The 57,671-nt window shown below is 68.4% G+C and carries 45 protein-coding genes (2 of these 45 running past the window's edge); 25 read left to right on the top strand and 20 right to left on the bottom strand.

Annotation, left to right across the window (positions count from 1 at the left end; translation table 11 throughout):
- Window positions 1–1,168 carry the 5' portion of an ATP-binding protein gene (locus A3OM_RS0102275; protein WP_018042115.1) on the bottom strand. 896 nt of this gene lie to the left of the window's left edge, so the window shows 1,168 of its 2,064 coding nt (coding positions 1–1,168); it begins with the start codon at window positions 1,166–1,168; the stop codon falls past the left edge of the window.
- A gap of 318 nt (window positions 1,169–1,486) precedes the next feature.
- Between A3OM_RS0102275 and trpA the strand changes: the two genes are divergently transcribed.
- The 4 genes from trpA to A3OM_RS0102255 all read left to right on the top strand — a co-directional run bounded on the left by trpA (window position 1,487) and on the right by A3OM_RS0102255 (window position 5,834).
- Window positions 1,487–2,353: a tryptophan synthase subunit alpha gene (gene trpA, locus A3OM_RS0102270; protein ID WP_018042114.1), complete on the top strand. Its 867-nt coding sequence runs from the start codon at window positions 1,487–1,489 to the stop codon at window positions 2,351–2,353.
- Between the two features lie 82 nt (window positions 2,354–2,435).
- Window positions 2,436–3,338, top strand: coding sequence for an acetyl-CoA carboxylase, carboxyltransferase subunit beta (gene accD / locus A3OM_RS0102265; RefSeq protein WP_026175637.1), 903 nt, complete (start codon window positions 2,436–2,438; stop codon window positions 3,336–3,338).
- Between the two features lie 28 nt (window positions 3,339–3,366).
- Window positions 3,367–4,692 (top strand): folylpolyglutamate synthase/dihydrofolate synthase family protein, encoded by a 1,326-nt coding sequence (locus A3OM_RS0102260; protein WP_018042112.1) that lies wholly within the window; start codon window positions 3,367–3,369, stop codon window positions 4,690–4,692.
- A 317-nt stretch (window positions 4,693–5,009) separates the two neighbouring features.
- Window positions 5,010–5,834 carry a hypothetical protein gene (locus A3OM_RS0102255; RefSeq protein WP_018042111.1) on the top strand — a complete coding sequence of 275 codons (825 nt, stop codon included), beginning with the start codon at window positions 5,010–5,012 and terminating at the stop codon, window positions 5,832–5,834.
- A 170-nt stretch (window positions 5,835–6,004) separates the two neighbouring features.
- Here A3OM_RS0102255 and trxA read toward each other — a convergent pair whose 3' ends face one another.
- On the bottom strand, window positions 6,005–6,325 hold the full coding sequence (gene trxA, locus A3OM_RS0102250) for a thioredoxin (RefSeq protein ID WP_018042110.1): 321 nt from the start codon (window positions 6,323–6,325) through the stop codon (window positions 6,005–6,007).
- A gap of 393 nt (window positions 6,326–6,718) precedes the next feature.
- Here trxA and A3OM_RS0102240 point away from each other — a divergent pair, with 393 nt between their 5' ends.
- Entirely contained in the window at window positions 6,719–7,993 is a 1,275-nt protein-coding gene (locus tag A3OM_RS0102240) for a PQQ-dependent sugar dehydrogenase (RefSeq protein ID WP_018042108.1), read from the top strand.
- Here the strand turns inward: A3OM_RS0102240 and addA are convergent.
- A complete protein-coding gene (gene addA, locus A3OM_RS0102235) occupies window positions 7,983–11,453 on the bottom strand; it encodes a double-strand break repair helicase AddA (protein WP_018042107.1) in 3,471 nt (1,156 codons plus the stop codon). The genes A3OM_RS0102240 and addA overlap by 11 nt on opposite strands.
- 103 nt (window positions 11,454–11,556) lie before the next feature.
- On the opposite strand from addA, the gene dmeF reads away from it, so the two are divergent.
- Both dmeF and A3OM_RS0102225 read left to right on the top strand, forming a co-directional pair.
- Complete coding sequence (gene dmeF, locus A3OM_RS0102230) at window positions 11,557–12,522, top strand: CDF family Co(II)/Ni(II) efflux transporter DmeF (RefSeq protein WP_018042106.1); 966 nt, start codon at window positions 11,557–11,559, stop codon at window positions 12,520–12,522.
- 536 nt (window positions 12,523–13,058) lie between these two features.
- A complete protein-coding gene (locus A3OM_RS0102225; protein ID WP_018042105.1) occupies window positions 13,059–14,612 on the top strand; it encodes a calcium-binding protein in 1,554 nt (517 codons plus the stop codon).
- Window positions 14,613–14,748: 136 nt separating this feature from the next.
- Here the strand turns inward: A3OM_RS0102225 and addB are convergent, their stop codons facing one another.
- The 5 genes from addB to ahcY all read right to left on the bottom strand — a co-directional run bounded on the left by addB (window position 14,749) and on the right by ahcY (window position 24,988).
- A complete protein-coding gene (gene addB / locus A3OM_RS0102220) occupies window positions 14,749–17,868 on the bottom strand; it encodes a double-strand break repair protein AddB (protein ID WP_018042104.1) in 3,120 nt (1,039 codons plus the stop codon).
- 22 nt (window positions 17,869–17,890) lie between these two features.
- Window positions 17,891–18,634 carry a nucleotidyltransferase family protein gene (locus A3OM_RS0102215; protein ID WP_018042103.1) on the bottom strand — a complete coding sequence of 248 codons (744 nt, stop codon included), beginning with the start codon at window positions 18,632–18,634 and terminating at the stop codon, window positions 17,891–17,893.
- 167 nt (window positions 18,635–18,801) lie between these two features.
- Entirely contained in the window at window positions 18,802–20,406 is a 1,605-nt protein-coding gene (tsaE, locus tag A3OM_RS0102210) for a tRNA (adenosine(37)-N6)-threonylcarbamoyltransferase complex ATPase subunit type 1 TsaE (RefSeq protein ID WP_018042102.1), read from the bottom strand.
- Between the two features lie 289 nt (window positions 20,407–20,695).
- Window positions 20,696–23,275: a PAS domain-containing sensor histidine kinase gene (locus tag A3OM_RS0102205; RefSeq protein WP_018042101.1), complete on the bottom strand. Its 2,580-nt coding sequence runs from the start codon at window positions 23,273–23,275 to the stop codon at window positions 20,696–20,698.
- A 312-nt stretch (window positions 23,276–23,587) separates the two neighbouring features.
- Window positions 23,588–24,988, bottom strand: a complete 1,401-nt coding sequence (gene ahcY, locus A3OM_RS0102200; protein WP_018042100.1) for an adenosylhomocysteinase — start codon at window positions 24,986–24,988, stop codon at window positions 23,588–23,590.
- A gap of 149 nt (window positions 24,989–25,137) precedes the next feature.
- On the opposite strand from ahcY, the gene A3OM_RS0102195 reads away from it, so the two are divergent.
- Window positions 25,138–25,812, top strand: a complete 675-nt coding sequence (locus tag A3OM_RS0102195) for a hypothetical protein (protein ID WP_018042099.1) — start codon at window positions 25,138–25,140, stop codon at window positions 25,810–25,812.
- A gap of 88 nt (window positions 25,813–25,900) precedes the next feature.
- Here A3OM_RS0102195 and A3OM_RS0102190 read toward each other — a convergent pair whose 3' ends face one another.
- Together A3OM_RS0102190 and A3OM_RS0102185 are read right to left on the bottom strand one after the other, a co-directional pair.
- Window positions 25,901–27,520 (bottom strand): AMP-binding protein, encoded by a 1,620-nt coding sequence (locus tag A3OM_RS0102190; protein WP_018042098.1) that lies wholly within the window; start codon window positions 27,518–27,520, stop codon window positions 25,901–25,903.
- 10 nt (window positions 27,521–27,530) lie between these two features.
- Window positions 27,531–28,157 (bottom strand): nitroreductase family protein, encoded by a 627-nt coding sequence (locus A3OM_RS0102185; RefSeq protein WP_018042097.1) that lies wholly within the window; start codon window positions 28,155–28,157, stop codon window positions 27,531–27,533.
- A 332-nt stretch (window positions 28,158–28,489) separates the two neighbouring features.
- On the opposite strand from A3OM_RS0102185, the gene A3OM_RS0102180 reads away from it, so the two are divergent.
- Window positions 28,490–29,797 (top strand): GGDEF domain-containing protein, encoded by a 1,308-nt coding sequence (locus A3OM_RS0102180; protein WP_018042096.1) that lies wholly within the window; start codon window positions 28,490–28,492, stop codon window positions 29,795–29,797.
- A 245-nt stretch (window positions 29,798–30,042) separates the two neighbouring features.
- On the opposite strand, the gene A3OM_RS0102175 is transcribed toward A3OM_RS0102180, so the two are convergent.
- The 3 genes from A3OM_RS0102175 to A3OM_RS0102165 all read right to left on the bottom strand — a co-directional run bounded on the left by A3OM_RS0102175 (window position 30,043) and on the right by A3OM_RS0102165 (window position 31,536).
- A complete protein-coding gene (locus tag A3OM_RS0102175; protein WP_018042095.1) occupies window positions 30,043–30,282 on the bottom strand; it encodes a hypothetical protein in 240 nt (79 codons plus the stop codon).
- An 88-nt stretch (window positions 30,283–30,370) separates the two neighbouring features.
- Window positions 30,371–30,598: a hypothetical protein gene (locus A3OM_RS26235; protein WP_018042094.1), complete on the bottom strand. Its 228-nt coding sequence runs from the start codon at window positions 30,596–30,598 to the stop codon at window positions 30,371–30,373.
- 380 nt (window positions 30,599–30,978) lie between these two features.
- Window positions 30,979–31,536: a glutathione peroxidase gene (locus A3OM_RS0102165; RefSeq protein ID WP_018042093.1), complete on the bottom strand. Its 558-nt coding sequence runs from the start codon at window positions 31,534–31,536 to the stop codon at window positions 30,979–30,981.
- Window positions 31,537–31,717: 181 nt separating this feature from the next.
- Between A3OM_RS0102165 and A3OM_RS0102160 the strand changes: the two genes are divergently transcribed.
- On the top strand, window positions 31,718–32,248 hold the full coding sequence (locus A3OM_RS0102160; RefSeq protein WP_018042092.1) for a PRC-barrel domain-containing protein: 531 nt from the start codon (window positions 31,718–31,720) through the stop codon (window positions 32,246–32,248).
- Between the two features lie 110 nt (window positions 32,249–32,358).
- Here the strand turns inward: A3OM_RS0102160 and A3OM_RS0102155 are convergent, their stop codons facing one another.
- Entirely contained in the window at window positions 32,359–32,763 is a 405-nt protein-coding gene (locus A3OM_RS0102155) for a hypothetical protein (RefSeq protein WP_018042091.1), read from the bottom strand.
- A gap of 287 nt (window positions 32,764–33,050) precedes the next feature.
- On the opposite strand from A3OM_RS0102155, the gene argJ reads away from it, so the two are divergent.
- From argJ to A3OM_RS0102135, 4 genes are read left to right on the top strand one after another with little or no spacing between them, the layout of a single operon-like run.
- Window positions 33,051–34,301, top strand: coding sequence for a bifunctional glutamate N-acetyltransferase/amino-acid acetyltransferase ArgJ (argJ, locus tag A3OM_RS0102150; RefSeq protein ID WP_018042090.1), 1,251 nt, complete (start codon window positions 33,051–33,053; stop codon window positions 34,299–34,301).
- Window positions 34,298–35,029: an SIMPL domain-containing protein gene (locus tag A3OM_RS0102145; protein ID WP_018042089.1), complete on the top strand. Its 732-nt coding sequence runs from the start codon at window positions 34,298–34,300 to the stop codon at window positions 35,027–35,029. Before argJ ends, A3OM_RS0102145 begins: the two co-directional genes overlap by 4 nt.
- Complete coding sequence (gene mutT / locus A3OM_RS0102140; RefSeq protein WP_018042088.1) at window positions 35,026–35,445, top strand: 8-oxo-dGTP diphosphatase MutT; 420 nt, start codon at window positions 35,026–35,028, stop codon at window positions 35,443–35,445. Before A3OM_RS0102145 ends, mutT begins: the two co-directional genes overlap by 4 nt.
- Before the next feature lie 52 nt (window positions 35,446–35,497).
- Window positions 35,498–37,042 carry a DUF6880 family protein gene (locus tag A3OM_RS0102135; RefSeq protein WP_018042087.1) on the top strand — a complete coding sequence of 515 codons (1,545 nt, stop codon included), beginning with the start codon at window positions 35,498–35,500 and terminating at the stop codon, window positions 37,040–37,042.
- 6 nt (window positions 37,043–37,048) lie between these two features.
- Here the strand turns inward: A3OM_RS0102135 and A3OM_RS0102130 are convergent, their stop codons facing one another.
- On the bottom strand, window positions 37,049–37,408 hold the full coding sequence (locus A3OM_RS0102130; RefSeq protein ID WP_018042086.1) for a DUF427 domain-containing protein: 360 nt from the start codon (window positions 37,406–37,408) through the stop codon (window positions 37,049–37,051).
- A 10-nt stretch (window positions 37,409–37,418) separates the two neighbouring features.
- The gene (locus A3OM_RS0102125) at window positions 37,419–38,315 is read right to left on the bottom strand and encodes a methyltransferase domain-containing protein (RefSeq protein ID WP_018042085.1); all 897 of its coding nucleotides are present in this window, start codon (window positions 38,313–38,315) and stop codon (window positions 37,419–37,421) included.
- A 100-nt stretch (window positions 38,316–38,415) separates the two neighbouring features.
- Between A3OM_RS0102125 and A3OM_RS0102120 the strand changes: the two genes are divergently transcribed.
- The 3 genes from A3OM_RS0102120 to A3OM_RS0102110 all read left to right on the top strand — a co-directional run bounded on the left by A3OM_RS0102120 (window position 38,416) and on the right by A3OM_RS0102110 (window position 40,786).
- Window positions 38,416–38,643, top strand: coding sequence for a hypothetical protein (locus A3OM_RS0102120; RefSeq protein WP_018042084.1), 228 nt, complete (start codon window positions 38,416–38,418; stop codon window positions 38,641–38,643).
- 84 nt (window positions 38,644–38,727) lie between these two features.
- The gene (locus A3OM_RS0102115; RefSeq protein WP_018042083.1) at window positions 38,728–39,492 is read left to right on the top strand and encodes a ComF family protein; all 765 of its coding nucleotides are present in this window, start codon (window positions 38,728–38,730) and stop codon (window positions 39,490–39,492) included.
- Between the two features lie 58 nt (window positions 39,493–39,550).
- The gene (locus A3OM_RS0102110; RefSeq protein ID WP_026175633.1) at window positions 39,551–40,786 is read left to right on the top strand and encodes a TIGR03862 family flavoprotein; all 1,236 of its coding nucleotides are present in this window, start codon (window positions 39,551–39,553) and stop codon (window positions 40,784–40,786) included.
- On the opposite strand, the gene A3OM_RS23385 is transcribed toward A3OM_RS0102110, so the two are convergent.
- Window positions 40,781–41,722, bottom strand: coding sequence for a collagen-like protein (locus tag A3OM_RS23385; protein ID WP_018042081.1), 942 nt, complete (start codon window positions 41,720–41,722; stop codon window positions 40,781–40,783). The two genes, A3OM_RS0102110 and A3OM_RS23385, sit on opposite strands and share 6 nt — an antisense overlap.
- Before the next feature lie 261 nt (window positions 41,723–41,983).
- Here A3OM_RS23385 and A3OM_RS0102100 point away from each other — a divergent pair, with 261 nt between their 5' ends.
- From A3OM_RS0102100 to A3OM_RS0102090, 3 genes are all read left to right on the top strand, one after another.
- On the top strand, window positions 41,984–42,754 hold the full coding sequence (locus A3OM_RS0102100; protein WP_018042080.1) for a hypothetical protein: 771 nt from the start codon (window positions 41,984–41,986) through the stop codon (window positions 42,752–42,754).
- Window positions 42,678–44,249 carry a DNA polymerase Y family protein gene (locus A3OM_RS0102095; RefSeq protein ID WP_018042079.1) on the top strand — a complete coding sequence of 524 codons (1,572 nt, stop codon included), beginning with the start codon at window positions 42,678–42,680 and terminating at the stop codon, window positions 44,247–44,249. The genes A3OM_RS0102100 and A3OM_RS0102095 overlap by 77 nt, the downstream gene beginning before the upstream one ends.
- 244 nt (window positions 44,250–44,493) lie before the next feature.
- The gene (locus A3OM_RS0102090; RefSeq protein WP_018042078.1) at window positions 44,494–47,790 is read left to right on the top strand and encodes an error-prone DNA polymerase; all 3,297 of its coding nucleotides are present in this window, start codon (window positions 44,494–44,496) and stop codon (window positions 47,788–47,790) included.
- Window positions 47,791–47,988: 198 nt separating this feature from the next.
- Here A3OM_RS0102090 and A3OM_RS0102085 read toward each other — a convergent pair whose 3' ends face one another.
- The 3 genes from A3OM_RS0102085 to ubiG form a co-directional block, all read right to left on the bottom strand.
- Window positions 47,989–48,963: an NADPH:quinone oxidoreductase family protein gene (locus tag A3OM_RS0102085; RefSeq protein ID WP_018042077.1), complete on the bottom strand. Its 975-nt coding sequence runs from the start codon at window positions 48,961–48,963 to the stop codon at window positions 47,989–47,991.
- Between the two features lie 79 nt (window positions 48,964–49,042).
- Window positions 49,043–49,612, bottom strand: coding sequence for a YbhB/YbcL family Raf kinase inhibitor-like protein (locus tag A3OM_RS0102080; RefSeq protein WP_018042076.1), 570 nt, complete (start codon window positions 49,610–49,612; stop codon window positions 49,043–49,045).
- Between the two features lie 49 nt (window positions 49,613–49,661).
- Window positions 49,662–50,408: a bifunctional 2-polyprenyl-6-hydroxyphenol methylase/3-demethylubiquinol 3-O-methyltransferase UbiG gene (gene ubiG / locus A3OM_RS0102075; RefSeq protein WP_018042075.1), complete on the bottom strand. Its 747-nt coding sequence runs from the start codon at window positions 50,406–50,408 to the stop codon at window positions 49,662–49,664.
- Between the two features lie 190 nt (window positions 50,409–50,598).
- Between ubiG and A3OM_RS0102070 the strand changes: the two genes are divergently transcribed.
- From A3OM_RS0102070 to A3OM_RS0102050, 5 genes are all read left to right on the top strand, one after another.
- Entirely contained in the window at window positions 50,599–51,834 is a 1,236-nt protein-coding gene (locus A3OM_RS0102070; RefSeq protein ID WP_026175632.1) for an aspartate kinase, read from the top strand.
- Window positions 51,835–51,907: 73 nt separating this feature from the next.
- On the top strand, window positions 51,908–54,172 hold the full coding sequence (gene ptsP, locus A3OM_RS0102065; protein ID WP_018042073.1) for a phosphoenolpyruvate--protein phosphotransferase: 2,265 nt from the start codon (window positions 51,908–51,910) through the stop codon (window positions 54,170–54,172).
- A 99-nt stretch (window positions 54,173–54,271) separates the two neighbouring features.
- On the top strand, window positions 54,272–55,357 hold the full coding sequence (gene prfA, locus A3OM_RS0102060; RefSeq protein ID WP_018042072.1) for a peptide chain release factor 1: 1,086 nt from the start codon (window positions 54,272–54,274) through the stop codon (window positions 55,355–55,357).
- A gap of 101 nt (window positions 55,358–55,458) precedes the next feature.
- Window positions 55,459–56,331, top strand: a complete 873-nt coding sequence (prmC, locus tag A3OM_RS0102055) for a peptide chain release factor N(5)-glutamine methyltransferase (RefSeq protein WP_245257825.1) — start codon at window positions 55,459–55,461, stop codon at window positions 56,329–56,331.
- Window positions 56,332–56,733: 402 nt separating this feature from the next.
- A protein-coding gene (locus A3OM_RS0102050) for a DUF4167 domain-containing protein (RefSeq protein ID WP_018042070.1) crosses the window boundary here: on the top strand, window positions 56,734–57,671 show its 5' portion. Its footprint extends 382 nt past the window's final position; 938 of the gene's 1,320 nt are visible here — the first part of the coding sequence; its start codon is at window positions 56,734–56,736; its stop codon lies beyond the right edge, outside the window.

Below are 57,671 nucleotides of genomic sequence, written 5' to 3'. Positions count from 1 at the left end.
TGCTGCCCTGGCCGACGACCGAGCGCGCGTCGATGTGTCCCCCCATCCGCGAGGCGAGGCGCCGGCTGATGGCGAGACCGAGCCCGGTTCCCTCATGGCGCGTGCTGGCGCTGTTGTCGCCCTGCTCGAATTCCTCGAACAGGATCGGGATGCGCGCCGCGGGGATACCCGCCCCCGTATCCGAGACCGCCAGGACGATCTCCTGCGCGACCCATGTCACCGTGACGCCGACCCCGCCCTGATTGGTGAACTTGATGGCGTTGCCCGCGAGATTGACCACGATCTGCCGGACACGGTCCGCATCGCCGATGAATTCGGACGGCACGTCGTCGGCGACGTCGATGGCGATCTCGATGCCCTTATCCTGGGCGCGGGGCGCCAGGAGTTCGACCACGCCTTCCACCACCGCCCGGAGATCGAAGGGTTCGGCCGACAGGTCGAGGCGTCCCGCCTCGATCCGCGAGAAATCGAGGATGCCGTCGATGAGGGTCAGCAAGGCCCGGCCCGACGTGTGCACCGCCTCCACGTAGGTCCGCTGCTCGGCATCGAGGCCGGTCTCGAGGACGAGGTCGGCCATGCCGAGAATGCCGTTCAACGGCGTGCGGAACTCGTGGCTGACGGTGGCGAGAAAGCGCGACTTGGCGACGTTGGCCGCTTCGGCGCGGTGGAGTGCCTCGTCGAGGGAGCGGGCGGATTCGATCCGTTCGGTGATGTCCGAGCCCGCCCGCAGCCATTGCGTGCGCCCTCCGGGACCGGTGACGCGCGTCTCGATGAAGGAGAACCAGCGCGGAATGCCGTCGACGGGGCGCACCTGCATCTCCACGCGGCTGACGCCGTCGGATTGCTGTTGCCGAGGTCCCTGGTCCAGGATTTCGAGGTCCACCGTCGAGCCGAGCAGCGTCAGCGGTTCGACCCCGAAGAGACGCCCGAATCCATCGTTGGCGAAGGTGATGCGCCCTTGCGTGTCCCGCTGGACGATGACGTCGGTGGTCGCCTCAACGAGGGCGCGGTAGCGCTCCTCGCTCTCGGACATCCGCCAGATGCTGTCCTGGAGACGTTCGACCTCGGACGCGTCGCCTGCCGGCCGTCGCAGGCCTCGGGCGACCAGGCTCGCCGTGGCCAGGACCGCGAACAGGGTGATGGCGAGAGCGACCTCCAGGGTGATCATCGACCTCTCCGTGGGGCGGCCCGAGCGGATCGCCGCAGGGCGAACCGCCGCGCAGACTGGCGATGACGCCGAGGTTCCCGCTCCCACTCCATTCCTGTCATTCGCATGTGAGATTGAAGGACGGCTTTCGAAAGGAGCTTAAGGCTTCCTTGCCGCGACGGACGACATCCCTCGCCCCGCATCGGTGCCGTCACGCTCATAGCCGATGCCGGACAGCTTGGCGCGCCGCGCTTCACGGGCAGGCCGCGATGGTGTAGGCGCGACGGCTTGTACCTGGGCCGTCCCTCCCCCGAGGCCAGGCCGCGAGACGCAGGCACCATGACCTTTTCTTCGTCAGAGACCTCTTCGCAGCCGGACACCGCCGGTTCCACGAAGACACGCATCGAGGCCACCTTCGCCCGCTGCCGCGCGGAGAAGCGCGCCGCCCTCGTGACCTACGTCATGGCCGGCGACCCCGATGCCGAGACCTCCCTGAAGGTCCTCCGGGCGCTGCCGCAGGCCGGCGCCGACATCGTCGAGTTCGGCCTTCCCTTCACCGACCCGATGGCGGACGGGCCGGCAATCCAGGCGGCGGCGTTGCGCGCGCTCGCAGGCGGCCAGGATCTGGTCAAGACCCTCGACCTCGTCCGCCGTTTCCGGGAGGACAATTCCGGAACCCCGGTGATCCTGATGGGATATTACAACCCGATCCATGCCTACGGCGTCGACCGGTTTCTCGACGACGCCGTCGCGGCGGGGATCGACGGGCTCATCGTCGTCGACCTGCCGCCGGAGGAGGACGACGAACTCTGCCTGCCGGCGCTCGCCAAGGGACTGGCCTTCATTCGGCTGGCGACGCCCACCACCGACGAGCGCCGCCTCCCCGCCGTCCTCGCGAACACGGCCGGCTTCGTCTATTATGTGTCGATCAACGGCATCACCGGCACGGCGACACCCGATTTCGGTCGGGTGGCCGAGGCGGTGGGCCGTATCCGCAGCCATACGGACCTGCCCGTGGTGGTCGGCTTCGGCGTCCGGACGGGCGTCCAGGCCGCCGCGATCGCCAAGGGCGCGGACGGCGTGGTCGTCGGCTCCGCCCTCGTGGACGTGATCCACCGGGCGGTGGTGGACGGCCGGGACGCCGTCGAGACGGTGAGCGAACTGGTGCGCGAACTGGCCGAGGGCGTGCGCGGCCGGACCGCCTGAGAGAACCACACCGGAACGATCCGTCCGCGAGCCGATCCCCGGCTCATCCGAGACCCCTTCCCTCAAGAACGGTCAGTCGACGATGGTTGAACCCATGAACTGGATCTCGGAGGTCGTGCGCCCCAGGATCAAGACCCTGTTCAAGCGCGAGACGCCCGAGAATCTGTGGGTCAAATGCCCGGATAGCGGGCAGATGGTGTTCCACAAGGAGGTGGAGGGAAACCACTGGGTCATCCCGGGGTCCGAGCATCATCTGAAGATGAGTGCGCAGGCGCGCCTGAAGATGATGTTCGACGAGGGCACCTGGATCGACGTGCCCCTGCCGGAGGTGGCCGCCGACCCGCTCAAGTTCCGTGACGAGAAGCGCTATGCCGACCGCCTGAAGGACGCCCGTGCCAAGACCGGGATGCCCGACGCCTTCAAGATCGGCTTCGGCCGGGTCTCGGGCCTGCCGATGACCCTGGCGGTGCAGGATTTCGCCTTCATGGCCGGCTCCCTCGGCATGGCGGCGGGAGAGGCCTTCGTGCGCGGCGCCGAGACGGCGCTGGACAAGCGCACGCCCTACATTCTGTTCTCGGCCTCCGGCGGCGCGCGCATGCAGGAGGGTATCCTGTCGCTCATGCAGATGCCGCGCACGACGGTGGCCGTGCGCCGGCTGAAAGCGGCGAAGCTCCCCTACATCGTGGTGCTCACCAACCCGACAACGGGCGGCGTCACCGCTTCCTACGCCATGCTCGGGGATGTCCATCTCGCCGAGCCGGGCGCCCTGATCTGCTTTGCCGGGCCGCGCGTCATCGAACAGACGATCCGCGAGAAACTGCCCGACGGGTTCCAGCGCGCCGAGTATCTGCAGGAACACGGCATGGTCGATCAGGTCGTGCACCGGCATGCCCTGAAGGACACGATCTCACGACTCTGCGGCCTGCTGATGAACCAGCCTGCGGCGGCACCGGCCGGCGCGGGCGCCGTTGCCGAGCCGGCCTGAGCCCACACGCTATACGGCGAGCCGATCCATGGATTCCTCCGACGCGCTGATGGCCCGATTCCTGGCCCTTCACCCTCGCACGATCGACCTGTCGCTGGGCCGGATCCAGCGCCTGCTCGAACGGCTCGGGCACCCGGAACGCAAGCTGCCTCCGGTCATTCATGTGGCCGGCACCAACGGCAAGGGCTCGACCATCGCCTTCATGCGGGCGATTCTCGAAGCCGGCGGCCTCGCTGCGCATGTCTACACCTCGCCCCATCTCGTGCGCTTCCACGAGCGCATCCGCATCGGTGCGGTGGGGGGCGGCAGCTATGTGCCCGAAGACCAGCTCGCCGACGCCCTCGCCCGCTGCGAGGCATCCAATGCGGGCGAGCCGATCACGGTGTTCGAGATCACCACCGCCGCGGCCTTCCTCCTGTTCTCGGAGACCCCGGCCGACGTGCTCCTGCTCGAAGTCGGGCTCGGCGGCCGGGTCGACGCCACCAACGTGATCGACAATCCCGCGGCCGCCGTTGTCACGCCGATCGGGCGCGACCATGCGGAGTATCTCGGCGACACCGTCGAAGCGGTGGCGACCGAGAAGGCGGGCATCTTCAAGCGCGGTTGCCCGGCGATCATCGCCGCCCAGGATTACAAAGAGGCGGATTCGGTGCTCTGCCGCATCGCCGAGGAGATCGGAGCCACGCCGATCCGGGTCGGGAACCAGGATTTCTCGGTCCATGCCGAGCGCGGCCGCATCGTCTACCAGGACGAGCTCGACCTGTTCGACCTGCCCCAGCCCCGCCTCAACGGACGGCATCAGTTCACCAACGCCGCCACCGCCATCGCGGCCCTGCGCGCGGCCGGTTTCGGCGATATCGGAGTGGAGGCCATCGAGACCGGCCTCAACAAGGTCGAATGGCCGGGCCGCCTCCAGCGGCTCACCCGCGGCCGCCTGTCCGACATGGCACCGAACGATGCGGAGCTCTGGCTCGATGGCGGCCACAACATCGATGGCGGTCGTATTCTCGCGACGGCGATGGCGGATCTCGGCGAGCGCAGCGACGTGCCGCTGATCCTGGTGGTGGGCCTTCTCGGCACCAAGGACGCGGAAGGCTTCCTGCGCAACTTCGTGGGGCTGGCGCGCCACCTGATCGCGGTCCCGATCGGAGGCCAGATGGCGGCGCGGCCGGCCGAGGAGGTCGCCCAGATCGCCGCCGATGTGGGGCTCACCGCCTATGTGGCCTCCAGCGTCGAGGCCGCCCTGGAGAGCCTCGCCGACATCGCCTTCGAGCGGCCGCCACGTATCCTGATCTGTGGTTCGCTCTATCTCGCGGGCAACGTCCTCACCGCCAACGGTACGCCTCCGACCTGATCGCGTCGGGTGGGAGGCGGTCTCCTGGCGGAAGGCAAGTGATTCTGCCGGACGAGTCCTTGCCCTCGTCGAACAGGGTTACCGCATCGTTTGTCTTGGACAACCATGCCGGACGAGGGTCTCCGGCAGCGGCCGGACGTGACGAACACAGCGTCCTTGCTTAGGATCAGCGGGCGACACATCGCGACAATCCCCGCTTTTCACCGAACCGGCCACACTTGTGGCATCGGATATCGGGTGTGGCTCCTGCGCTACATCTCGGCTGCCCGAAATCGACTAGTTTGATTGTGGATCGGGCAACTCGCTGGGGATCAACGATGAAAAAGCTTCTCACCTCTTTCGCGGCCTTCACGGCCCTCACTGCAGCGGCAACCGCCGCCGACCTTCCGCGTCGCGCTGCGCCGCCGGTCTTCGTGCCGGTGCCGGTGTTCACTTGGACGGGCGCCTACTTCGGTATCAACGCCGGTTACGGCTTCGACGCCGGCAGCGACAGCAACCGTTACGCCCTGCCGGGTGGTTCGGTGCTGAACTCCTTCACCCGCACCCCCGTGGTCGTCTCGACCACCGGCGGTAACGAGCTCGAAGGCTTCGTTGGCGGTGGCCAGGTCGGCTACAACTACCAGTTCACCCCGGGTTCGGGCCTCGTCGTCGGTCTCGAAGCTGACGCCCAGTACACCGACTTCGGCAACAAGAGCCGCTCCGTGACGGGCACCATCAGCCCCGCCGCCGGCGCTTTCACCAGCCCCACCTCTGTCCGCATCCCGGGCAATGAGATGAACTTCTTCGGCACGGTTCGTGGCCGCGTCGGTTACGCCTTCGACCGCGTCCTGTTCTACGGCACCGGCGGCTTCGCCTACGGCGACGGCGGCACCGGCCGCGACGACTTCCGCACCGGCTACACCGCTGGTGGTGGTATCGAGTACGCCATGCCCGTCGACTCGTTCCTGAACTTCTTCCGCTCGTCGGCCGTGACGCTGAAGGTCGAAGGTCTGTACGTGAACCTCGAGAACAAGGGTAACCCCTCGGAGCGCTCGGTGCTGAACCCGAACGGTTCGCTCGTCCTCAGCCGCTCGGTCACCGCTCGTGAGAGCGAGTTCGCCGTCGTCCGCGCCGGTCTGAACTACAAGTTCGGCTCGTACTAAGCCGATACGTCGCAACGTCGACACAGGTCTCGAAACGGAGAAGCCCGGCCTCATGGCCGGGTTTTTTCGTTTCCGAACCATGGTCCGCACCGGCCGGTGCGCACCACCGGACATAAAAAAAGCCCGGCCTTCCGAGGCCGGGCTTTTTCACGATGGTCGATCGCCAGCGTTCAGGCGCTGGCCTGGATCCAGCGGGAGAGATCGCCCTTCGGCGCCGCGCCGACCTTCTGGCTGGCGAGTTCACCGCCCTTGAAGATCAGGAGGGTGGGAATCGAGCGGATGCCGTATTTGGCGGCGATACCGGGATTCTCGTCCACGTTGACCTTGGCGATCTTCACGCGACCCTGCATGTCGGCCGAGATCTCTTCGAGGGCCGGGCCGATCTGACGGCAGGGGCCGCACCATTCCGCCCAGAAATCCACGACCACGGGCTCGGCTGACTTGAGAACGTCCTGCTCGAAGCTCGCGTCGGTCACTTTTACCGTCGCCATTGCGATCCCTTTCCCATTGCACGGTCGGCGAGACGAGGCCTGCGCCGGCTTGAGAGCGAGAGTTGGCGACGTGAACCGGGACGGTCAAGGCGTAAGATGCCAAGGGCGGGACAGCCGTTCGATTCTCGCATGCATCATCCACCGCTCTTCATCCACCGCGCTTGCGCGGGACCGCCCCGGCCGCCTGTCCCCCGCATGATTCTCCTTGCCCCTCGCCAAAGCCGTCGCTTCGCCCCATCTCCCAGCGTGACCGGTAATCCTCGCGGCGAGCGTCCCAGCACGCATGCCCATGACGAGCCGGTGCCAAACGGGCTCGGCCGCCATCCGGCGATCGAGCCCCGAAACAGGCCGAGAGCCGGTGCCCTCAACGCCGGCCATGGAGGACATCACCACGTGACGCGCATCTCTCCGACCTTGCTTGCCTCCTTCGCCGCCCTGAGCCTCGGCACCGGTGCGTTCGCCCAGGATGGCAAATCCGGAACGCCTCAACCGCGGATCGGGGGCGAGTCCTTCGCGGCGCCCCAGAACGAGGCCACGGGCGGGGAGCCCGCCGAAACGGCGCCCGCGAATACGGGCTACAAACCCCTGCTGCCCAACCAGACCCGTGCACCGAAGCCCCTCGAGGCCACCAAGGTCCAGAGCACCGTGGTCGCCAAGGGCCTCGACAGTCCCTGGGCCATGGAGTTCCTGCCGGATGGCCGCATGCTGGTCACGGAGAAGGCCGGGAAGCTGCGCATCGTCGCAAAGGACGGCACGGTCGGCCAGCCCATCGCCGGCGTGCCGAAAGTGGATGCGCGGGGCCAGGGCGGTCTGCTCGACGTGGCGCTGAGCCCGAGCTTCGTCTCCGACCGTCTGATTTATGTCAGCTACTCCGAGCCGCGCGACAAGGGGAACGGCACGACGGTCGCCCGCGCCAAGCTCATCGAGGAGAAGGACGGCGGTCGTCTCGACGAGGTGAAGGTCATCTTCCGCCAGACGCCGTCCTATGAGGGCGACAAGCATTTCGGCTCACGCCTCGTCTTCGCGCCGGACGGCAAGCTGTTCGTCACAGTCGGCGAGCGCTCGGACAAGGGACCGCGCGTCCAGGCCCAGGACCTCACCAGCGGCCTCGGCAAGGTCTTCCGCATCGACACCGACGGCAATGCGCCGAAGGACAACCCGTTCACGGGCGGCGAGAAGGCCAAACCCGAAATCTGGTCCTACGGGCACCGCAACATCCAGTCCGCCGCCCTCGATAGCCAGGGGCGCCTCTGGACCGTCGAGCACGGCCCGCGCGGCGGCGACGAGCTCAATCGCCCCCGGCCCGGATTGAACTACGGCTGGCCGGAAGTGACCTACGGCATCGAATATAGCGGCGAGAAGATCGGCGAGGGAAAGACCCAGGCGGGCGGCACGGTCCAGCCGGTCTATTATTGGGATCCGGTGATCGGCCCGTCCGGCATGGCGCTCTACACGGGCACCCTGTTCCCCGCCTGGAAGGACGCCTTCCTCGTCGGTGGACTCGTGAGCGGCGGCATCGTCGCGTTGAAGCTCGACGGCGACAAGGTGGTCACCGAGGAGCGCATCCCCCTCGATCACCGTATCCGCGACGTGAGGGTCGCCGGCGATGGCGCGGTCTATGCGGTGACGGACGGTCCGGACGGACAGATCCTCAAGCTCACGCCGTAATCGCGGTGTGAGCCGGGCGGGAGGAGAGTGAGGCGAGCGCCGACGCGATGTCGGCCTCGCCAAGATGGCGGATGACCGGACCGGACGTCCAGACCAGCAACGCTTCGACGGGACGCCCCGGATAGATGTCCCGCAGGAGCGCCACGTAGAGGGCGATCTGCGCCGCCTCGTCTTCGGGAATGGGAGCACGGTCGGATGGCGGCCGGCTCGTCTTGAAATCCGCCACGACGATCCGTTCGGGGCGGATACTCAGGCGATCGACCCGTCCGAAGACCGGTCGCGACACGCCCCCGACGCCGACATGCCCCGAGATCGTGACCTCGGCCCTCGCGTCGCCGTCGAAGAGCACGGCGAGGGCGGGATCGTTCACGAGGTTCAGAACATCCGAAACCAGCCGGTCCTGGTCCGCCGCCGGAAGCGACGGCGCCCGCGCCTTCACGAAGGCGGAGGCCGCGCTCGCTCGCTGATGGGGATCGAGGCGCGGAAGATGTTCGATGAGTGAGTGGATCAGGATGCCGCGACGGCGGGCTTGCGGGTTGGCCTGCCGCCTCGGCACCGTGCGCTGACCATCCGCGGCGCCGAGCGCTCCGGAGGGGCTGACCGGCGGCGCCGCCTCGACCTCCGACCCCGCCGATGTCCTCAACCATCCGGGGATCGACGATGCTGCTTCCGAAGGGGGCGAGGAAGCGGCCACAGCGGGTCGTACAAGCCCGTCCCGCCATAGCAGCACCGGACCGTAGGCGGCCTCGAGGGATTCGCCCGGCCCGAACGCCTGTTCCAGCCCCTTCCGGACCATCTCGCACCAGGCGGTCTCGCCCTGCTCCTCGTGACCGCGATACGGCGCCAGGGTGAGGCGATCGGCGGCACGGGTGAGCGCCACATAGAGGAGACGGTTGTGTTCCTCGCGGGCGCGGGCCTGATGCGCCTCGCGGGCGTCGGCGACGGCCTGCGTATCCTGGGACTTCGATCCGGCCCAGACCGGCGGCATCGCCTCGTCACGCCCCCCCGGCATGGCGAGCAGATGCGGATCGTTGCGCCCGAGGGGTTCGCAGCCGTCGATCATGACGACGACGGGGGCTTCCAGCCCCTTGGCGCCGTGAATCGTCATCACCCGGACCTCGTCGCGGCCGGATTCGAGATCGCGCTTGACGGTCAGACCATTGGCGCCCCGTCCCGGAGCGATGTCGTAGCGGGTGAGGAAGCCGTCCAGCGAGGGAGCCTCGGAGGCCTGCTCGGCCTCGGCGGCCTTCATCAGGAACACGTCGATGGCATCCCCCGCCTCGCCACCGAGGCGGGAGACCAGCCGCATCCGCCCCTCATGCGGCCCGAGCAGGCTCGCATAGAACCCGAAAGGCCCATGCCGGGCCGCCAGGTCGGACCACAGGGTGAGGGCCTCATGCCCCCGTATCGCCGCCGGGTCGCCGGCCGCGGCATGGCGGGCCAGGGCGTCCTCCAGGGTCTCGCTCTCGTCGCGCCGGGCGGCGATGCGGACGAGGTCGTCGTCGCCGAGCCCGACGAGAGGCGTCTTCAGGGCGCCGGCCAGGGTGAGATCGTCGGCGGGCAGCAGGCCGGCGCGGCCGATGGAGACGAGGTCGTTCACCGCGATATGGGCAGTGATGTCCAGGCGGTCCTGGCCCGCCACGGGGACGCCGCAGACCTTCAAGGCACGGATCACCTCCTCGAAGGCGGCGGAGCGCTTGCGCACCAGGATGAGCACGTCGCCGGGACGCCACACGCGCCCGCCTTCGTCACCGGTGGTGGTCCAGGCCTTCACCGCCCGCGCCACGCGCCGCGCCGTGACGATGGAGGGCGCGTTGGCCTCCGGTGCGTCCACCGGGGCCGCCCAGGCGTCGGGCTCCTCCTCCTGCGCCGGAACCTCGATGGGCCAGATCTCGACCACGCCCGGCGCGTCCCGCCGGGCCGTCTCGTGCGTCGTGCCCACGGCCGCGTCGTCGAAGGACAAGCCCTGGTAATGCTCGGGGACGGCGAAGGTGGCGTCCACCGCGCGCAGGATGCCCTTCGTCGAGCGGAACGACACGTTCAGCGTCACGTCCTCGAAGGCGAGGCCCGCCTGCTTCGAGGCCGCGCGCCATTCGCGATGCACGGTCGCGAACTCGCGCGGCTCGGCCCCCTGGAAACTGTAGATCGACTGCTTCGGGTCACCCACGGCGAAGCGCGTGCGCAGCCCCTCGCGAGCGCCCTCGCCGCTGGCGAAATCGGCCGTGATCCGGCGCAGGATGTCCCATTGGCGCGGGTTGGTGTCCTGCGCCTCGTCCACGAGGACGTGATCGATGCCGCGGTCGAGCTTGTACAGGACCCAGGCGGCGTCCACCCGCGAGAGCAGATCGAGGGCCTTGTGGATCAGGTCGTCGAAATCGAGGGCGCCGAGGCGCGCCTTCTGACGCTCGACCCGCCGGTGGATCTCGGCGACGAGGACGAACATGGCCTGCGTCCGCTCCAGGGCCTTGGCCGCCCGCAAGGTGTCGAACAGGGGATCGAGCCGGTCGCGTTCGGCGAGGAGCGCCTCCTTAACCTCCGCCGGGATGTCTTTCGTGCCGAGACTCCTGTCCGCCTTCGGGGTGCCCTTCTCGGTGAAGAACACCGACCGGTAGAGGTCGAGCCGGGCGGCAGCCTCACGGGTCGCCTCCGCCGCGACCAGCCTGTCGGCGAGCCCCTCGTCTGTGGATTTTCCGGTGCGCAGGCGCTGGGCGAGGCCGCTCCAATCGTCGAGCCCCCCGGTGAGGATGCGGTCGAGGACCGTATCGGCCGTCTCGCCGGCCGAGAGGCCGAGGGAGCGCGACAGGGCGGCGAGGGGTCCGGAGAGACCGTCCGTCCCGTCGAACGTCGCTTGCGCCCGCATGGCCGCGCGCAGGATCGCGCGGAGCGTATCGCCCGTGGCCTCCGGGCCGACCCGGTCCCAGGCGGAGCGCAGATCGGGGTTCCGGCCGGTCATCGCCAGGGCGAGAACCCGGTCGGTCTCGGCCGCGAACAGGTCGGCGGCCTGGTTCTCGTCGAGCACCTGGAAGCGGGCGGGCACGTTGGCCTCGAACGGGAACATGTGCAGGAGCCGCTCGCAGAGGGCGTGCAGGGTCTCGATCTTGAGGCCGCCCGGTGTCTCCACGGCACGGGCGAACAGGCGCCGTGCCGCCTTCAGGGTCCGGCGTGCCGGAGACTCGCCGGTCAGTTCGGTGAGTTCGGCGGTGAGCGCGGCATCGTCCAGTGTGACCCAGCGGCCCAAGGTCCGGAACACCCGGATCGACATGTTGGCGGCGGCCGCCTTGGTGAAGGTAAGGCAGAGGATGCGGGCGGGCGGCGCCCCGTTCAGCAGCAGGCGCACCACCCGGTCGGTGAGGACCTTCGTCTTTCCCGCCCCCGCATTGGCGGAGACCCAGGCCGAGGCCAGGGGATCGGCGGCGCGGCGCTGGCTCGCCTTGGTGAGATCGTCGACGACGAAGGGCAACCTGTCTGCTCCGGGCTTGGCTCCCTCTCCCCATAGAGAAGGATGATCGCCCCGCCAAAGCACCCTATGTTCGGCTGGACGATTCTTTCAGGACACCCCCTTCATGCACAGCCACAGCATCGAGACCTGGCAGCACCGCCACGATTTCCTCGGACACGCGCATGAGCGCAACGAGCGCCGAACCGTCCTCGTCGTCGGGCTGACCCTGGCGATGATGGTCGCCGAGATCGTCGGCGGGACGGTTTTCGGGTCGATGGCCCTCACCGCCGACGGATGGCACATGTCCACCCATGCGGCCGCCCTCGGCATCGCGGCCCTGGCCTATCGCTTCGCCCGCCTGCATGCCGACGACCCGCGCTTCGCCTTCGGCACCGCCAAGCTCGGCGATCTCGCGGCCTTCGCCAGCGCCATCATCCTCGCCATGATCGCGCTCGCCATCGGCTATGAAAGCGTGCTGCGCCTCAACAGCCCCCAGGCCATCGCCTTCGGCGAAGCCCTGCCGATCGCGATCCTCGGCCTCCTCGTGAACCTCGCCAGCGCTTGGCTGCTCCACGGCGACGGGCACGACCACGCCCATCACGAGGGGCACGGCCATCAGGAGGGGCACGGCCATGGCGACCATGGGGACACCAACTTGCGGGCGGCCTATGTCCACGTCCTGGCCGATGCGCTGACATCGGTGCTGGCCATCGCGGCCCTGCTGGCGGGTCGCTATCTCGGCATCGCCTGGCTCGATCCGGCCATGGGACTGGTGGGCGCGGCGGTCATCGTCGCCTGGTCCTGGTCCCTGATCCGCTCCGCCGGCGCGACGCTGCTCGATGCGGTGCCGGATCGGGGGCTCGCTCACTCCGTGCGGACGCGGCTGGAAACGAACGGCGACACGATCACCGATCTCCACCTCTGGCGCCTCGGCCCCGGCCATACCGGCCTGATCGTCTCCCTCGTCTCCGACCACCCGCAGGAACCGGCGACGTACAAGGCGAAGCTGGCCGATCTGGACGGGCTCTCGCACATCACCGTGGAGGCGAATCTCTGCCCGAACCATGGGACGGAACGGATGCCCGGGTGAGGCGCACTCTCCGCGATCCACGGAGTTCATCGGGTTCGTCGGGCAACATGCCCGGCATCCGGCAGTAAACGGAAGGGCGTTGAGAGTACCGGCGGCATCCGCTCGGCGCTGGGCGTCCGTTGTAGCGCGCCATTTGCCATGGCCTCGATCAGGCAGTGGATTGGTGCGGCGATGTCGAAGGCTTGCCTTCCCCCCGCCGCCGAATCGCAAGAGACGTGTCATGTCCAATTAAGCGGATCACGGTTTCATGGACTTGACTGTCATCTATATAATTTTACTCGACAAAAAACTATCTATTCTGATTTTTTTCTTAGTAAATCAAGTTTTTTAATATATATATTTATAAAAAGGATGTTTAACTTACGATGTAGTCGTATAGACGAGTATTTTAAATATTTTTTAAACTATTGCTGCCAGTCTAGGCTTGTTTAATCGCAATATGATTCGTTGCAGAGGGGCTGGACGTGGCGTTTTTTAGATTTACCTATGAGGGTGATTATAAATCGGACAACTCGGACTTCATATTCAGCTCCCAGATGGCCGCCGGCGTCCGTGCAATCGATTTCGGCCCCGGCACGGCCATCGCCGGATATGAAGGCTTCGGTAATTCTCTAGTCTATGCCTTCTCTGGGCCGGGATTGGACACCGTCTTTGGTGAAGTTGGATATACCACGCCCCGAATCGGCATTTTCGGCGACACCAGCGACTTCGCCTATACGGCGAGGATCACCGGGGGCGATTATGGGGATGTGATTCTCACGGGGGCGGGCGATGACGTCCTGAACGGTGGCGGCGGCAACGATACGCTGGAGGGCGGCCTCGGCTCGAACAACATCGATGGAGGCACCGGGAAGAATACCCTGAGTTATGAGCATTTCCAGGAGTACGAAGCCGACAGCGAGGGTAATTTTTACGGTGTCATCGTAAACATGGCCAGCAACATCGGCACGGATCACTCAAATAGAATCCTTTCTGAAACTTTTTCCAATATCTCGAATATCCGTGGTAGCGATTACACCGATACTATAATTGGAGACACCAAGAACAACGTCATCGAAGGCGGTGGCTTTGGCGACGTCCTGTCTGGGGGGGATGGCCGCGACACGCTGAGCTATCAACATTCCTTCGACGCCGTAACGATCGATCTCTCGACGAACACCGCTTCCAATGGCGATGCTTCGGGAGATAACATTCAGTTGTTCGAAAATTTGCTCGGCAGCGCCTGGAGCGACATTCTCGTCGGAGATACCGGGGACAATGTCATCGAAGGGGGCGCCAGCAGCGACTCCATGTTCGGAGGCGCCGGCAACGACACGTTGAGCTATCAGCAATCCAGCGCGGGTGTAACGGTCGATCTCCTGTTTGACGTCGGCTTCGGCGGCGATGCGGAGGGCGATACTTATAGTTCGTTCGAGAATCTGATCGGCAGTACGTCCGAAGATGTCCTCAGTGGAACCGACGACGCTAACACGCTGAACGGCAATGGCGGTCCTGACGAATTGTTCGGTCGGCGTGGCGACGACCGGCTCGTCATCAGCGCCTCGCCATCGAAGGTGGATGGAGGGGCGGACACGGACCTTCTGTTCGTCAATGCCGGCAGCCCCGTCGAACTGAGCACCACCACGTTCCAGAACATCGAAAAGGTCTATGTGCGCGACGGCGCGGTGCTCGACATGTCGAGCGTCGAGACGGGCACGAAGATTTTTTCGCAGAGCGTTGCCGAGAGTGACACGTCGGTCATCGGTGTCTTGATCGTCGGCACATCGGGCGCTGACCGCATCCAGGGCGGGAAGGGCAACGACGTTATGATGGGCGGTAAGGGCGGGGACTCCCTCTTCGCCGGCGCGGGCGCGGACACGTTCGTGTTCACCGACGGCGACGGTCGCGACGTCATCCGCAAGTTCGACGGGCTCGAGGACACGCTGGACGTCAGCAGCCTCGCCGCCAGCATGGATGACATGACCTTTAGGTCATACCGGGGCGGAACCGGCATCGTGATCACGTTCGAGGGTGACTCCGCCCCTTCGGACAAGATCATCCTGCTCGACGTCGCGTACCAATCACTGACCGAGGGCAACTTCCTGTTCTAGAAACGGCGCCTGCATCGAGCAGGACATCAGGCAATTGCCGGCCCATGGACCGAACCGGATCGCGCAGCCGGACCGGTTCATGGGCTTTGTCGTGAGACGGCTCGCGGAACGGGCGCCCGCCCGTTCCAAACAACCTTCACCCCTCGCCCTCCCCCGCCAGCGACCATTCCAGCACGCGGGCGAGGTGGTCGTAGTCGCCGTAGGACTTGGCGAATTTCGGGTAGGGACGGGAGACGTAGGCCGCGTCGCCGGCCATGAAGCGGGCGACGAGGCCGCGGAAGCGTCGCTCGTGCTCCTCGACGATGGCGTCCAGGGTCCGCGGGTCGCCGCGCGGCGGCTTGACCGGGAGGGGGGTGAACGGGTTCCGCCCGCCGGTGGCGTGGACGTAGAGCAGGTCCGGCGTTTCCTCGCTGCGCGGAACGCCCTCGAAGGCGCCCGCCTTCAGCATCGCCGCCTCCAGGGTGAGCTGGGGCGAGAAGCCGGCGAAGACCTCCTTGTTGCTGGGCGGCTGGCCGGTCTTGAAATCGACGATGCAGGCGGTCCCGTCGCGGCGCTGCTCGATCCGATCGGCCCGCCCGCGCAGGGTGAAGACCTCCTTGCCCATGGGCAGGGCCCACCGGCCCGACATCTCCGGCCGCACCAGCGTGAGGGCGGGACGACGCTCGGCCTCCCAGTCCAGGTATTCGGCGGCGATCCGGCCGTAGCGCGGCCACCACTCGGCATAGAGTTCGGGAAAGGTGTCGGCGATATCGGCGAATTCCGCCTGCGCCAGGGCGTTCAGGCGTTCGGCGGCGTCCTCGGGCAATATCTCGGGATGGGCCTCGGCGAAGTCGCCGAGGATCGCGTGGATCAGCGTCCCCCGCTCGCTGGCACCGGGCCGCCCGGCGACGGGCTCCAGCGGATCGAGCCCGAGCACGTGGCGGGCGAAGATGACGTAGGGATCGCGCACCAGGGTCTCGACCTCGGTGACGCTCAAGGTCCGGGGAAAAAGGGCCGGGTCGGGCTTCGGCTTCGGCTGGGTCAGGCGCGCCGGCACCGGGCCGGCGCCTTTGTCGAGGGCGGCGACGTAGCCGAGGAAGCGCCGCCCCCTCTCGCGGGCGCGCTCCCAGCAGGCCTCGCCGGCAAAGGCCTGGAGCCGCTGGAGAAAGCGTGAGGGCACCGTCGGTGCGCCTTCGCGCTTGGCCGAGCGGGTGATGACGGCATCGTGGCAGCCGAGCGCCTGGACGAAATCATGGGCGGTCTGCCCGATCCGCCGCTCGGGGGGATTGAGGCCGATGCGTTCGCGCATGGGGCGGTTGAGGAAGGCGTCGGTCACCGTCTTCATCGGCCACACGCCCTCGTCGAGGCCGCCGAGCACGATGCGGTCGGCATCGAGCAACCGGGCTTCGAGGAGGCCGAGGATCCGCAGGCGGGGATGGGGGCGTATCCCGCCGCAGGTCACCACCCGCTCGCGGGCGAGCGCCGTGAAGAAGGCTGGGTAATCGAGGGGCATTCCCGGCAACAGGCCCGGTTCCGACGTGGACAGGTCGTCGAACAGGGTGTCGAGGACACAGATCGAATTGTCCTCCGCGGGTTCGTCCCCCTCGGCGGGCGCGATCAGCCGCTCGAAGACCGCGGCATGGCTGCGCCCCAGGGCGACGAGATCGACCCTGCCGCCCTCCTCCGGCCGGAGGAAACCGTCGAAAGCCTGTTCCAGCCGGTCGACGATCCGGGCCGCCAGATCCCAGTCGATGTCGGCGAGGCGGCGCTGCGCGCGGGGGATGCGTCCCGCAGCCGTCCGCCGGTCGGCGAGCACCCGGCGCAATCCGTCGAATCCGGGAGCCGGCGCCGGCCCGCGCAGGGCACCGATCTCGAGGGCCGCCGCACCGCGCCGGACCTCGTCGCGCGTCATGCCGAGGCGGACCAGCGGATGGGCGAGGAGGGCGATCACCCGATGCGGCTGCAGGTCCGCCGCCATCTCGGCCGCCATGCGCGCCAGACGCCCGGCCGGACTGACGGAGAGCGCCTCCCCGGCAGAATCCTCGGCGACGATCCCCCAGCGCGCGAGTTCGGCCGCCACCCGTCTGGCGAGGTTCCGGTCGGGGGTGACGAGGGCGGCGGTGGCGCCGGGCGTCTCGAGGGTCTCGCGCAGGGCGATGGCGGCGGCCAGGGCCTCCTCCCGCTCGTCGGCGGCTTCGATCACCGCGATGCCCGCCATTCCGGTATCGGCAGTGTCGCGGCGCGCCTCGGGCGACAGCTCCGACCAGGCATCGGTGGTCTCGGCCGGGCGCAGAGCCTGCGACAGCAGCGCCGACCGTGCCCGGTCCCGAGGCGTCGGCTCCCCAAGGGCCGTGATCGCTTCGCGACCGAGGGCGAGGCAGCCGGAGCCGAGAAGGCGATGCAGGATGGCCTGGGGATGGCCATGGGCGATCTCGCGATCCGCCCCCTCCCCCGTCTCGATGGCGTCCCAACCGGCCTCGTCGAGATCGGTATCGAGGCCCGGCAGCACCACCGCCCCCCTCGGCAGGGTGGCGACGGCCGCGATCAGCTTTGCGGTCGCGGGCACCGACCCGGTGGAACCGGCGATGATGACCGGGTCGCCGGGCTTGTCACGCATCAGCCGCGTCGCCTCCGCGAGGATGAGCGTGCGCGAGCGCGCCACCGGATCGCTCAAGGCGCGGTCGTGGAGGATCTTGGGCCAGTTCTCGGCGGCGATGCGCACGAAATCGAGGGTGAGGCCGAAATAATGCGAGTACTCGGCCTCCACCGCGCTGGCGATCTCGGTCCAGGCCACGCCCTCCACGGTGAGGGCGTCCATCAGCTTCTCGAGATCGGAGGCGAGATAGACGGCGTCCGCCGGCGAGGAGGGAACGAGGAAGGGCACGTCGTCGCCCATGGGGAGGAGCTTGCGGTCGACGGTCTCGGCCCAGGCCTGGACGAGGCGGGCGAGGATCAACCGACGCTCCAGGGGCGGCATCGCCGGGGCGAGCTGGTCGGAGCCGTTCTCGATGAGCGGATTGGCGGCGACGTCGAGCTCGGCCTCGTCCGCCTCGCCCAGCGGGATCAGGCGCGGCAGGAGCGCGCTGCCGAGCCGCTCGGCCAGGATCGCGGACAGGGCCCGCGTCGCGCGCCGCGTCGGGAGATAGAGGGTGACGCTGGCCAGGGCGAAGGGATCACCGGCGACGTCCCCGACGAGGCGGCCGGTGATCAGCGCGTCGGCGAGGGTCGGCAGGAACGAGGCGCCGGGGGGGATCGTGAAGACGCGGGACTCCGTCATGTCGTCGTTCCGATCCTGACGTTCACTGCACCTGCGCGCTCGCCTTCACCCGCGCCTCGGCGGCCTCGATCGCCTCCGGGGTGCCGACATGAAGCCATTGGCCGTCGAGGCGCAGGCCGAACAGGCGTTCCCGCTCGATGGCGCGGTCGAACAGCAGGTTGAGAGAGAACGATCCCTCCGGCGTGCCGGCGAAGAGTTCGGGCTTGAGGATGGCGACACCGGCATAGATGAAGGGCGCCACCTCACGCTCGCCGCGACGCTGGAGGGCGCCACCGGCATTCATCACGAAATCCCCCTTGCCCTCGTAGCCGAGGCTCGTCGCCGTGGGTGCGACGAGGAGCAGAATGTCCATCCGCTCCGGCTCCCAGGTGTCGATGAGCCGGCCGAGATTGGGCTGAGGCCCTTCGAGCCAGAACGAATCCGAGTTGAGGACGACGAAGGGGTCCGTGCCCAGAAGCGGCAGGGCCTTCTTCACGCCGCCTCCGGTCTCGAGGAGGGCGTCGCGCTCGTCGGAGATCCGGATCGCCGGCGCCGTGCTGCGACGGGCCAGATGACCTTCGAGCAGGTCGGCGAGGTAGTGGACGTTGACCACCGCCTCCCCGATCCCGGCTTCCGCCGCCCTGTCGAGGGCATGGTCGAGCAGGGCGCGGCCAGCCACTTCCACAAGGGGTTTGGGCACGGTCGCCGTGATCGGCCGCATGCGTTTGCCGAGGCCCGCCGCGAGGACGAAGGCGCGTTGGATGGCGGATACGGGGCTGTCGGACATTCCGTCGGCGTCTCGGGGGCGAGGGCTATGGCATCGGGTGCGGCGGCATCGTGGGGAACTCGCTCCTCGGGTCAAGCCCGAAAGCGCGGCCCCGCAGGGCAATCGCTCGACGCGCTTGCCCTGGCTTTCTCGCTGGCCTCGGTCGCCGGCGCCCGCCTTCCGCGGGCTCAGGCCTCGCCCTCCTCCGCCGGCTCCTTGGCCACGAGATGGGGCAGATGCTCTTCGTGCCACAGGCGAATGCGGGTGAGCGCCGGATGGGCGAGGTTGCGGGCGAGATAGCCCTCGATCCGGGGCAGATGCGCGAGATAGGCCGGCTTGCCGTCCCGCTTGTCGAGCCGGGCGAAGATACCGAGGATCTTGGTGGCGCGCTGGGCGGCCATCACCGCATAGGCCCGCGCGAAGCCCTGCATGTCGAAATCCGGCTCGCGACTGCGCCGTTCACGCACGTAGAGGCCGAGCAGGCGCAGTTCGAATTCGGCCGTGGCGTCGACCCGGGCATCCTGCAGCAGGGAGGCGAGATCGTAGGCGGGGTGGCCGAGCACCGCGTCCTGGAAATCGATGACGCCGATGCGTTCCAGCCCTTCGCGGTCGGGCATCCAGATCAGGTTCGGCGAATGATAATCGCGCAGGGTCCAGGTCGGACGTTCCGGCTCGACACCGCGCAGCACCTCAGCCCAGAGCGCCACGAATTCGGAGCGGGCGGGTGCGGGCAGGGAGGTCCCGAGCACCGACGGGCAGTACCAGTCCGGCAGGAGCTCGGTCTCGAACAGCAGCGCTTCGAGATCGTAGGGCGGCAGGACGTGGTCGACCCCATCGGCGACGGGGAGAACCCCGGGGAGTTCGGTGGCATGGAGCTTGGCCAGGAGGCGCACCGCCTCGGCATAGCGCTCGGGGCGCGGGCCATTGGCATCCACCACCGGTTCCGAGCCGAGATCCTCGATGATGAGCAGGCCCTCGTCGAGATCCTCGCCGTAGATGCGGGGTGCCGAGAAGCCGAGGGCGCGAAGACCACGGTCGACGCCGACGAAGGCGTGGACGCTCTCGGCCAGCTTGACGATGGCGCTGTAGGGCTTGCCGTTGCGCACCGGCGGCCCGTCCGGCCGCGCCGGAGAGATCATCAACACGGCCCTGGTCCCGTCCGGTTTCACCAGACGCTCGTAGGCGCGCGAGGACGCATCGCCCTGCATGAGGATGCGCTCCGCCTCGTCCCAACCGCTGCGGTCGAGGAGCGCGCGGAGGGCGCGGGCGCGCTGCATGCGGGCGCGCATGCCGCCCTGGCCGTCGATGCGGGCAAAGCGCGAGCCCTCACCGAATTCCGGCCGCAACGACAGGTCCACGGACAGGATCGGCCCGTCGCGCGAGCCGAGGCGCTCGGGCCATTCCACCAGCGTGATCGCGGTCTCGGTCATCTCGTCGAAGCCGAGTTCCACCAGCTCGTCCGGCCCGCGCAGGCGGTACAGGTCGGCATGGACGATCTGCCGGCCGTTCTTGCCTTCGTAGGGCTGGATCAGGGTGAAGGTCGGGCTCGGGACTTCGAGCTCAGGTTCGCCCGTGAGTTCGCGGATCAGCGCCCGCGCAAGGGTGGTCTTACCGCCGCCGAGTCCGCCGGACAGGGCGACGATGTCGCCCGGCAGCAGGAACTCCGCGAGAAAGCGGCCGAGATCCTCCGTGGCGCCCTCGTCGGGAAGGACGAAGGCCCAGGCGGCTTTGGTCTCGCGCCGGGGCTCGCCCGAACCGTCCTCACTCACCGCCACATCCTCCGTCCGCGCCATTTGCACTGCGGCCTCGAAGCCCGGCCACGGAGTGGCCGAGACGTGAGGCGCGCCGCCGATCTAACGCAAGCACCCTTAATCAAAATCGCCAACCACTCTAAGGGGTGCCGCATGTGCGGGCCAGCGGCGCAACCGGGCCAACATCGTTTTCACCGGGGATGGATCGGGGGCGATGAGGTCGCGGGGCGAAGTCGGAGTGATGCCAACGGTGGAATGGGTCTGACGTCCGGGGAAAGCTCCGCGGCGGACATTTCGTCGCCGTGGCCTCGATGCCCGTCGGTCGAAGGCGTCATTCCGCCGCCGCGCGTTTCGGCTCCGCGACGTTCACGGGAAACGTGCAGGTCACGCGGGTGCCGCTCCCCGGCTTCGATGCGAGTTCCACCCGGCCGCCATGGAGCTCCACGAACGAGCGCACGATGGAGAGGCCGAGGCCGACGCCGCGATGGCGGGTTCCGAGGGTACGGCTCTCGAAACGGTCGAACACCCGCGCGGCGACGTCCTCCGGCATGCCGCGGCCCTCGTCGCGCACGGTCAGAGTGAGCTCCGTCTCCGTCCGGTGGGCCGTGACGCGAACCACCTGACCGGGTGACGAGAAGCCCACGGCGTTGGAGAGGAGGTTGAACAGGATCTGCCGCACGCGCTTTCCGTCGGCGACGAAACTGCCGATGTCGGCGGGCATGTCGAGATCGAGGCTGATGGCGGATTCGGCCAGACGGTCCTCCAGGCCGCGGGCGGCCGCCTCCACCGTCGCCCGGACGTCGATGACCTCGCGGGCGAGTTCGAGGGAACCGGCATCGATCGAGGCGAGATCGAGAATGTCGTTGATCATCACGAGGAGCGCCCCCGAGGAGCGCATGATGTGATCGGAATATTCGCGCTGGCGCTCGTTGAGCGCACCCACGGTCTCGTCGCCGAGAAGCTGGGTGAAGCCGATGATGTTGGTCAGCGGCGAGCGCAGTTCGTAGGAGACGTGGTGGACGAAGGTGTCGCGCAGCTGCGAGGCCCGTTCCAGGGCGTCGTTCTTGTCGGTCAGCGCCCGCTCCACGTTCACGCTGGCGGTGACGTCGATGAGGGTGAGCAGCGTCGCCCCCTCCGGCAGGGGCTGAGCGGCGCAATCGAGCACCGTGCCGTCCACGATCTCCAGACGACATGTGAGGCCCGCCCGGCTCTCGAGGCCGGTGATGGCACCACGGATGTCGAGCCAGGGCTCCTCGTCCGGCGACAACTTGCGGCAGACATCGATCACCGCATCGACGCGCGGACGCTCGCCGAGGGTCTCCTGCTCCAGGCGCCACAATGTCGAGAAGGCACGATTGGCGAAAGTCAGGCGGCCATCGGCGCCGAACACCGCCACCGGTTCCTTGAGCGTGTCCAGGGTCTCGGCCTGCACCCGCATCAGGGCGTTGTAGCGGGATTCGAGCTTCACGTTCTCGGAGACGTCGTCGAACAGGTAGGTCAGGCCGCCCTGGGGATTGGGATCGGCGACCACACGCAGGGAGCGTCCATCGGGCGGATGCCACCAGGTCTCGCTGGCCTCCACGGCGCGGTAGGCGGCGAGCACGTCGGATTTCCACGCCTTGAAATCGGCCTGTTCGGGAAGCTTCCGGGCGGCGCGCAGATGATCGAGGATCTCGCCGTCCAGGGGGCCGGAATCGAGGAAGGCCTGATCGAGGCTCCAGAGCTGGCGATAGGCGGCATTGTGGAAGATCAGCCGCTGGCGCGCGTCGAACATCGCCACGGCGGTGGGAAGCTGGTCGAGGGTGCGGACGTTGGCATCCATCTGGCGCTGCAGGTCGGCGCGGACGCTCTCGAGTTCCGAGACGTCCACGGCGATGCCTACGCGGCCCGAATCGATGACGGCCTCGGTGACGTCGAGGATGCGCCGACCGCCGGCCACCACCGCCGACAGGCGCTTTGCCGCCCTGCCCCCGGATGCCGTCCGGTCGCCATCGCTGCGGGCGATGAGGTCCCGCGCCTGACGGTCCAGGAGTTCGATCCCGCCTGCGATGGCCGTCTCGCGGCTTCCGGCTTCGACGGCGGCGACATAGGCCGTGTTGACCCAGGCCAGGCTGCCATCGCGGTTCCGGCGCCAGACCGGCTGGGGAATCGCGTCGAGGAGGCTCGCGAGGGCGGACAAGCCGCGCTTGGTCTCGTCGAGGGTCTCGCGCAATTCGGCGAGTTCGCGATGTTCCTCGGTGGTCTCGCGCAGGCGCAGCAGCGCCCGGCCGGCCAGGGGCTGCCCGTGCGCGTCGATGATCCGCCCCGATTGCGCCCGCACCGTCATCCGGAACCCGGCGCCGCGTTCGCGCAACGCATCGAGGGAGGCTTCGATCGCGCCCGCATCCGCCGGCACAAGCCAGGTTCCGAAAGCGAGGATGAGCCCGGCCGGGCCGGGTTTCACGCGGTTGCCGTCGAAGGCGAGGGTGAGGTCGCCTTCGATGATGGCCTCGCCGCGCCCCGACCATGTGACGATGACCTGCCGTTCGGAGCTGAGCAGCATCTCGGCCCGGTCCTCGGAGCCGCGCAGGGTATCCAGGTCGGCGATGAGGGCGCGCTCGCGCCGCGTCCACCGCCCGCGCTCGCGCAAATGCAGCAGGGACAGGATCGTCGCGAAAACCGTGAGACCGATGAGGATCGCGAGGCCGGTGGCGTTGTGCATGTGCAGTGGCAGCCCGAAGCCCCACGATGATTGCTCGCCGGCATAGCCGGAGCCGAGCGTCGACGCACTCGGCACCGGCGCGGGCGCTCCATCGGCGGAGGCCGCCGCGGCCTGTCTCATCATCGCGATGCCCGTCGCGAAACCGACCGCGACAGAGACGACGGCAGCGGCGACACGCCCGTACAGGCGTGCCGTTTCATCGACCCTCATGACACGTACCGCCCCTACGAATCGTCGCTGAGGCGCAACTGCGCCCTACCCGCGACACGCCTCGAAAGGCGGCTGCGAGGTTACCTCCACATGAGGAATCACCCCACACTAGCGCGAGCCGGAATCCTGCCGGAAGAGGGTTAAGCTTAAGTTCACCATGTTGCCGACCGGTTGCCCGGACATCGGCGCAGAAAGGACACACTCGCGGCACCGCCTCGGCGCGGCGAGTGTGACGAAAAAGGCCCGGCGAGACGCCGGGCCTTTCTCATTCCGTATTCGCGGGCCGGCGAAAGTCGCCTCCCGCCCGTCCGATCAGTAGCGGTAATGGTCCGGCTTGAAGGGGCCGTTCTCGGAGACGCCGATATAGGCGGCCTGATCGGGACGGAGCTTCGAGAGCTTCACGCCGATCTTCTCGAGATGGAGCATCGCCACCTTCTCATCGAGGGCCTTGGGCAGGGTGTAGACCTGACGCTCGTACTTGCCCGGGTTGGTCCAGAGCTCGATCTGGGCGAGCGTCTGGTTGGTGAACGAGGCCGACATCACGAAGGACGGATGGCCCGTGGCGTTGCCGAGGTTCACCAGGCGTCCCTCCGAGAGGAGGATGATGCGGTGGCCGTCGGGGAAGGTGATCTCGTCCACCTGCGGCTTGATGTTCGACCACTGCATGTTCTTCAGGCCGGCGACCTGAATCTCGTTGTCGAAATGGCCGATGTTGCAGACGATGGCCCGGTCCTTCATCGCCCGCATGTGGTCGAGGGTGATGATGTCCTTGTTGCCCGTGGCGGTGACGAAGATGTCGGCGCGGGGCGCTGCATCTTCCATCGTCACGACCTCGTAGCCTTCCATGGCGGCCTGGAGGGCGCAGATCGGATCGACCTCGGAGACCAGCACGCGGCAGCCGGCGTGGCGCAGCGACGAGGCCGAGCCCTTGCCGACATCGCCGAAGCCCGCGACCATGGCGACCTTGCCGGCCATCATCACGTCGGTGCCGCGGCGGATGCCGTCCACCAGCGATTCACGGCAGCCGTAGAGGTTGTCGAACTTCGACTTGGTGACGGCGTCGTTCACGTTGATCGCCGGGAAGAGCAGCTTGCCCTCCTTGGCGAGATTATAGAGGCGGTGCACGCCCGTGGTGGTCTCCTCCGAGACGCCCTTGATCGAATCGGCGAGGCCGGCGAACCAGCCCTTCGGCTTCTCGGCGAGCTTCTTCTTCAGGAGGGCAAAGAAGATCTCCTCTTCTTCCGACTCGGGCTTGTCGAGGAAGGCGGTGTCGCCGTTCTCGGCGCGGAGACCCAGATGGACGAACATGGTGGCGTCGCCGCCATCGTCGAGGATCATGTTCGGCATCGAGCCGTCATGCCAGTCGAACAGCTTGGAGGTGTAGTCCCAGTACTCGGTGAGCGTCTCGCCCTTGATGGCGAAGACCGGGATGCCGGCGGCCGCGATGGCGGCGGCGGCGTGGTCCTGCGTCGAGTAGATGTTGCACGAGACCCAGCGGATGTCGGCGCCGAGCGCCTTCAGGGTCTCGATCAGCACGGCCGTCTGGATCGTCATGTGCAGCGAGCCGGCGATCTTCGCGCCCTTCAGGGGCTGCGACGGACCGTATTCCTCGCGGGTGGCCATCAGGCCCGGCATCTCGGTCTCGGCGATCGAAATTTCCTTGCGGCCGTAATCGGCCAGACCGATGTCCTTGACGATGTAATCCTGGGCCATGGGGTCGCTTCTCCGTCTCTCGCTTCGTTGTGGCGAGGCCTATAGCAGGCGAACCGGCGCGAAGCAATCAAGACATAAAGATGTCTTTATACGTGTTCCAGGCTGCACCGGTTTGGGATTGGGTTCGCGGGACAGGAAGGAAAGAGCGGATGGGACGCTTCACCGACGAGATGCGCGCACGCCTGCCGGCCGGCTTCACGCTGCCGCCGGAGATCGCCTCCCTGTTCGACTGGATCGAGGAGCGGGGCCTTCTGCACCAGAGCCAGCGTGTGCCCGGAGACATGTTCGGGACGCTTCAGCCGCTGGAACCGCCCTACCGGGGCGCGGTCGTTCTGTTCCGGGTCGAGCGGGAGGACGAGGCCCGCTCCTACGCCGAGGGCTGGTTCGGAAACCCGGACACTGCCGCGCGCCTGATCCCCTTCGCCCGGACGGGTGCGGACGGTTCCTACGCGGCCTTCTGGCTCGATGACGAAGGATGTCAGCGCATCGTCCATCTCGGATCCGAAGGCGACGGCCTCTGCGTGCTCGGGCAGACGCCCCTCGATTTCCTCCGGCTTCTGGCCATCGGGCACAACGAGTTGGGGACCGGGCTCGCGCATCCCGACGCGGAGCCGGAGGACGAACCGGATTACGAGATGGAGGTGGACAACCCGCCCTTCCGGGATTGGCTGACGACGACCTACGGCGTGACGATACCCAGAACGGTCTCGGAGATCGTACCGGCGGCGCCGGACAGTTTCGCCAAGGCGAGCGACGACCCGTTCTGGCAATGGGTTCGCCGGCTGCAGGAAGCCAGGGACGGGGCCGTTCCACCCGGTCCCTGACCCGCCCCCAAAGTCATTTCCGATGACCTGCCCGGCATCCGGCCGCCCGACGAGATCGTCCTCGGCGCGCTCAAGCGGTCGATGAGCCTCAGCCCTCGTCGCGCAACTGCCGCCGGATGATCTTGCCCGAAGTCGTCATCGGCAGGGACTCGCGGAACGTGATCTCGCGCGGATATTCGTGCGCGGAGAGGCGCGAGCGGACGAAGGCCCTGATCTCGTCGGCCAGGGCGTCGCTCGCGGCGATCCCTTCCCGCAGGACCACGAAGGCCTTGACGATCTCGGTGCGGAGCGGGTCCGGCTTGCCCACCGCCGCCGCGGAGGCGACCGCCGGATGGCGCAGGAGGCAATCCTCGATCTCCACCGGCCCGATGCGGTAGGCCGCCGAGGTGATGAGGTCGTCCTCGCGGCCGATGAAATGGACGTAGCCGTCCGCATCCCGCCGGGCGGTGTCCCCGGTGAGCATCCACTCGCCGCGAAACTTGGCGGCGGTGGCCTCGGGCTGGTTCCAGTAGCCGAGGAACATCACCGGGTCGGGCCGGGACACGCAGATCTCACCAGGTTCGTCGATGGCCGTCTCGCTGCCGTCGGCGCGCTGGATCATCACCCGGTGGCCGGGCACCGGCCGGCCGGTGGAGCCGGCGCGCGCGATCCCCGCCGCCTTGCAGGAGGCGAGGACGAGATTGCACTCGGTCTGGCCATAGGCCTCCCCGATGGTGAGGCCGAGTTCGCCGCGGACCCATTCGAAGGTTTCGGGCCCCAGGGCCTCGCCGGCCGAGGCGATGTTGCGCAGGCGTGAGAGGTCGAACCGCCCGCGCGGGTCGGGCACGCCGCGCAGCATCCGGAGGGCGGTGGGTGGCAGGAAGGTCGTGGTGATGCCGAGTTCGGCGATGAGCGCCAGGGCCGTCTCCGGCGCGAACCGCGCGGTGGCCCGCGCGACCACCGGCACGCCGTGATGCAGGCTCGGCAAGACCGCGTTGAGGAGCCCGCCCGCCCAGGCCCAGTCGGACGGCGTCCACATCAGGTCGCCGGATTTGGGGGGGAAGTCGTGCATCATGGCAAAGCCCGGCAGATGGCCGAGGAGCACGCGATGGGCGTGGAGCGCCCCCTTGGCGAGGCCGGTGGTGCCTGACGTGTAGATCATCAGGGCCGGATCGTCCGCCCGGCTGTCGATGGCCGTGAAGCCGGCCTGGGCCGAGCCGATCAGGTCGGCATAGGCGTGCACGCCCTCGGCGGCACCGTCGAGGCAGACGAGATGGGCGAGGGCCGGCAGGGCGTGGCGAATGCCCTCGATCTTCGCCAGTCCCGCCGCATCGGTGATGAGCGCGACGGCGCCGGAATCCGACAGGCGGTATTCCAGCGCCTCCGGGCCGAACAGGCCCGCCAGCGGCAGGGCGATGGCGCCGAGCTTGTAGGCGGCGGCATGGGCAACCACGACGGCGGCCGATTGGGGCAGAAGCACCCCGACGCGGTCGCCCGGGCGCAGGCCGAGCCCGACGAGGGCGTGAGCGAGGCGGTTCGACGCCTCGCTCAGGTCTCCGAAGGACGTCGTCGTCACCGCCCCCGAGGACGAGACGTCGTGGATCGCGGCGCGATCCGGCTCGATCCCGGCCCAGCGGTCGCAGACATCGACGCCGATGTTGAACCGCTCGGGGATGTCCCAGGCGAAGCCCGACACCAGGGCATCGTAATCGGAGGCCGGTTTCAGCACGACGGAGACCTCACTCCCCGGCGGTTCGGAAGCCGCCGGCGAAGACGAAATCCGTGATCGGACGACGTCCGGTCGGACTCTCCTTCGCGGTCTGCTCCTCCGTGAGATCGGCGGCCTTGGTCATGCGGCCGACGCCATAGGCGGCCTCGACCCGGTAGGTCTCCGGTACGTTGAGGGCCGTGATCGTGCGCTCCCGGTCGAAGCCGGTCATCCCGTGCGCGTGCCAGCCCTGGCGAATGGCCTGGAGCTGGAAATTCGCCGAGGCCGCGCCGGCATCGAGGGAATGGCTCCAGGACGGCTTCAGCTCGTCGCCGACCTTCATCTGCGTGTTCGAGACCAGGATGACGATGGCGCCGGTGTCCTTCACCCATTTCTGGTTGCCGGGCACGATCAGGTCGAAGAACACCTGCCAGTCGGGCGTGTCGCGCAGGGCGTAGAGGAAGCGCCAGGGCTGCGAATTATACGCCGACGGCGCCCATCGCGCCGCCTCGAACATGCGCAGCAACTCGGCTTCCGGCACGGCCTCGCCTGTAAAGGCGCGCGGCGAGCGGCGTTCGATGAAGAGCGGATCGATCTCGTGGTCGGGCTGACGAGGCGGCAAGGCAATCTCCAGGGGTGACGAATCCGCATGGCACATTCGGGCCGGCGAAGCGTTCAACGGGAGATGCACGAGGTTGGGTGCAAAGCGCAAATCTTCCCTGCGCAACCGACCCGAAGGCGGACTGAATTCTATTTACGGTTGTAGGAAATCGGTTCATTTTGATCGATCGTTTTCAGAAAAATTCAGCGTCATTATGTATATTCGTCCACGCTGGGGTCATGCTTGACCCGGCGATGGGACGAAACAGCGATTTCGCTGTTTAGGATCGTGCGGTCCAAGGCTTGGGCCAGGGTGATTTCGGGGCGAATGGCGGTGAGCCGTGGACGCATCGCGTGACTGAACAATCGATTTGCCGCTTGAATATTGACGTGAAACCAGCGCTCGATGCCTCGAGCGTCTGCGAAGACGTGCGCATGCTCGACGCCATCGACCGGCAGTTGCACACGCAGAGCTTGAAGCTCGCCTTCGACTCCGATCTCGAAGCGCGTTTCGAGGATGACACGCGCGCAAAGCGCATCCGCGACATTCGTCGTACGATCATCCTCGGCATGGTGGTCTTCCACATCTACAACATCGCCGGTTTCGTGACGACGCCGGACCTGGCCCTCCTCAATGTCGGGTTGCGCGTCTTTGCGATGACTCCGCTCGCTCTGCTCATCATCTGGGCGGTGGGGCGGGTCAGCGGGCCGGTTCGGGAGGCCATCGGCGGAATCGGCATGCTCGCCGCCAGCGGCATCCCCATCCTGATCTTCTGGATGGGAACGGGTCCCCTGGTCTCGTTGACCACGGCAACGATCTGGCTCAGCGTCCTCTTCGCCAACATCACCCTGCCCCTGCGGTTCTTCTGGGCCTGCTTCCTGTCGGGCATCACGGCCGTGGCCGTGGTGGCGGGGCTGTGCCTCAAGCCGGAAATCGTTCCGTCCGTGGGGGGCGTCCTCGGTCTCGACATGATGACCGGCATCCTCTTCAGCCTCGTCGCCACCTACAGGATCGAAGCCGCGAACCGCCGGGACTATCTCGTCAACCTGCGCGAGACCCTGCGCGCCAAGCGGCTGGCCGAGGACAACACCACCCTCGCCCACCTCTCCACCACCGATTCCCTCACCGGCATCGCCAATCGCCGGGCTTTCGCCCGCGAGCTCTCGGAGTTCTGGGAGGCCAGCCTGGCCGGCCGGCATTTCGCCGTGATGTTGATCGACGTCGACCACTTCAAGCTCTTCAACGATCATTACGGCCACGGCGCCGGCGACACCTGCCTGCGTGAGGTCGCCACACTCCTGGCGAAGACGGCCGCGGGCTCGGGGGCGTTCGTGTGCCGTTATGGCGGAGAGGAATTCGCCGTCCTCATGCACACCAGAGACCCCGACGAAGCCTTTGGATTCGCGGAACGGTTCCGACGCAGCGTCGCCGAGAAGGGCCTCCTGCACGGAAACAGGAGCGACGATCTCGGCTTCGTCAGCGTCAGTATCGGGGTGGCGACGAGCTGCGGCGTCGCGGTCACGGCCGGGGGACTGGTCGAGGCGGCCGACATGGCTCTCTACGAGGCGAAGGGCACGGGCCGGAACCGGACCTGTCGCAACGGCAAGGCCGGCAACGGTGATGGAAGCCCCATACGACGCGTGGGCGCCGCCCATTGGAGCGTCAACCAGAAACCACCCATCGCCAAGGCGGGATGAACCCCACGCCCCGCGTCATGGTCTCGACCATGGAGGTCACGCGATGAAGGCAGTATCGGCGCCGCTCTTCGCGATCCGCAACGAACCCGGACCGCGCAAGACGGAAATCTCGGTTCGGATGGTGCTTGGAACACCGGACGCGACCGTCCCTGTACCCGGTGTCTGATCCACTCGTCCGGTCCGGACCTCAGCCCGCGCCGGACTCTCCCGATGGAAGGACGAGGCCGGCGCGGGCTGGGGGTGGACTAATCGACGACCTTCGCCGTGGGACGGTCGTTGCCCTGGGCGGTCTCGTCGTGCCAGTCGCCCTTGCCGTCCTGGTAGCGGATGCCTTCCGTGGAGCCCGGCACCTGTTGCTCGGCGGCTGCGGCCTGGGCAGCCTGCAGGGCCTCGTCGTGGCTGGGGAAGGTCTCGGAGAAGACGTCGCCCACCTTGTAGGCGAAGCCGCCATCGTGTTCGACGATGCGATAGGTGATCTCGGACATGCGGGTTCCTCCTCACGGCGCCTGCGTTCTTGCGCCACGTGCTCGGCATGGCGAACGGAGCGGGGCTGTCCGAGGTTCCGTCGCAGGCTCAGTGCCGGGTGGGCGGAATAGGGTCCAGGACGGCCACGGCGGCCTCACAACCGGCAATCAGAGACTCCCGGACCTCTCTCTGGTCGAAGCCGATTCCGTCAGGGAACGCCATGATATGGGCGGCATCTCCGCCTTCCCGGAGAATCCTACAGATCCAGCCCTCGGCCACCCGCTCGAAGTGCACCTCGTAACGTGTGCCGTCATGCTCGAATTCGTGAGGGTCCATCTCTGCCTTCCTTCCGGGCCGGCGGATCACGGCCCGTCCGGTGGGCCTCGCCGGATGTGGGAAGCCGGGCTATGGCGTCAACGACCGAATGGAATGCGAAAGATCCGGCGATGCGCCTTCTCCTGCCTGCTGCGTCCCTCTGCGCGGTTCTCGCCTGTCCGGCGGCCTTTGCCCAATCGGGCGGAAGCCTGTTCGGCAGCCCCGAGCGCGTGCCGGCCAATCCGTTCGCGTCGAACTACCCCTCGGCTGCCCCACCGCGCGCCCAACCCGCCTACGAACGCTCACCAAGCGGGGAGGTCCGGCGGCGCGCCGTGAGACCTGAGCGGGCCGATTCGTTTCTCCCACCCCGCGACATCCCTCGATGACGCGCCCATGGGGCGTCAGCTCTGGCTCAGCTCACCTGCGATGGCGGTGACGATACGGGGATCGTTGGGTTCGACCGACGAGGGATAGGCGCCGACCAGGCTTCCGTTTCTGCCGACGAGGTATTTGTGGAAGTTCCAATTCGGCGTGGAGCCGGGCTTCTCGGCGGCGGCCCAGCGATAGAACGGATGGGCCTGCGGCCCGCGCACATGGGTCTTGGCAGCGACCGGGAAGGTGACGCCGTGATTCTTGCGGGCCGCCTCGGCGATGGCGACGCCGTCGAGGGGCTCCTGATTGCCGAAATCCGGCGACGGCACGGCGATCACCGTCAGGCCGCGCCCGCCGAAGCGCGTCCACAGAGCCTGAAGCCCGGAGAACTGCCCGGCAAAGCCGCAGGCGGTGGCAGTGTTGACGATGAGGATCGGCTTGTCGGCGAAATCCTTGAGGGCGATCAGCCCGCCCTCCGGTTTCTCGAAGGTGAAGGCCCCCGCATTGCCGTCGCTGGTCGCGGCGCGCGCGCCGGTGGCGATGACGGTGCCGAGAAGAAACAGGGCCTGTCGGCGAAGTAGGGTCATCGAGGGTCGCTCCCTTGCAGAGCCGAGGATGGGAATCGGCTCATCCCTGGCTCAGCTGAAACTAGTCCGCTCTTCCGGCCTGTCCACCATCGGGCGCTACGTCGGTGGAACCTTTCGCAAGGGCTCAGCTTGAGCGAGGACCGAGTTCGACCCCCGAACCCAGAGCGGAAAGACACGCCCTATGCGCATCCTGTTGCTTGCAGCGACCCTCGCAACGCCCCTCGTCTTCGCGGGAGCGACGATCGCCGCTGCTCAGACGACGGAACCGCAGAATGCGGGCACGGCACCGGTGCCGGCGGCCCCCGCGACCCTCAGCAACGATCTGCGTCCGACCTTCGTCGCCCAGACGCCGACGGACCGGGTCACGTCCAAGCTGATCGGCCTGACGATCCAGAACGGCGCCAACGAGACGATCGGCGAGATCGCCGACATCGTTCTCGACGAGGGCAGCACCATCAAGGCCTGGGTGGTCGGCGTCGGCGGCTTCCTCGGCATCGGCACGAAATACGTTGCCGTCGACCCCAGCGCCCTGAAGCTCACCCGCGTCGACGACAAGACGCTGAAGGCGACGATCGACACCAACAAGGACCAGCTCCGCGCCGCACCGGAATATGTCTATCTCGGCCAGGCCAAGCCCAATTCCGGCGACACGAAGCCGGCGGACACGAAGGCGTCCGAGACCAAGCCGGCGGAGAGCAAGACGTCTCCCTGAGATCGATTTCGCCGCGCATCCCGGTTGCGGTCATCAAACGAGAGAGGCGGCCGAGACATCGTTGCCTCGGCCGCCTCTCTCGTTCAAATCCCAGGTTCGGCCAGCCCGCCTCAGTTGCGCGTGCAGAGAGCCTCGCGCACGGTGCTGGCGACAGCATCGTTTCTCACTTCGTTCGTGACGAACACATCGTCGGCCCCCTCGTCGATCACGTCGGGCAGAGGATCGCATGACGGCTCGTTGGCGAAGACGATCCGCAGGTCGGGCCGCAATGCGCGTGCCTCCAGGACCAGCTTGGTGGAACACAACTCGCCTTTGAGGCTGATATCGGTCACCAGCACGTCGACCGGCAGGCCGAGCGCCAGGACAGTCATCGCATCGACACCCGAATCGACGGTCGTCGCCGAGTAACCGGCGCGCCGGATCTGCGAGGCGACCTCGTCGCGCCAATGCTTCTGTCGTCCGGCGATCAGAACCTGAACGCCATAGGCTCCTCCGGTGGAAGCCGTCGATTCCATGATCGAAACTCCTGTTCCTGTCGGGACATGCCTGGATCGGCACGAGCCGCCACCGGCACTGCGATCACTGTGCGACGCAGCATCGTAGGATGCGATGGCCTCGCAAGACAAGGAGCCTGTGCCAGTAGGCGACCTGTATCAAGGGAATTCCTCTCAGGCTCGACTGTTCCCTGGACCGGCGGCGCGTCCTCCGCTCCGGCGGTTGACGGGGCGGCAGCGCACAGGGCAACACGGCGCCGCCGTGGGACGCCACCGTTCGCGGCGGACAGCCGGAGCCCGACCGACCGATGTCATCAGCCAAAGCCACCCCCGTCTCGCCCCTCGCCCCGACGAGCGTGCCCGAGCTTCCCCCCATCGGCGGTGTCGGCATCGCCACCGCGCAGGCCGGCATTCGCTATTCCGGGCGCACCGACGTGCTCTACCTCGCGATGCAGCCGGGAACGCAGGCGGCGGGAGTGTTCACCCGCTCCAAATGCCCCTCGGCCCCCGTGGATTGGTGTCGCGAGGCGCTGGCGCGCGAAGGCGCCCGCGCGCTGATCGTCAATTCCGGCAACGCCAACGCCTTCACCGGCTCGCGTGGCCGGGACGCCGTGGCGCTGACCGCCAAGATCGGCGCCGAGGCGGCCGGATGCCGGCCCGACGAGATCTTCATCGCCTCCACCGGCGTCATCGGCGAACCGCTCGACGCGACGAAATTCGAGGGCGTACTGGCGGATTGCGCCTCGCGGACCGAGACCGGCCCCGAAGCCTGGGCGGCGGCGGCGCAGGCGATCATGACCACCGACACCTTCCCCAAGCTCGGCACGCGCACGGCGACGATCGACGGGACGACGGTGACGATCAACGGCATCGCCAAGGGCGCGGGCATGATCGCCCCCGACATGGCGACGATGCTGAGCTTCGTCTTCACCGACGCGGCCCTGCCGCAGGTGGTGCTCCAGACCCTTCTGAGCGCCGGCACGCAGACGAGTTTCAACTGCGTGACGGTGGATGGCGACACCTCCACCTCCGACACGCTGATGCTGTTCGCCACGGGAGCGGCCGGCAACGCACCCGTGACCGATCCGGGCGACGCCCGCCTCTCGGGCTTCCGCGCGGCGCTGGACGACCTCTTGATCGAACTGGCGCAGCTCGTGGCCAAGGATGGCGAGGGCGCGCGCAAGTTCGTCACCGTCAACGTGAAGGGCGCGACGAGCAACGCCTCGGCGCATCGTATCGCCATGTCCATCGCCAATTCGCCCCTGGTGAAGACGGCCATCGCCGGCGAGGACGCCAATTGGGGCCGCGTCGTGATGGCGGTGGGCAAGGCCGGAGAGCCCGCCGACCGCGATCGTCTCGCGATCTGGTTCGGCGACGTCCGCGTCGCCCGCGAGGGCGCCCGCGACCCGGATTACAGCGAGGCGGCGGCGAGCGCCGTCATGCGCGAATCGGACGTCTCGGTGACGGTGGACCTCGGTCTCGGCGACGGCACGGCGCGGGTTTGGACCTGCGACCTGACCAAGGGCTACATCGAGATCAACGGGGATTACCGCTCGTGAGGCGCCTCCTCCACCGGGCGGCGGTGGCGAGCCTCGCGCTCGCCCTCGCGATCCCCGCCCTGGCGGACGACGATAAGGCCAAGCACGAGAGCCGCATCGTGGTGACGGGCCGCGCCCGCGCCGAGACGCCGCCGGACTTCGCCTCGGTGGAGATCGGGATCGAAGCCAGGGGCGCGACGCCGGCCGCCGCCCTCGACGGAGCGAGCACCGTCGTTCGCGCGCTCATCACGCTGTCGGCCGGGTTCGGCGTCGGCGAGAGCGATATCGGCACGACGGCGGTCGTTCTCACCCAGGCGACGCGGGAGGTACGCCAGCCCGACGGCGGCACCACCGAGAAGCCCGACGGCTACCGCGCCGCCAACAGCGTGCGGGTGCGCCTGGCCGACATGGGCAAGCTCGGCGAGCTGATGCGCAAGGCTTTGGACGCGGGCGCCAACCGGATCGAGGGCGTGGCGTTCGGCCTGAAGGACCCCAATGCGGCGGAGGCGACCGTACAGGTGGCGGCCATGAAGGATGCGATGGCGCAGGCCGGACGCCTCGCCGAGGCCGCCGGCGTCAAGCTCGGACCGCCCCTGTCGATCCAGACGACGCCCCAGGGCGGCGGGATGCCGATGGCGATGGCGGCGCCTCCAATGCGGTCCAAGCGCTCCGGCGTGCCGGTGCCGCTCGCGGCGGGCACGATCGAGACGAGTGCCGAGATCTCGGCCAGCTTCGCGATTCTGCCGTGACGGCGTCTCCGTTCCGCATCCTCCTCGTGGTGGCGGTCGCCCTGGTGGATGCGGATGGCCGCGTCCTCCTGGCCCAGCGCCCGGAGGGCAAGCAGCTCGCCGGTCTCTGGGAGTTCCCCGGCGGCAAGGTCGAACCGGGCGAGCGGCCGGAGGAAACCCTGATCCGCGAATTGCGCGAGGAGATCGGGATCGAGGTGAAGGAACCCTGCCTCGCCCCGCTGACCTTCGCGAGCCACGCCTATCCCGACTTTCACCTGCTGATGCCGCTCTATGTCTGCCGACGCTGGGAGGGCATGGCCCGTTCCATGGAGGGGCAGGCGCTGAAATGGGTCCGCCCGCGCGCGCTCAAGGACCAGCCGATGCCCCCGGCCGATGCGCCGCTGATTCCGTTCCTGGTCGATCTTCTCGGGCCTTGATGGCAGAGCCCGGCCGCCACAGGTTGTCCGTTGGAGGCGGGAGACGAGAAGCATGGCGCGCAAGGCAGCGGTAAAGACGTCCCCCAAGCCGAGCGCGGTGGCGGCGGAGAAGCCGAAGCGCGTCTCGCGCAAGACCACGCCGTCGCCCGAGACCCTGGCGCCGCTGGGGCTCGACCGATTGATCGGCCTCGTCCTCGACGAGACCGCGCGCAATCCCGCCTTCAAGAAGCTCGTCACCGCCGCGATCGCCGGATTGCAGGGCCCCGATGCCGTCGCCGCCCTGATCGACCGGCGGCTCATCGCCCTGGAGCGGGCCCACGGCTATATCGACTGGCAGAAACGGCGCGCCTTCGCCGCCGATCTCGACGCCACGATCTCCACCATCGTCTCGGAACTGGCTCCCCTCGACGTGGACGCCGCCCTCAACCGGTTGATCCGTTTCCTCGGCGGGGCGCAGGGCGTGCTCGAGCGCGTCGATGATTCGAGCGGCCAGGTGGTGGGCGTCTACGAACGGGCGACGCATGCCGCCGCCGATCTGGCGCTTCGGCTTCCGCCGGCGGACGCCGCCCGATTGGCGGTGAAACTGGTGCCGCTTCTGGAGACGGACGGGTTCGGCATCCTCGATGCCCTGCTGCTCACGGTGGTGGATGGGCTGCCCGATACGGCCTTGGCGCCGGTCGACGCGGCCCTCGCATCGGCGACGCCGCCGGAACCGAAGGCATCGGGCAAGCCGGCAGCCCGTTCGACCGCCTTGAGTACGCAGGGCTGGGACCGGAAGATGGAGCGCATGCGCCTGCTGCGGATGCGCCAGGCCCTTGCCGACCGGCGCGGCGACGTCGAGGCTTTCATTGCCCTGGAACAGGCGATCTCCCCCGATCATCCCAATACTGTGGCCGTGGCGGAGCGTCTGCTCTCGGCGAACCGCGCCGCCGAGGCGCTCGACTGGATCGGACGGCCGCAGAGGCGCGGAATCGTCGTCGTCACCCGCGAGCAGATGCTGACGGGAAGCTTCGACCCGGACGCGCCCCAGCGTGAGCGCGCCTCCCTCGAAATCCGCATCCTCGACGCTCTCGGCCGCAAAGAGGAGGCGCAGGCAAAGCGCTGGGCCTGTTTCGAAGCCCGTCTCGACCCCGAGATGCTGCGCGACTATGTCGCCAAGCTGCCCGACTTCGAGGACGAAGAGGCGCTGGAACGCGCCTTCGACCATGCGGCCTCTCACGCCGACCTCTACCGCGCCCTGCATTTCCTCGTGCACTGGCCCAAGCTCGACCGTGCTGCGCGCCTCGTCATCGACAAGGCCGCGACATGGGACGGCAACCGCTATGAGATCCTCGCTCCCGCCGCGGAGGCTCTGGAAGAGGCGAGCCCGAAGGCGGCGAGCCTGCTCTACCGCTGCATGATCGACGACATGCTGAGCAAGGGCCGCTCCAGCGCCTACGGTTACGGCGCCCGCCACCTCCTGACCCTCGACGCCCTGGCGCAGCGGCTCGAACCAGGCGACCTCACGCCTGACCACGCCGCCTATCGGGATGCCCTGCGCAAGGCGCACGGGCGGAAATCGGCCTTCTGGGAGAAGGCCGGTCAATCCCGCCTGTGACGGAGCTCAGCCCACCTCGATGGCGTCGACCCGATCCGGATAGAAGGCGAGATGATCCTTGATCTCCGCCACGGCGGGAAACGGAGTCTCGTAGCTCCAGACCGCGTCGGCCCGAACCGTATCGCCGACCGTCAGCGTGTAATAGCTGGCCTCGCCTTTGTAGGGGCAGTGGCTCCTGCGCGCCGAGGCGGTGAAATGCTCCCAGCGCGCATCGGCGCGGGGCAGGTAATAGACCGGCCCGTAGCTCGCCTCGCGAAGGACGAGGGCGGCACCGGATTCCGCGATCACGGTGCCGGCGAGGATGACGCGGACGCGCTGGTGACTCGTCTCGATGGTGATGGGGTGGTCCGGGCCGGGCTGTTTCATCGTCGTCTCCTCAAGGATCGCTGGTCGTGCCGGGCGTAATCTCGGGAACGCCAAGGGCGTCGGCGAGACGGGACTTGGCGCTGCCGGGCTTCAGCGGTTTCTGCTGGCTCTCGTGCGGCGCCCAGCCGGAGAGCCACAGGATCTCGAACGTCGCCCTCAGACGCCCGTCGGGATCGGCGAACCGCTCGGCATAGATCGCGGCCATCCGCATCAGGGTGTCACGGCGCAGGGGCGTGCGGCGGCGCTCGGTCAGCACGTTGGTGAGGCCCATGGCGCGCAAGTCACGCATCAGGGCGAAGGGATCGGCGTAGCGCACGGTGATCGTGTCGACATCCGTCACCGGCAGGGCGAAGCCGGCGCGCTGGAGCAGGCTGCCCATCTCGCGCACCTCGGCGAAGGGCGCCACGCGCGGGCTGATCCCCCCCTCGATCTCGACCTCGGCCTGCCCGAAGGACTGGCGCAACTCGGTGAGGGTGCGGCCACCCAGGAGACAGCCGACGAACAGCCCGTCGGGCTTCAATACCCGCCGCAGCTGGGCCAGCGCCCCGGGCAGATCGTTGACGTGCTGCAAGGCCAGCAGCGACAGGGCGAGATCGAAACGGGACGCCGCCAGCGGCAGCGCCTCCGGATCGCCGATCACGAGGCCGAGTCCATCGCCGGTCTCGGCCAGTGGCGCCACACGGGTGACGGCGCCGACGCGGCCGGAGCGCAGAAGATGGCGGGCGGGGGCGGAGCTCGGCGTCCCGAGGTCGAGCGCCTCGGGAAAGGGGCGCAGCACCGCGGCGAGACGATCGTCGAGATCCTCGGCGAGTCGCGCCAGCAGGAAGTCGGCATAGCCCGCACGGGTGGCGCGCAGGAGGCGCAGACGAGCGAGGGCCGTGTCGAAGAGGGGCGGTGGATGGGTCATCTCGCTCCTATAGCTGGCGCGAAAACGTGATCCTGCCAGCCGGAACGGGGCAGAGCGGCGGGAGGTTGGCGCATCATAACGGAAACCGGAGACCGGATTCATGATTCGACTTCTGACGGGAATCGCCTTGTCCACCCTCACGGCCTTCGCGCTGAGTGGGGCCGCCGAAGCCAAGGGCTGCATCAAGGGCGCGCTCGTGGGCGGCATCGCCGGCCATATGGCCGGACACGGCAAGATGGGGGCGGCGGCCGGATGCGCCATCGGCCACCACAGGGCCAACAAGAAGGACAAGCAGCAGAACCAGGGCCAGCAGCCCGCCGCACAGTAGGGCGCCGCTTTCCGGACGTCGCTTCGCCGGGACAATCTTGCGTAAGGTCTTCGCGAAGCGACGAGCCGGGCCTAAGCAAGGGGCATGGTGTCCGCTGCCCAATTTCTCCGGCGGGGTGTCCGCTCGATCTCGGCGGGCGCCCTCGGCCTGGTCTATCCGCCGACCTGCGCCGGTTGCGGTGCCGCCACCGCGGATCCGCATGCTCTGTGCCCCCGCTGCTGGTCGAGCCTGCGCCTCATCGAACAGCCCTATTGCCCGCACCTGGGCACGCCGTTTCCCGTCGATCTGGGGCTCGGCCTTCTCTTGTCCCCGCGCGCCATCGCCGATCCCCCCGTCTTCGGGCGGGCCAGGGCCGTCGCGCTCTACGACGATGTGGCGCGTGATCTCGTCCACCGCCTGAAATACGAGGACCGGCTCGATCTCGCCGCCCCCATGGCGCGGATGATGGCATCGGCGGGCGCCGAATTGCTGAGGGAGGCCGATTGCCTCGTTCCCGTGCCGTTGCACTGGACCCGGCTCTGGCGCCGCCGCTTCAACCAGGCCGCTCTCCTCGGCCGTGGCATCGGCCGCATCGCCTCCCTGCCCTGCGAGACCTCGCTTCTCACCCGGGTGAAGGCGACGCGCTCGCAGGTAGGCTTGAGCCGCGCGGCGCGGGCGACGAATCTCCAGGGCGCGTTTCGGGTCCCCGCATCGGCGAAGCCCAGGCTCCAGGGGCGAAGGGTTCTGCTCATCGACGATGTCACCACCACCGGATCCACCGCCAATGCCGCCTCGCGGGTGCTCTTGCGGGGAGGAGCGGCTTCGGTGGACGTCCTCACCTTCGCCCTGGTCGCCGCCGAGGCAGGTTGAGCCAACAAACCGACCTCCGCCCTTGACAGCCGGGCTCCGCCACGGCCTCCCAACGTCCATGACAGGATTGACGTCACGAGACATCGCGGTGATCGGCGGAGGCCCGGCCGGGCTGGCGGCCGCCGAGATTCTGGCCGAGGCCGGTCACCGCGTCACGATCTACGAGCGGATGCCCTCGGTGGGGCGCAAGTTCCTCATCGCCGGGCGCGGCGGCCTCAACCTCACGCATAGCGAGCCGCTGGAGGCGTTCCACCGCCGCTACCACCCGGCGCATTCGTCTTTCGCGAAAGCGGTCGACGCGTTTCCTCCGCAAGCCTTGCGGGACTGGTGCGAGGGGCTCGGCCAGCCGACCTTCGTCGGGTCGAGCGGCCGTGTATTCCCAAAGAGCTTCAAGGCCTCCCCGCTCCTGCGGGCCTGGCTGGGGCGGCTCGATGCAGCCCGCGTCCGCATCCTCACCCGTCATCGCTTCCTCGGTTGGGAGGCGGATGGAAGCCTGGCTTTCGAGACGCCGGACGGGCGCGTCACGGTGGCCCCCCAGGCGACCCTGATGGCGCTTGGCGGAGCGAGCTGGCCACGGCTCGGCTCGGACGGGGCTTGGGTCCCGCTTCTCACCGGGGCAGGCATCGCCGTCTCGCCGCTCAAACCCGCCAATGTCGGCTTCACCGTGCCATGGTCGGACGTGTTCCGCGAACGTTTCGCCGGGACGCCCCTGAAGCGCGTCGCGCTCAGGCTCGGCGAGGAGAGCGTACGCGGCGAGGCCATGATCACCGCCGACGGGATCGAAGGCGGGGCGGTCTACGCGCTGTCGCGCCTCATCCGCGACGCGATCGAGGAGCGCGGCGAAGCCCGTCTCGTGCTCGATCTGAGACCGGACCTCACCGAGGATGCGCTGATGCGACGCCTCGCGACGCACAAACAGGGCGCCTCCCTCGCCACGCGTCTGCGCAAGGATGCGGGGCTCGACCCCGTGGCGGCGGGAATTTTGCGCGAGGCGGCCGGTCGCGCGCTTCCATCCTCGGCGGGCGAACTCGCGGCCCTGATCAAGGCGGCTCCCTTGCGCCTCCTTGCCCCCCGTCCGATCGAGCGGGCGATCTCCACGGCGGGCGGCGTCGCCTTCGAGGCCGTCGATCACCGCTTCATGCTGAAAGCGCGGCCGGGGGTCTTCGTCGCCGGCGAGATGCTGGATTGGGAAGCCCCCACCGGCGGCTACCTGCTGCAGGGGGCCTTCTCCAGCGGCCGCGCGGCGGCCGCCGGGATGATGGACTGGCTCGATGAAGCCGGCGCGGTCCTATAACCGCGTGCAGAACCCGACCATGCCCTTGGCATCGGACGGGCAGGACGCGCTGGCGCCGCCATTGGCGAAGGACGGGCTGCCCGAGGACAGGCAATAGGCCGAGACGAAGGCCTCGCCACTGGCACAGCTCAACTCGCAGCCACCGGACGAGCAATTCTCGTTGCGGACGGGACGCAGGGTGGAGTTGGCGGCACTGGCGGTGAGGCCCGCCGATCCCGGTTCGCCCTGAGGACCGGCAGGCCCCCTGGGACCCGTTTCCCCCTTGGGGCCGACATCGCCTTTGGGGCCGACCGGCCCCTGCGGGCCTGTCTCCCCCTTGAGTCCGGCCTCGCCCTTCGGTCCCGCCTCCCCTTTCGGCCCGGCCTCGCCTGCGGGCCCCGCCACACCCGGCGCACCGGCCAGCCCAGCCAGACCCTGGGGACCGGGTTCTCCCTGAGGGCCGGCATCGCCCTTGGGTCCGGGCTCGCCGGCCGGCGCGCAATTGGCCACCACGGCCTCCCTCTCGTCCTCGCCGGCCTTCAATGCCGCGACGCAGGTGGCGGGCCGATAGGGCAGGCGGAACAGGAATCGGCCGCGCGAATCGGCCATCACCGAGATGTCCTCGTCGAGGATCACGACGGTGCCGGCCTTGCGCACGCTGCCGGAGATCCGCAGATCCCCCGCCTCGATCCGCGCATCGTAGACTTGGATCGGCTGCGACGGCGCCACGACCCGCTTGGGCCTGGCCGCCCTGGCCGCCCTGGGCCCCGGAGCCGCGGCGGCATCCGTCGCAGGGGCGGCGCTCATCCCACCGCCGGGCTGGCCGGGACTGACCTGGCCGGGCGCCTGAGCCGCTGCCGGACCGGCCGCGAGCCCGGCGAGGATCATCAATCCCATCAATGATTTGGCCATGAAGCCTGTCGGGGCCGGGCACTTGGCGGCATGGTCGAGGCGCATGGGTTCTTTCCAGGCTGATGCGCCGGGGGTCCGGCACGGCGGAGGGACAATGCCGGGTCCGGTCATGCGGTCAAGCCCGGCCCGGATCGTCCCGCCGTCTCGCGACCGTTCCTCCATCCACACTCGTCCACAGCCGTCCACAGGGGAAGCGGCTGTAGCCGCTCAGGAATTTTGCATCCCCCCGAAACCGGTTGAGATTGTTCTTGTTTTGTTCTTATTGTCCGGTGATGGGACGGACAGGATGGATTTGGCTCGACGAAGATGCGCGATGACGGCGAAACGGAGACGGACGGGCTCGAGCGGCGCCGGCGGATCGCTCTGGACGCCCTGCGCGGCCACGGGGCAGGACAGGCCGACGTCCTGTCCGTCGAGGCCCTGCCTCTGGGAATCGCCCATATCGATTCCGGCCTTCCCGGCGGAGGGCTCTCCCTTGGCCGACCGCACGAGATCGCCCCGGAATCCGAGGGCGACGAGGCGGCGGCGTTGGGCTTCACCCTCGCCCTCATGGCCCGACACCTCGCGCGGGTGGAGGGGGAGGCTCTCCTCGTCATCGGCAAGGGGCACCCGACACCCTACGGCCATGGGCTCGCCGGGCTCGGCCTCGATCCGGGCCGCCTGCTGATCCTGGAGGTCGAGAGCGACGCGGATGCCTACCGCGCCGTGGAGGAGGCCCTGCGCTCGCAGGGGCTGAGGGCGGTGGCGGGGCTGGTGGATGCCGGCCTTCCGCTGAAGCAGAGCCGGCGGCTGCATCTGGCGGGCGAGGCGGCCTCCCGCCTCCTCCTCGTCCTGCGGCCACCGCAGGCGGAGAACCCGAACATGGCCGCGACCCGCTGGCGGATCGGCTCGGGGGCGGCCATGCGGGACCGGTTCGGCTGCATCGAGCGGCCATGCTGGCGGGCGCGGCTCGACCGCTGTCGCAACGGACGGACGGGGAATTGGCTTCTGGAGTGGGATCATGCCGCGCATCGTTTCGGTCTGGCTGGAGCAGTGGCCGCTGACGCGCCTCAGGCGCGCTCGGGCCGCGCAGGATGACGCGGTCTCCCCCGCTGTCGTGGCCTCCATCGGGCCGGGAGGCCTGCGCATCACGGCCGTCGACGCCGCCGCCCGGGCTCTCGGCCTGCGTCCGGGCGAGCCCCTCGCACGGGCTCGCGCCCGGATCGGGCCGGGCATCGCCGTCCATCCCGCAAACCCGGAGGCCGATGCCGCCGCCCTCGCGCGTCTCTGCCTCTGGGCCAAGCGGTATACACCCATGGTGGCGCCGTTCGGGCCGGGGGAAGGCGGAGACGGCTTCTTTCTCGACGTGGAGGGGGCGAGCCACTTGTTCGGCGGGGAAGACGCCCTGATGGGCGACCTCGCCGCCCGCCTGTCGGCCAATGCGATCCCCGCCCGGCTGGCCCTGGCCGACACGCCGGCCTGCGCCTTCGCGCTCGCCCGCCACGGTGCTTCGACGCGTCCCGTCGTCGTGCCCCGGGGGGGCAATGCACCGGCCCTGCGCGACCTCTGCGTGAGTGCCCTGCGGATCGAGCCGGCCATCGCCGAATCCCTCCGCCGCCTCGGCCTGCGCCGGATTGGGGCGCTGGCCGAGGCGGCCCGCCCTCCCCTGGCCCGACGCTTCGGCGAGACCCTGCTCCTGCGCCTCGACCAGGCGCTGGGGAGAAGGCCCGAGCCGCTGGTCTCCCTGGGGGAGCCGGCCGCCTTCGGCGCGAGTCGGGGTTTTCTCGATCCGATCGGACATCAGGCGATCATCGTCGCCACCGCCATACGGCTGATGCAGGAGATCGCCCCCCGCCTCGCCGCCTCGGGCCTGGGCGCGCGATCCCTGCGGCTGAGCCTCTACCGGGTCGACGGCATCGAGCGCAGCCTCGATCTCGGCCTGTCGGAACCGACTCTCTGCCCGACCCAGGTCGGGCGGTTGCTCGATCTGCGCCTCGACCGGCTCGGGCCGGCCCTCGATGCCGGCTTCGGCTTCGAGACCGTGCGGCTCGACGTGACCGGCATCGGCCGGTTGGAGGCACGCCAGGGCGCCCTGGCCGAGACGGGCCTCGACCGGGAGGCCGAGACCGGCGGGACCGCCCGCCTCGCCGACGCCCTCAGACAACGCATCGGGGCCAGGGTCATCCGCGTGAGTCCACGGGCGAGCCACATCCCCGAACGTGCCGATGCCCTGGAGCCGTGGCGGGTGAGGAGAATCGAGATGCGGTGGCCCGAGCGGGTCGGCACCCGGCCACAGGGCGGCATGCCATCCCGTCCCCTCGTCCTCCTATCCCGCAGCGAGGCGGCCGACGAAGTGTTTTCGCTCGCCCCCGACGGACCACCCCAGCGCTTCCGCTGGCGGCGGCGCCTGCACCGGATCGCCCATGCCGAGGGTCCGGAGCGCATCGCCGACGCCTGGTGGCACGCCCCTGCCCCCGCCCGGGATTACTACGTGGTCGAAGACGAATCCGGCCGGCGCCTCTGGCTCTACCGGGAGGGATTCCACACGGCTGAAACGGCGGCGCGCTGGTTCGTGCAGGGATTGTTCGCGTGAGGGCCGAGATGAGCGCCCTCCCCTCTCCCCGCCGGGCGGGGAGAGGATCGCGGGCACCTTGCCGTGCCTGCGATGAGCGGAGGCGAAGCCGGAGCGAGGGTGAGGGGGAGATTCCGGACGAGTCTCCTTCGGACGCCCCCCCTCACCCTCGGCTGCCGCCTCGCCGCGCCGACGACGGGGTCGTCGCGGCCCTCTCCCCGCTCGCGGGGAGAGGGGATCACGCGAACGGCCCATCATTCTGCGCATGACCCCGCCCTATGCCGAGCTCGCGGTCACCACGAACTTCTCGTTCCTGCGCGGGGCCTCGCATCCGCAGGAAATGGTGGCGCAGGGCGCCGAGTTCGGGCTCCACGCCATCGGCATCGCCGATCGCAACACGCTGTCGGGCGTGGTGCGCGGCCATGCCGAGGCCAAGCGCCGGGAGAAGACGGGCGAACCGACGATCCGCTACCTGCCGGGGGTCCGTCTCGTCACCGAGGAGGGGTTCGAAGCCGTCGCCTATCCGATGGACCGAGACGGCTACGGACGGCTCTGCCGGCTGCTCACGGACGGCAACCGCCGCTCGGAGAAGGGCGCGTGCCGGTTCGGTGTCCCGGACATGCTCGCGGCGGCAAGGGGGCAGGTCTTCATCGCGCTCCCGCCGGAGGAGGACGATCCCGTCTTCGCCCGCCATCTCGCCGCCCTGGCGGAGACGGCCCCCGGCCGCGTTTTTCTCGGCGCGAGCCATCGTTATCGCGGCGACGAGCGGCGTCGGCTCGGCCGCCTCGCCGGGTTCGGGGTGCGCCTCGGCGCGCCCATGGTGGCGGTCTCGGATGCGCTCTACCACCACCCCGACCGGCGCCCCTTGCAGGATGTCGCCACCTGCATCCGCGAGGGCTGCACCCTGGTCGAGGCCGGCTATCGCCTGGAAGCCAATGCGGAGCGCCATCTGAAGCCGCCCGCCGAGATGGCCCGGCTCTTCGCCGACCACCCGGAAGCGATCGCGCGCACGATCGAGATCGCCGAGACCTGCGGGTTCTCCCTGGAGGAGCTGAAATACGAGTATCCCGACGAGCCCGTTCCCCCTGGCCGGACGGCCCAGGGGCATCTCGAATACATGACCCGGCAAAGGGCCGAACTGCGCTACCCGGACGGTATCCCGGAGACGGTCGAAACCTCCCTGCGCACCGAGTTCGACCTGATCCGCCGCCTCGACTACGCCCGCTACTTCCTCACCATCCACGACATCGTCGAATTCGCCCGGAACCGTGGAATCCTGTGCCAGGGCCGCGGCTCGGCGGCCAATTCGGTGGTCTGCTACTGCCTCGGCATCACGGCGGTGGACCCGACCAAGATCCGGCTCCTGTTCGCCCGCTTCATCTCCGAGAGCCGGGACGAGCCGCCCGACATCGACGTCGATTTCGAGCACGAGCGTCGCGAGGAGGTGATCCAGTATCTCTACGACCGCTACGGGCGGGACCGCGCGGCGATCTGCGCCACGGTGATCCACTACCGGCCCCGCAGCGCGATCCGCGAGGTCGGCAAGGTGCTGGGCCTCACCCCCGACATCACCGGCATGATGGCCGACACGGTGTGGGGCTCATGGGGCGACGGCCTGCCGGACCAGCATATCGCGCAGGCCGGGCTCGACCCCGCCAACCCGGCGATCCGGCAGGCGGTGGACCTCGCGATCCAGCTCATCGGCTTCCCACGCCACCTGTCCCAGCATGTGGGCGGCTTCGTGCTGACGAAAGGGCGTCTCGACGAGACCGTGCCGGTGGGCAACGCGGCGATGGCCGACCGTACCTTCATCGAATGGGACAAGGACGACATCGACACGATCGGCCTCCTCAAGGTCGACGTGCTGGCGCTCGGCATGCTCACCTGCCTCCGGCGCGGCCTCGACTTCCTGCGCGAGGATCACGGCATCGCCTACGAGACCCTGGCCGACCTCCCGCGCGAGGAGCCGGAGGTCTACGCGATGCTGTCGAAGGCCGATTCCGTCGGCGTGTTCCAGGTCGAGAGCCGGGCGCAGATGTCGATGCTGCCGCGCCTGAAGCCGAAGGAATTCTACGATCTCGTGGTGCAGGTCGCCATCGTGCGCCCCGGTCCGATCCAGGGCGACATGGTCCATCCCTACCTGCGCCGGCGCTCGGGCGAGGAGCCCGTCGTCTTCCCGTCCCCCTCCCCCGAGCACGGGCCGAAGGACGAACTCGAGGAGGTGTTGAAGCGGACCTTCGGCGTGCCCCTGTTCCAGGAGCACGCCATGCAGATCGCGATCACGGCGGCCGGATTCACCCCGTCTGAAGCCGACGGCTTGCGCCGGGCCATGGCGACCTTCCGGCACAACGGGCTGATCGTGAATTTCAGGACCAAGTTCATCGAGGGCATGGTGGGGCGCGGCTATCCACGCGACTTTGCCGAGCGCTGCTTCAAGCAGATCGAGGGATTCTCCACCTACGGCTTTCCCGAGAGCCACGCGGCGAGCTTCGCCCTGCTGGTCTACGCCTCGGCCTGGATGAAATGCCGGCACCCGGACGTTTTCCTGGCCGCGATCCTGAACTCGCAACCCATGGGCTTCTACCAGCCGGCCCAGCTGGTGCGGGATGCCCGCGCCCATGGGGTCGAGGTGCGTGGCCCCGACGTGAATGCCAGCGAATGGGACTGCACCCTGGAACCGGCCTCGGAGCAGCGTGGGCCGGAGCGCCGCTTCGCCGTCCGCATCGGCCTGCGCCAGGTGAGCGGCCTGCCGAAAGCCGGCATGGCCCGGCTCGTGGCCCTGCGCGGGAACGGCTATGCCAGCGTCGAGGGCCTGCAGGCCGCCCTGACACTGCCCCGCAACGCCCTCGAGCGCCTAGCCGAGGCCGACGCCTTCCGCTCCCTCGACCTCGACCGCCGCGCCGCCCTCTGGGCGGTGAGGGCACTGGAAGGCACCTCGACGCGCGCCAGCGCCGCGCGGGGCGTCCCCACCGACCGGCGCACGCATCTCCTCGATGCGCCGATGCCGCTCTTCGCCTTCCATGCCGATGACGGCCTGTTCCGGGCAGAGCCCGCGGTGGAGCTGCCCGCCATGGCGCTCTCCGAGCATGTGGCGGAAGATTACGTCTCCACCGGCCTCTCGCTCAAAGGCCATCCGGTGGCGTTCTTTCGGGCGCGCCTCGCCCGCATCGGCGCGATCCCGGCGGCGGCGCATCACGACCCTTCATGGGCCCAGAATGCCCGCGTCACGGTGGCGGGCCTCGTCCTCACCCGGCAGCGCCCCGGCACCGCCAAGGGCGTGGTGTTCCTGACGCTGGAGGACGAGACCGGCATCTGCAACGTCATCGTCTGGAAGAAGGTCTTCGAGGCCAACCGGCGCATCGCCATGAGCGCCCGCTTCATCGCCGTGCGCGGGCGCATCCAGCGCTCGGGGCTGGTGGTCCATCTCCTGGCCGAGCAGTTCCGCGACCTGACGGAGGAATTGCGGACCCTGCGGGAGGGCGGTCTCCCCCTCCCACCGGAGACCACGGATTTCGGGGCGCCGCCGGACCGGCGCGTCTACCGCAGCCGGGACTTCCATTGAGGGGCAGTGCGCATCCCCTCTCCCCGCAGGCGGCTACCGGATTCACACATCTGCTTTTGCAGGCAGAGCGCGTCCCTCTCCCCCTTGTGGGGAGAGGTCAGGAGTGGGGGTGGCTCCGCCAGCCTCCACACTCTGAGGGTCACCCCACCACCCCCACCTCCAACTCCTCCCCACAAGGGGGAGGAGGGCTTGCCCGACTCACGGCCGCAGCAGCACCTTGCCCACGGCCTCGCGGCGCTTGAGGATGCCGAGCGCGTTCTCGTAGTCGCTCATCGGATAGGTGCCGTGGATCTTGGCCTTGAGGCGCCCCTCCGCCACCCAGGCCAACAATTGTTCCTGGTTCGCCCGGTGGGCCTCGGGCTCGCGCTCCACGAACACGCCCCAATGCACGCCCTGGATGTCGATGCCCTTCAGGAGAGCGAGGTTGAGGGGAATGCGCGGGATGTCGCCGGCCGCGAAGCCGATGACGAGGTAGCGCCCCTTCCAGCCGAGCGAACGGAGCGCAGGTTCGGCGTAGTCGCCGCCGATGGGATCGTAGATCACGTCAACGCCCCGTCCCTCGGTGAGCTTCTTCAACCCCTCGCGCAGATTGTCCGCGCTGTAATCGAGACCCAACTCGGCGCCGTGCGCCTGCGCCACCGCGAGCTTGTCCGGCGAGGAGGCGCAAGCGATGACCTTCGCGCCCATGATCACGCCGAGTTCCACCGCGGCGAGGCCGACGCCGCCCGAAGCGCCGAGAACCGCCAGCGTCTCGCCGGGCTGAAGCTTCGCGCGATCCCACAGGGCGTGGAGCGAGGTGCCGTAGGTGATGGTGAGACCGGCCGCCTGCTCGTCGCTCACCGCATCGGGGACGGCGGTGAGATGCCGGGTGCCCACCGCGATGCGCTCGGCGCAGGTGCCGTAGGTGCGGTGGACGATGACGCGGTCGCCGATCCCGAAACCCTCGACGCCCTCTCCGATGGCCTCGATGATTCCGACCGCTTCGCCGCCGGGCGAGAACGGCAGATCGGGCTTCACCTGATAGCGCCCTGCGATGATGAGCGTATCGAAGAAGTTCAGCGCCGCCAGCGTCACCCGCACCACGGCCTCACCCGGACCGGCGACCGGATCGGCCACCTCGGCGATCGCGAGATCCTCGGGGCCGCCGAGTCTGGTGCAGAGCAAAGCCTTCATGCCGATCCTCCCTTGAGCCGCAGCGCCTTTTGCTTGAGCGCGCTTGCACCGATTGGCGGCATCGGCGCAAGCGGCGGCATCAGCGGCGCTCGTAGAGTCCGGTCAGGCAACCTTTGGCGAGGACCCGACCCGTCATGGCCTCGATGAGCGCGGCACGTCCCGGACTCGCCGGCAGATCGAGCGGAGCATCCAGGGCGTAGATCTGGAACAGGTAGGCGTGGGGGCCATGTCCGGTGGGCGGGTCCGGCGGTAGCCATTGGTCCTTGAGAAAGCTGTTCTGCCCGAGGTCATGCTGCGATCCCTCACCGGCGGCACTGGCGAGAGCGCCTTCGGGAAGGCTTTCGCTCGCGGCGAGATTCCAGGCGATGAGATGGACGAGGGGTTTCGGAGTCGGGCTGCCGGCATCCTCCACCAGAAGCACCATGCGGCTCGTACCGGCCGGCAGGCCGCTCCATGACAGCGGCGGCGAGTCGCCCGGCCCATCGGCGGTGAAGCGCGCAGGAAGGCTCGCCCCGTCGGCGAAGGCCGGACTCGTCAGCGAGATCGTCTCGGGCACGCTCCCGAAATCCTGGTGGTAGGCGGTTGTGTCGAACCCGGCCTTCAGGCCCGACAGGGCCGCGCCGACCGCGTGCGGAAGCTTTTCCAGCATGATGTCTCCTCGTCGATTCGCGTGGTCAACGAGGAGGGGCGCACCCGGTTCAGGCCGGACGGGCGGCCGCGACCATGTAGTTCACCGCCGTGTCGCGGGCGGGCCGCCAGCTCCCGTCGAAGGGATTGAACACGACGCCGGTGGTATCGGTGACGGAGAGGCCGCCGCGTGCGATGGCGCGGGACAGTTCGTCCGGCTTCACGAACTTGTTCCAGTCGTGGGTTCCGCGCGGCAGCCAGCCGAGGACGTATTCCGCTCCGACGATGGCCAGCGCGAAGGAGCGCATCGTGCGGTTCAGGGTGGCGGCGAACAGGAGACAGCCCGGCTTCACCGCCTGGCAGGCGCTGGCGACGAAGGCCGGCATGTCGACCACATGCTCCACCACCTCCATGATCAGGACGACGTCGAACCGCTCGCCCGCCGCCACCACCTCCTCGATGGTTTGAGAGCGGTAATCCACCGCCACGCCCCCGGCCTTCGCATGGGAACGCGCCACGGCGATGTTGGTGGGTGCCGGATCCAGCCCCGTGACGGTGGCGCCGAGGCGCGCCAGGGGCTCGGACAGGACACCGCCGCCGCAGCCGACATCGACGATGGTCAGCCCCTTCAGCGGGTGGGGCATGCGCGGGTCGCGGCCGAATTCCCGGCAGATCGCGTCTCGGATATAGGCGAGGCGCACCGGGTTGAACCGGTGCAGCACCTTCATCGGCCCGTCCTCGGCCCACCACGTCGCGGCGATGCCCTCGAAGCGCGCGACTTCCTCGGCGTCGATGGAAGAAGATGCCGCTGGGTTCATTCGCCTGACCTTCCGACCCGGATGCGGGCCATCCCGCCTGCATGCCCGATTGTTGACACGTCCGAAGTGCCCTTGTACCCGCCGAAGCACCGGCCGGTACAGCGGCGGGACGCCGCTCCGGCTCGAAGCCGATAAAGCGCCGTGCTCCCGGCGGACAGCCGGCTCTGGAATGGATCGACGCGGACCCGACATGCCCCGTTTGGTGATGAAGTTCGGCGGCACATCGGTGGCGACCGTGGACCGTATCCGCAACGTGGCCCTCCACGTGGCGCGCGAGATCGAGGCCGGCTACGACGTCGCCGTCGTGGTCTCGGCCATGTCCGGCAAGACCAACGAACTCGTGGCCTGGGTCAAGGACGCCAACCCGCTCTACGACGAGGCCGAGTACGACGCCGTCGTCGCCTCGGGCGAACTCGTCACCGCGGGCCTCCTCGCCACGGCGCTCCGGAAGAACGGCATCAAGGCCCGCTCCTGGCAGGGCTGGCAGATCCCCATCGAGACCTCCGATGCCCATGGCTCGGCACGGATCGAGGCGATCGACCCCAAGAATCTCGATGCCGGCTTCGCCCGCGGTGAAGTCGCCGTGATCGCAGGCTTCCAAGGCATTCACGCCGAGACCGGCCGCGTCACGACGCTCGGCCGGGGCGGCTCGGATACCAGCGCGGTGGCCATCGCCGCCGCCATCGGCGCCGAGCGCTGCGACATCTACACCGACGTCGACGGCGTCTACACCACCGACCCGCGCGTGGTGCAGAAGGCCAGGCGCATGGAGCGCGTGACCTTCGAGGAGATGCTGGAGATGGCCTCCCTCGGCGCCAAGGTGCTCCAGGTCCGCTCCGTCGAACTCGCCATGGTCCATCGCGTACCGACCACGGTGCGCTCCAGCTTCGACCCGCCCGACAACGCCCGCACAGGCACCCTCATCTGCGACGAGGACGACATCGTGGAACAGCAGATCATCACCGGGATCGCCTTCTCGAAGGACGAGGCGCAGATCACCCTCCGGCGCGTCAAGGACAGTCCCGGCGTCGCCGCGGCGATCTTCGGGCCGCTGGCGGACGCCAACATCAACGTCGACATGATCATCCAGACCGTGTCGGGCGACCAGTCGACCACGGACATGACCTTCACGGTCCCGTCCGCCGATTACGACCGCGCCCGCACGATTCTCGACGCCCAGAGCGGCATCATCGAATTCGCCCAGATCGAGGGCGCCACCGATGTCGTGAAGGTTTCGGCCATCGGCGTCGGCATGCGCAGCCATGCGGGCGTCGCCGCCAAGGCATTCAGGGCGCTCGCGCAGAAGGGAATCAACATCCGCGCGATCACCACGTCGGAAATCAAGTTTTCCGTATTGATCGATGCGGCTTACACGGAGCTTGCCGTGCGCACGCTCCACTCGCTATACGGCCTCGATCAGGCTTGAGCGCCGCCCCCGTCGCCGCGCACGAAACTTGCGCAGGCGGGCCTCGGGGGACTGAATTCGGATCGAGGAGACCATGCCTGCTGCGCCCGGAGGCCCGCGCCTGCTGCTGCGCCGCCTCCGCGAAGCGATGGCGGAGCCGGTCAGTCCACAGGCACGTCTCGATCGTATCGTCACCCTCATCGCGGCGAACGTCATCGCCGAGGTCTGCTCGGTCTATGTGCTGAGCGATGACAATACGCTCGAATTGTTTGCCACCGAGGGCCTGAACCGTTCGGCCGTCCACCTGACCCGGATGCGGGCCGACGAGGGCCTCGTCGGCCTCATCGCCAAGACCGCCGAACCGCTCTCGCTCTCGGACGCCCAGTCGCATCCGTCCTTCTCGTACCGGCCCGAGACCGGGGAAGAGGCCTACCACGCCTTCCTCGGCGTGCCGCTTCTGCGCGCGGGGAACACCCTCGGCGTCCTCGTGGTGCAGAACCTCACTTACCGGGTCTATTCGGAGGAAGAGATCGAGGCGCTCCAGACGACGGCGATGGTGCTGTCCGAGATGATCGCTTCGGGTGAACTGCAATCCCTGGCACCGGGCGCGGGCTCGGCCGCGCGCCGCGCCGTGAGCCAGCGCGGCGTGGCCCTCGCCGACGGCATCGGCCTCGGTCACGTGGTGCTGCACGAGCCGCGCATCATCGTGAAGCAGCTCATCGCCGAGAACCTGGAGCGCGAGGTCGAGCGCCTGGAGGAGGCCATCGGCGAGGTCCGCTCGGCCATCGACGAACTCGTGGAGCGCGGCGACATTATCGGCACCGGCGAATCGCGCGAGGTGCTGGAGACCGTGCGGATGTTCGCCCACGACAAGGGCTGGCTGCGCCGGATGCGCGAGGCTGTCCATTCCGGCCTCACGGCGGAGGCCGCCGTGGAGCGCGTCCAGTCGGACAACCGCGCCCGGATGATGCGGCAGAGCGATCCGTATCTGCGCGACCGGCTGCACGACCTCGACGACCTCGCCAATCGCCTGCTGCGCACGCTGATCGGCACGGAGGGCAACGGCACGCATCGTGAGCTCCCCGAGAACGCGATCCTCGTCGCCCGCTCCATGGGGCCGGCGGCCCTCCTCGATTACGACCGCGCGTCCCTGCGCGGCGTGGTGCTGGAGGAAGGCGGCCCGACGAGCCACATCGCCATCGTCGCCCGGGCGCTGGGCATCCCGGCGGTGGGCGAGATCGCCAATGCCACGGCGCTGTGCGACGCGGGCGATGCGATCATCGTCGATGGGGTCACCGGCGAGATCCAGGTCCGGCCCGGCCCTGAGATCGAGGCGGCCTATGCCGAGCAGGTCCGCCTGCGCGCGCGCCGCCAGGAACAGTACCGGGCGCTTCGCGACCTGCCGGCCGTCACCACGGACGGGGTCGCCATCGGCCTGCAGCTCAATGCCGGGCTGCTGGTGGACCTGACCCATCTCCATGAAACCGGGGCGGAGGGCATCGGCCTGTTCCGCACCGAGCTGCAGTTCATGGTGGCGCAGCGGATGCCGTCCGCCGCCGAGCAGCAATCGCTCTACGAGGCGGTGTTCTCGGCCACCGGAGACCTGCCGGTGACGATCCGCACCCTCGATATCGGGGGCGACAAGATCCTGCCCTACATGCCGGCCCTCGAGGAGGAGAACCCGGCCCTCGGCTGGCGCGCCATCCGCATCGGCCTCGACCGCCCCGCCCTGTTGCGGGTGCAGCTGCGCGCGCTTCTCAGGGCCGCGTCGGGCCGGCCCCTCAAGATCATGTTCCCGATGGTGGCCACGGTGGACGAGTTCGTCCGCGCCAAGGCCATCGTCGACCGCGAGAAGGCGCATCTGCGTCGCCACGGCCACGTCCTGCCGAGCGATTGCCGCCTCGGGGTGATGGTCGAGGTGCCCTCGCTCCTGTTCCAGATCGACGAGATCGCCAAGGTCGCCGACTTTCTGTCGGTGGGCTCCAACGACCTGATGCAGTTCCTCTTCGCGGTGGACCGCGAGAACCGCCGCGTCGCCGACCGGTTCGACACGCTGAGCATCCCGGCCCTGCGCGCCTTCCGCCTCATCGCGGAGCGGGCGACCGCGGCCGGCTGCCCCGTCACCATCTGCGGCGAGATCGGCGGCAAGCCCCTGGAGGCGATGGCCCTGATCGGCCTCGGCTTCCGCAACCTGTCGATGTCGCCGGCCTCCATCGGCCCGGTCAAGGCGATGGTGCTCGCCCTCGATGCGGCCGCCGTCACCGCCCTCATCGATGCGGAGATCGAGCGGGCGGGCGACAGCGCCTCCCTGAGGCCGGTCCTCACGGCCTTCGCCAAGGCGCAGGGCGTGCCTATCTAGCGAGCGTGACGGCGTCTTGCCGAGAGCCACGACCACCCCCGCGGACCCGGCACGTCCGTCGGACATGCGTCTTCCACAGTTGAGAGTATCCTCCGGGCGATGACCCCTATTCCTTCAGACCGTCTCGACGCCATCCTGACGCGGCACGACATCGTCACCGCCACGCTCAGCGCCGGCTCGGCCGATTCCGACAGCTTCGTTCAGCTGTCCAGGGAACTGGCCGAACTCGACGGCGTGGTGGCGGCGATCCACGCCTACCGCGCCGCGGCGACGAACCTCGCCGAGATCGAGGCCCTCATCGACGAGCCGGGGGGGGATGCCGAGATGCGCGCTCTCGCCGCCGCCGAGAAGCCCGATGCGGAAGCGGGGCTCGAGGCCGCCCACAAGGCGCTCCAGGTCATCCTGCTGCCCAAGGACGCCGCCGACGAGAAGAGCGCCATCCTCGAAATCCGCGCCGGCACCGGCGGCGACGAGGCCGCGCTCTTCGCCGGCGACCTGTTCCGCATGTACGCGAAATACGCCGACCTGAAGGGCTGGAAGGTCGACGTCATTTCCGAGAGCGAAGGCACCGTCGGCGGCTACCGCGAAGTCATCGCCGAGGTGAAGGGCAAGGGCGTCTTCGCCAAGCTGAAATTCGAAAGCGGCGCGCACCGTGTCCAGCGCGTGCCCGACACCGAAGCTCAAGGGCGCATTCACACCTCCGCCGCCACGGTGGCGGTGCTGCCGGAAGCCGAGGAGGTCGATATCGTCGTCAACGATGCCGATCTGAAGATCGACACGATGCGGTCGCAGGGTGCCGGCGGCCAGCACGTCAACAAGACGGAATCGGCGATCCGCATCACCCACATGCCGAGCGGGATCGTCATCTTCGTCCAGGAAGAGCGCTCGCAGCACAAGAACCGGGCGCGCGCCATGTCGCTCCTGCGGGCCAAGCTCTACGATGCCGAACGGACGGCAAAGGACGCCGTCCGGGCCGCGGACCGCAAGTCGCAGGTCGGTTCCGGCGATCGTTCGGAGCGCATTCGCACGTACAATTTCCCGCAGGCGCGGGTCACCGACCATCGCATCAATCTCACCCTCTACAAGTTGGAAGAGGTGCTCGCGGGAGAGGCCCTCGACGAGCTCGTGGATGCCCTCATCACCGAGCACCAGGCGGAACTCATGGCTGCCGAAGGCATGGCGTGAACGAACCTGGCGTGAACGAGCCTGGCGGCACGCGACGTGGCGTGACCGAAGACGGCGCGGTGAGTGGCGGCATCGATCCTCGGCAGTCCCGCTCGCAGGCCTTGCGCCACGCCGTTGCGGCTTTTTCCCAAGCCGGGATCGACGGTGGGGCAAGCGATGCCCGGTTCCTCCTCCTCCACGTCCTCGGCATCACGCCGACAGAACTCGCCCTTTCCGGTGCGGAGCCCATCGGTGAGCAGGGTGCCCTGCGGCTTGGGGAAGCGATGCGGCGACGGCTCGCGGGCGAGCCCGTGGCGCGCATCCTCGGCGAGTGGGAGTTCTGGGGCCTCCCGTTCATCCTCAACGCGGCGACCCTGGTACCACGGCCCGATACCGAGACCGTCGTCGATGCCGCTTTGGCGTTCCACCCCGCCCGCGACCGCCCCCTCCGCCTTCTCGATCTCGGAACCGGGTCCGGCTGCATTCTCGTCTCGCTCCTGAGCGAATGGAAACAGGCCTTCGGAGTGGGTCTCGACCGCTCGCACGAAGCGCTCGCCTGCGCCCGGACCAATGCCCGGATCAACGGTGTCGGGAGGCGGGCCGCCTTCGTTGCGGGGGATTGGTGCTCCGCCCTCGGCAAGCCGTTCGACGTCGTCCTCTCGAACCCGCCCTACATCGCGAGCGCGATCATCTCGACCTTGTCCAGGGAAGTCCGCTGCCACGATCCGCTCGGCGCCCTCGACGGTGGCGAGGATGGACTCGAGGCGTACAGACGGATCGTGAGGGAAGTGAGCGGGGCGACGGACGGTCGTCCCCTGCTCACCCCGGACGGAGCCCTCGTCTTCGAGGTCGGCCATGATCAGGCCGAGGACGTATTGAGGATCGGCCGCGAGGCGGGGTTCGCACGGGGGTCCATGAGACAAGATCTGGCCGGCCACGCCCGTGTCGTCACGCTGGCCGGACGTCCGCCAACAGCCAACGACGACAGGAGATGAAAAAGAGCTTGTTGTGGGCTTGGGGAGTCGCTAGTGTCACAGTCAGGTCGCGAACGATCCGTCAAGGCGGATCGAGGTAGAAGTGTCGGCGGCGTCTAGCACGCGATACTTTTAGACGATCTCCCCACCATCAAGCCGATACGCACGAGACGCCGTGTGGAAGCTTGATGAATTGAGTGCCAGACGACCGATGAGCGCCGCACTGTGAGCGCAGGAATCGGTTGACCGGACATACGGCGAGCACGGCAAAATCGATCGCGGAACCACCGACCGGATCCTACGAGGACTAGGAAGTGCCCGAAACGGGTTCTCCTTCTTCGCCCGTAGCCCCGCCGCATCATCAGACGCTCCGATTTGAACGAGGGTCAATCGAGACCGATGAGACCAAACCAGAATAGACGGATGCGCGGTCGCAACCGCCCCAAAGGTCCCAATCCGCTGACGCGTTCCTACGAGTCCAACGGGCCGGATGTAAAAATCCGCGGGACGGCGCAGCACATCGCCGACAAATACGCCCAGCTCGCGCGCGATGCGCAAGCCAGTGGCGACCCGGTGGCCGCCGAGAATTACTTCCAGCACGGCGAGCATTATTTCCGCATCATCTCGGGTGCCCAGGAGCAGAACCGCCAGCAGAATGGTGGGTATGCCCGTAACGGCTACGACGATGACGACGACGGCGACGATGAGGGTCAGGGCGCGAGCCTGGGCTATGCCGCCAACGGCTACGGCAACGGCTATAACGAGGAATACGGCGATCCGGCCCAACAGCCTCAGCCACAGCCTCAGCCGCAATCCTACGAGCCCCGCCAGGATACCCGGCAAGATACACGGCAAGACTCGCCGTCGGATCAGCGTCATCCACGCCGGGAGCGCTTCCAGAACCGCAACGATCGCCCGCAGCGTTTCGAGGGCAATCGAGACGGCAACAGGCAAGATGGCGGCCGCCAGGAGGGCTCTCGCTACGACGGAAACCGCAACGACGGTGGTCGGCAGGATTACAACCGGCAGGATTCCTTCCGGGGCGAGGGCAACAGGCAGGAAAACACGAGACAAGAAAACACGAGGCAAGAAAACACGAGGTACGAGCAGCCGCGGAACGAGCAGGCAAGGCCTGACCAGGCGCGCCAGGATTATGCTCGGCAGGACCAGCCCCGTGCCGATTTCAATCGTGCCCAGGGTCGTAACGAAGGCCGCAACGACGGCTCCCGCTACGAGAACCCTCGCAGCGAATTTCAGGGCGGCGATGCTCAGCCGAAGCAGGATGTGACGCCCCAGGACACCTCACGTCAGGAAGCGCCCCGGCAGGATGCTCATCGTCAGGAGAGTCCGCGCCAGGAACC

This window comes from Methylobacterium sp. 88A (assembly GCF_000376345.1).
In the GTDB taxonomy this organism is placed as follows: domain Bacteria; phylum Pseudomonadota; class Alphaproteobacteria; order Rhizobiales; family Beijerinckiaceae; genus Methylobacterium; species Methylobacterium bullatum.
Note: the sequence above shows the minus strand (reverse complement) of the source record. Positions and strands in the feature narration are given on the sequence as shown.

Coding starts and splice junctions, on each gene's coding strand:
- accD (WP_026175637.1), top strand. CDS start 2,436: ATGGTTGAACCCATGAACTGGATCTCGGAGGTCGTGCGCCCCAGGATC.
- A3OM_RS0102165 (WP_018042093.1), bottom strand. CDS start 31,536: ATGACCCTACTTCGCCGACAGGCCCTGTTTCTTCTCGGCACCGTCATC.
- A3OM_RS0102225 (WP_018042105.1), top strand. CDS start 13,059: ATGGCCGCCGGCGTCCGTGCAATCGATTTCGGCCCCGGCACGGCCATC.
- A3OM_RS0102260 (WP_018042112.1), top strand. CDS start 3,367: ATGGATTCCTCCGACGCGCTGATGGCCCGATTCCTGGCCCTTCACCCT.
- A3OM_RS26235 (WP_018042094.1), bottom strand. CDS start 30,598: ATGGACCCTCACGAATTCGAGCATGACGGCACACGTTACGAGGTGCAC.
- trxA (WP_018042110.1), bottom strand. CDS start 6,325: ATGGCGACGGTAAAAGTGACCGACGCGAGCTTCGAGCAGGACGTTCTC.
- A3OM_RS23385 (WP_018042081.1), bottom strand. CDS start 41,722: ATGCGCCTCGACCATGCCGCCAAGTGCCCGGCCCCGACAGGCTTCATG.
- argJ (WP_018042090.1), top strand. CDS start 33,051: ATGTCATCAGCCAAAGCCACCCCCGTCTCGCCCCTCGCCCCGACGAGC.
- A3OM_RS0102120 (WP_018042084.1), top strand. CDS start 38,416: ATGATTCGACTTCTGACGGGAATCGCCTTGTCCACCCTCACGGCCTTC.
- A3OM_RS0102080 (WP_018042076.1), bottom strand. CDS start 49,612: ATGCTGGAAAAGCTTCCGCACGCGGTCGGCGCGGCCCTGTCGGGCCTG.
- addB (WP_018042104.1), bottom strand. CDS start 17,868: ATGACGGAGTCCCGCGTCTTCACGATCCCCCCCGGCGCCTCGTTCCTG.
- A3OM_RS0102090 (WP_018042078.1), top strand. CDS start 44,494: ATGACCCCGCCCTATGCCGAGCTCGCGGTCACCACGAACTTCTCGTTC.
- dmeF (WP_018042106.1), top strand. CDS start 11,557: ATGCACAGCCACAGCATCGAGACCTGGCAGCACCGCCACGATTTCCTC.
- A3OM_RS0102135 (WP_018042087.1), top strand. CDS start 35,498: ATGGCGCGCAAGGCAGCGGTAAAGACGTCCCCCAAGCCGAGCGCGGTG.
- A3OM_RS0102110 (WP_026175633.1), top strand. CDS start 39,551: ATGACAGGATTGACGTCACGAGACATCGCGGTGATCGGCGGAGGCCCG.
- A3OM_RS0102195 (WP_018042099.1), top strand. CDS start 25,138: ATGGGACGCTTCACCGACGAGATGCGCGCACGCCTGCCGGCCGGCTTC.
- ubiG (WP_018042075.1), bottom strand. CDS start 50,408: ATGAACCCAGCGGCATCTTCTTCCATCGACGCCGAGGAAGTCGCGCGC.
- A3OM_RS0102100 (WP_018042080.1), top strand. CDS start 41,984: ATGCGCGATGACGGCGAAACGGAGACGGACGGGCTCGAGCGGCGCCGG.
- ahcY (WP_018042100.1), bottom strand. CDS start 24,988: ATGGCCCAGGATTACATCGTCAAGGACATCGGTCTGGCCGATTACGGC.
- tsaE (WP_018042102.1), bottom strand. CDS start 20,406: ATGGCGCGGACGGAGGATGTGGCGGTGAGTGAGGACGGTTCGGGCGAG.
- ptsP (WP_018042073.1), top strand. CDS start 51,908: ATGCCTGCTGCGCCCGGAGGCCCGCGCCTGCTGCTGCGCCGCCTCCGC.
- A3OM_RS0102185 (WP_018042097.1), bottom strand. CDS start 28,157: ATGTGCCATGCGGATTCGTCACCCCTGGAGATTGCCTTGCCGCCTCGT.
- prfA (WP_018042072.1), top strand. CDS start 54,272: ATGACCCCTATTCCTTCAGACCGTCTCGACGCCATCCTGACGCGGCAC.
- A3OM_RS0102155 (WP_018042091.1), bottom strand. CDS start 32,763: ATGGAATCGACGGCTTCCACCGGAGGAGCCTATGGCGTTCAGGTTCTG.
- A3OM_RS0102160 (WP_018042092.1), top strand. CDS start 31,718: ATGCGCATCCTGTTGCTTGCAGCGACCCTCGCAACGCCCCTCGTCTTC.
- A3OM_RS0102130 (WP_018042086.1), bottom strand. CDS start 37,408: ATGAAACAGCCCGGCCCGGACCACCCCATCACCATCGAGACGAGTCAC.
- A3OM_RS0102095 (WP_018042079.1), top strand. CDS start 42,678: ATGCCGCGCATCGTTTCGGTCTGGCTGGAGCAGTGGCCGCTGACGCGC.
- A3OM_RS0102255 (WP_018042111.1), top strand. CDS start 5,010: ATGAAAAAGCTTCTCACCTCTTTCGCGGCCTTCACGGCCCTCACTGCA.
- A3OM_RS0102070 (WP_026175632.1), top strand. CDS start 50,599: ATGCCCCGTTTGGTGATGAAGTTCGGCGGCACATCGGTGGCGACCGTG.
- A3OM_RS0102205 (WP_018042101.1), bottom strand. CDS start 23,275: ATGAGGGTCGATGAAACGGCACGCCTGTACGGGCGTGTCGCCGCTGCC.
- A3OM_RS0102215 (WP_018042103.1), bottom strand. CDS start 18,634: ATGTCCGACAGCCCCGTATCCGCCATCCAACGCGCCTTCGTCCTCGCG.
- A3OM_RS0102175 (WP_018042095.1), bottom strand. CDS start 30,282: ATGTCCGAGATCACCTATCGCATCGTCGAACACGATGGCGGCTTCGCC.
- A3OM_RS0102085 (WP_018042077.1), bottom strand. CDS start 48,963: ATGAAGGCTTTGCTCTGCACCAGACTCGGCGGCCCCGAGGATCTCGCG.
- trpA (WP_018042114.1), top strand. CDS start 1,487: ATGACCTTTTCTTCGTCAGAGACCTCTTCGCAGCCGGACACCGCCGGT.
- A3OM_RS0102125 (WP_018042085.1), bottom strand. CDS start 38,315: ATGACCCATCCACCGCCCCTCTTCGACACGGCCCTCGCTCGTCTGCGC.
- A3OM_RS0102115 (WP_018042083.1), top strand. CDS start 38,728: ATGGTGTCCGCTGCCCAATTTCTCCGGCGGGGTGTCCGCTCGATCTCG.